Source organism: uncultured Granulicatella sp. (assembly GCF_963516875.1).
In the GTDB taxonomy this organism is placed as follows: Bacteria; Bacillota; Bacilli; order Lactobacillales; family Aerococcaceae; genus Granulicatella.
In genome coordinates this window covers 1-57671 of sequence record NZ_CAUQCL010000009.1, presented here as the reverse complement: position 1 = coordinate 57671, position 57671 = coordinate 1, and the positions used below count along the sequence as shown (strand labels likewise).

Genomic DNA, 57671 nt, shown 5'->3' with positions numbered 1-57671 from the left:
TTCTTTAAAGAGACACAATGAAGTAGGAAACGGCAAATGCTGTTTCCTACTTTTCGTTTCAGTGGATATCTGTTGCACATCATCTCTTATGGGTATAGAATAGAGTGTAATTTTGAAAAGAAGGAGAGATGGCATGGAAGAAGGTATAAATCAGAAGTTCAATAAATCAGAGTTAAGAATGAATATTTTTCAAATTGTATGGCCTGTCTTTATTGAAGTGTTATTAGGCTCTTTATTCGGAATGGTCGATATGATGATGGTAGGTCGAATTCCAGAACATGCAGCTCAAGCAGTATCTGCTGTAGGGATGACGAATCAACCCGTATTTTTAGGATTGAGTTTTGTTCAAGCATTGAATGTAGGTGGAACTGCCATCATTGCTCGTTATTATGGAGCAAAAAAATATAAAAATATTAGTTTAGTATTAAAACACGTTATGTTACTGGCAACGTTAGGATTTGTCATTCCGATTTCGATTTTAATGATTGTATTAGCGCCTAATGTGTTATCTTTTTTAGGAGCGGATTCTTCTGTTATTGAAGTTGGGTCAGGATATTTTAGGGTGATTATGATTGGATTTGTTTTTCAATCATTTTCGTTTACGATGACAGCAGCATTGCGTGGAATTGGTGAAACAAAAATTCCGATGCGGAATAATTTAATTGCGAATAGTTTAAATGTACTTGGAAATGCTGTATTAATTTATGGTTTATTTGGTTTCCCAGTACTTGGAGTGACTGGAGCAGCGATTTCAACTGCATTGAGTAATGTTATTGCGATGTCGTTAAACTTAAGGTATGTGTTATCTAAAAAGAGTGTTTTATATTTGGATTTTAAAGAGAAATTTGAATTTCGTTTTGAAATGATGAAAGATTTAATCCGAATTGGGTTACCGACTGCTTTAGAACAATTAGCATTAAGAGTAGGAATTATTTCATTTTTAAATATTGTTTCTGGATTGGGGACAAATGTTTATGCAGCTCATCAAATTTCATTAAATATTTTAAATCTAACTTATTCACCTGCCCAAGCTTTTGGGATAACGGCTTCCACTTTAATGGGGCAATCTCTTGGAGCAAGAAATGAACAATTGGCAAGAATGTATACAAGAATGTGTCAACGAATAGGCTTTGTAATTGCCATCGGGATGTCACTATTTATCTTTTTCGGTTCGAAAACTTTAGCAGAATTTTACTCTACAGATTTTGAAATTATTCGTAATACAATGATTGCTTTAACAATTGTAGCATTTGTTCAACCGTTCCAAAGTCATCAATTAATTACTTCGGGTGCATTAAGAGGTGCCGGAGATACTGTGTGGCCTCTGATTGCGATTTTTGTAGGTTCGGTGTTGATTCGTGTTAGTTTGGGCTATGTATTTGTCAATATGATTGGGTTAGGCTTAGCAGGAGCTTGGTATGCAGTATTTATTGACCAATTTATTCGTTGGCTCATTATTTTATTTAGATTTAAATCAGGAAAATGGAAGAATATTCGCATCAACTTAGATTAGTAAATGAAGGATATACCTTTTTATTTTAACGAAAAAGGTGTATACTAAGCAGTGTACTTTTTTGAGGAGGGACTTATTTGGCAAATTATAGTTATCCATTAGACTTGGATTGGACTCACCAAGAAATGTCTACGGTTATTGCTTTATGGAATGCTGTAGAAGATGCTTATGAACGTGGAATTGAAACGCAAGTATTTATGAAACGATACAAAGATTTCAAAACGATTGTAAAAAGTATTGGCGAAGAAAAAAGACTTGGGAAAGAATTTGAATCGGTTTCTGGATATAGTTTATATCGTGTCGTTCAAATGAGTAAAAATACTTCAAAAAGAATTAAAATGGAACAGTAGAAAGGATGTTAGTTATGGATTTATTTGCAACACATTTATTAGTCAATGATTGGATTATGGAGGCTGGAAATAAAATTCGTCATAGCTTTGGTGAATCCATTACAGTGGATACAAAATCTAGTCGAAATGACTTAGTAACGAATGTTGATAAAGAAATCGAACAATTTTTAATTTCAAAAATTCGTGAACAATTCCCAACACATAAAATTATGGGTGAAGAAGGATTCGGTGACGAATTAACTTCAATGGACGGATATGTATGGTTAATTGATCCAATTGATGGAACATTAAACTTTGTAAAACGTCAAGAAGATTTTGGGATTATGGTTGCTTTATATAAAGATGGCGTTGGTTTGTTAGGATATATTTATGATGTCATGCGTGATCGTTTTGTTTATGGTATTAAAGACTATGGTGCTTACTGCAATGGACGTCGTTTATCTAAACCTGAAGTTCATAGTATTGGTGATAGCTCTATTAACGTAAACGGATTTATGTTATTAGAAGCAAATGAAAAAGAAGCATCAATGATTCGTAAAGCAATGGTTACTCGTACTTATGGAGCTTCTTCAATTGAACATATCCAAGTAGTATTAGGAAAATCTGTCGCTTATGTTTCAACATTATTAGCACCATGGGATATTGCTGCTGGTATGGTAATTGCAAAAGAATTAGATTTACACTATAGTACAGTAGACGGAAAAGAAGTAGACTTCTTAGTACCAAACAAAAAGACTACAGGGGTTATCTGTTCGAAAGAGATTGCTGAAGAAATTATTGCAGCATTTAAATAATCACAATAGAGTCGTAAAATTTTACGGCTCTTTTTTATAAGGAGAATTTATGAATATTGCAGTTTATTGTGCCGCTAGTCAGAGTAGTCTTAGTTTTGCTGAAAAAACTGAAGAACTAGGACTTTGGATAGCGAATATGAATCACACACTTGTTTACGGTGGAGGAAATACTGGCTTAATGGGAGTGATTGCAACTTCTGTTATGAATGCAGGTGGACAAGTCATTGGCGTCATGCCACAATTTTTTGTGGATCGTGAAATCGCAAAAAAAGATATCACCAAACTTCATATTGTTGAAACGATGTCAGAACGTAAAAATAAAGAGATTGAATTAAGTGAAGTGTATATTGCACTTCCGGGAGGTCCAGGAACACTCGAAGAAATTGCAGAAGTCGTTTCATGGGTAAGAGTTGGTCAAACAAATGGAATCTGTATTTTTTATAATATAGAAGGGTATTATGATCATTTAGAAGCTTTTTTCAATCATATGGTAACAACAAATCTACTAAGCGAAGAAGATAGAAGTCAAATACATTTTGCAAAGTCACTAGAAGAAATTGAAAAATTAATCGAAAACTACGAAAAGCGTTAGATGTGAGTCTGACGCTTTTTAATATTTGATTAAAAAGTTTATATTATCAGTTTTTTGAATAGTATTGAGGTTATAATAATGAGAGAAGGAAAGGGTTAGAGTTATTTTTTCGAGTTGCAAAACGAGGTGGATATTCAATGAAAAAAAGTATTATTTTGTTATTGTTATTAGTAACCTGTATCTTTGCCTTTTATAATTTGCTAGGGAACAATAGAAATGAGCTTTCTGAATTAGGGACTTCTGTTCAAAATGTAAAATTGGACTATAAAAGTGAGAGAGGATTTGGAAATGACCGATTTGATATTTACTCTTTTTCTTTAGAGGATGAAGTTAACTTTAATAATGATGATGCTAATCTTGAAGTGATTTATCAAAAAGAATTTAGTAATATCTTTAATACTGAAAGTAAAAAGAACCAAATATTAAAAGAAAAGCAAAATCAAATAGAGAATTTGTTAAAGGAGAAACGTTTTAGTTATAAATACGTTGTCCTAAAAGGAACTAAAAAATTGTATTTGTATGATGCGGTATCAAACAAAGGATATTGTTTCATACTAACGATTTAATATTTGTTGTATAATCATTAAAGGAAATTTTAAATAAAGGAGATAGTAAAGTGAGATACATTCTTTTACTACGTGGAATAAATGTTGGTGGTAAGAATAAAGTAGCAATGAGTGAATTGAAAGTATTATTAGAAAGTTTAAACTTTGAAAATGTTCATTCATATATTAATAGTGGGAATTTATTTTTTAGCAGTAGTGATACATTCGATACTTGTATTTGTAAAATAAAAGATTTACTAGAAAGTCATTATGAGTTTTCAATTTCTTTTGCTCTATTGACGAAAGAAGAATATTTAAAAGAAAAAGCAAACTTACCAGAGTGGTGGAATGAAGAGTTGGCTAGAAGAGATGTATTATTCTTTTCTTATCAATTAGATAAAAGCTCGATATTAGAGTTCCTTAACAAAGCAAACTTTCATAATGAGGTAGTATATATAGGGAATCATGCTGTGTTTTGGGGAAAATTCGATGAAGCAGAGTATTTAAAGACAACTTATCATAAACAGTTATTAAAGCAAGATTTCTATAAAAACATTACAATTCGAAATGGAAACACGTTTGAAAAAATAGCTCAAATTTTAGAGGCTGAAAAATAGTTCTAATTTTCATCGAAATTGATATTATAGATAATTCTAATAATTTGACATTTAATTTTTTTATCGTTACAATTTATTTAAAGATAGAAATATCTCAAATGCTTGTTGCTCCTTAAAAGGCAACTAAAATAAGTTTAAGCTCAAATATCTGTCGCTTCTCGATATGCGACTCATAAATAATCGAGTTCAAATATTTAGACTTTTAGAATATAAAAATAATAAAAGCGTTTATGCCATTTATTGCACCATGTTTTCATAGCAATTGGCATAAACGCTAGTTTTTGTTATAATTAGAAAGTGAGTTTACAAGCAGGAGGATGGCAATGGAAATTGAAAAGACAACTCAGATGAATTTGTTGTTAGAATTTTATGGCAAACTTTTGACTGAAAAACAACTAGGATATATGGAATTATATTACGGAGAAGATTATTCTCTTGGAGAAATTGCAGAAGAATTCGAGGTTAGTCGACAAGCCGTATATGATAATATTCGACGATCTGCTCAATTATTAGAAGATTACGAACTGGAACTACATTTAGTGAATGATTTTTATAAAAGACAAGCTATCTATGATGGCATTGAACAGCATATCAAAAAACATTATCCAAATGATCGTCAATTGCAACAATTGATGACAGACTTACAAGAAATGAATAAATAAGCCTGATTGAGGAGTGAGAAAATGGCATTTGAAGGATTATCAGATCGCTTGCAAAATGCGATGGGTTCGGTAACGAAAAAAGGAAAAATTACCGAAGCTGATTTAAAACAAATGATGCGTGAAGTTCGTTTAGCTTTATTAGAAGCGGATGTTAACTTCAAAGTTGTAAAAGATTTTGTACGAAAAGTAAATGAACGTGCTTTAGGTTCTAATGTATTAGAAGCTTTATCTCCAGCACAACAAGTTGTAAAAATTGTTAATGAAGAATTAACAGAATTAATGGGGGGAGAACAAGCTCCATTCCAATTTTCACCAAAACCACCTACTGTTGTGATGATGGTCGGTTTACAAGGGGCAGGTAAAACAACAACTGCTGGTAAATTAGCTTCATTCTTAGCAAAACATGAAAACAAACGTCCATTATTAGTAGCAGCCGACGTATACCGTCCAGCCGCTATTGATCAATTACAAACGTTAGGAAAACAATTAAATTATCCAGTATTTTCATTAGGAACTGATGTTAATCCTGTTGAGATTGCTAGACAAGCAATTGAACGTGCGACTATTGAAGGTCGTGACTTAGTTATCATCGATACGGCAGGTCGTTTACATATCGATGAAGCTTTAATGGAAGAATTACAAAATATTAAAGCTGTTGCAAATCCAAATGAAATCTTATTAGTTGTCGACGCAATGACAGGGCAAGATGCTGTGAATGTTGCTGAAACATTTAATGAGCGTTTAGATATTACTGGGGTTATTTTAACAAAATTAGATGGGGACACTCGTGGTGGTGCGGCACTATCAATTCGTTCTGTAACAGGAAAACCAATTAAATTCTCTGGTCGTGGTGAAAAATTAGAAGATTTCGAAATTTTCTATCCTGAACGTATGGCTTCTCGTATTCTTGGTATGGGCGATATCATGACTTTAATTGAAAAAGCTCAACAAGATTTTGATGAAGCAAAAGCTCAAGAAATGGCAGATAAAATTAAAGCTAATACATTTGACTTTAATGATTTTATCGACCAATTAGATCAAGTGAATAAAATGGGACCTTTGGAAGATATCTTAAAAATGATTCCAGGGTTAAATAAAATTCCAGGATTAAATGATTTAAAAGTGGATCCAAAAGATACAGCACGTATGAAAGCTATTGTCTTATCAATGACGCCAGCAGAACGTGAAAATCCAGATATTTTATCTCAAGCAAGACGTAAAAGAATTGCAGCAGGTTCAGCTCGTCCATTGGCAGAAGTAAACCGTTTGATTAAACAATTTAATGAGTCTAAAAAAATGATGAATCAAATGTCAAACGGTAATATGCAAGCAATGGAATCGATGATGGGACAACTAGGCATGGGTGGAGGCCGTAATAAATTAGGTCAAATCGCTATGCAACAATATGCTCGTCGCCAAAAACAAAATAAATTGAAAAAATTAAAGAAAAAACGTTAATAAATAGAAGGAGAGTTTGCAATGTCAAAACAAGTATTATTCATTAATGGTTCATTGAGAAAAGAATCTTTTAACCAAACTATTATTGATTATGTACAAGACAGATTAGTTGAAAAAGGCTATCAAACAAAACAAATTAGTTTTAAAGATGTACCATTTTTCAGTCAAGATATTGAATTCCCAGCTCCTGCTATTGTAGAAGAGTATCGTGGAGATTTTGAAGCATCTCAAGCTATTTGGATTGTGTCTCCTGAATATAACGGAAGTTTACCAGGAAGTTTAAAAAATGGTTTAGACTGGATGTCTCGTTCATTAGATATTACTTCTTATGCACCTCCTGCTTATATTGATAGTAAATTAATTGTTTTCAGTAGTGCAGCAGGACATTCTGGCGGAGCAAATGTTTTACGCGCTCTAACAGAATTAGCCACTAAAATGCGCATGAATCCACTAGAAAAAACAGTGGGACTTCATATCGGAGCAGGATTCCAAACAGGTGTTTTAACTCTATCAGATGAAGATAAATCTGAATTAGATACACAAGTGGAATTGTTAGTGGAAGCATTAGAAAAATAAAGATTGAATGAATAGAAATGGCCAGGCTTTTGTCTGGTCTCTTTCTTTGTTCTTAAAATAGTTATCATTGGCATTTTAAGAATAAATTATGGTAAGATATTTGGCTATGGATTTTTAGTGAAATGTATAGCAATAATTTGAAAGGATGTAACATGAATGAATAATGAAAAATGGCATGTATTGCCAGCAGTAATTGCGACAGCCATTATGAGTTTCTGTGGTGTATTAATTGAAACGGCAATGAATGTGACATTTCCGACATTAATGCAAGAATTTCAGACAACTTCTTCTGGAATTCAATGGGTGACAACGGGTTATTTATTAGCGATTGCTATTGTTGTTCCTATTTCTGCGTATTTAGTACGTAATTTTACAACAAGACAATTATTTTTAGCTTCGAATTTAATTTTTATTTTAGGAGTTTTAATCAATTGTATTTCTCCAAATTTAATCATGTTGTTATTTGGAAGATTTTTACAAGGAGTCGGTACGGGGATTGCTTTACCATTAATGTTCCATATCGTATTAACGCAAGTTCCAATTGAGCAACATGGTACAGTGATTGGATTAGGTTCTATGACGACTGCCCTAGCACCACCGATTGGGCCAACTTTTGGTGGATTAGTTTCAGCTGCTTTAGGATGGAGATTTATTTATTGGATTTTAATTCCATGTTTAGTGATTTCTTTAGTCATTGGTTTATGGGCAATTCCAAAAGAGAAGAGTATTCAAAAATCTCCATTTAATCTACTAGCATTTTTCTTCTTAGCGAATTGTTTAGCTAGTTTATTAATGGCAATTGAACATTTATCTCTTGTATGGCTATTAAGTGCAGTAGTAACGGGTGGATTATTTGAATACTTCAATCGTAAAAATGCTTTATTATCTTTTGCACCATTTAAAAATCATACGTTTAATGGAATGTTGTATGTAGTGTTAGCATTCCAAGCAACAGTTCTAGGTTTATCATTTGTATATCCAAACTATTTACAATTAGGGCTAAATCAAAGTGTGACAACCGCTGGACTATTTATGTTCCCTGGTGCAGCAATGGTTGCATTATTATCTCCTGTTTCAGGTAAATGGTTTGATGTGAAAGGACCGTTGAAGCCTTTATTAACAGGTTTAATTCTAGCAAGTATTGGTGGAGTATTGATTAGCTTATTCTTTGAGCATTTAGCTATTCTTCCATTATTAGCATTGAATATTATTTTAATGAGTGGTAATGGATTAGTAATGGGAAGCAATGTAACATTTTGTTTAATGCAATTAGATAAAGATGTTCAAGCAGATGGAAATAGTATCGTCAATACTTTACAGCAGTTTACTGGGGCTATTTCTACAACAGTCGTAGCAAGAATTTTTTCCGTGAATATGGATCGATTACCATTTGCTGGAAAATATAGTTTAATGTTTATTACAAGTTTAATTTTATTAGCTTTAGTAATCTTTGTTGTTCAATATAAGAAGACAAGAAAGCCTAGTGAAGTATAATTGACAATAGTTTTAAATGATTGATTAGTATAAATAAAATTTAAAAAGAAAAATTTCTTTGTAGCTAAAGTGAAAAAATCCATCGTGAAGATGGATTTTTTTACAGGCAAAATTCGAGACCAAGGCTCGAATTTTAGACATGAGACTCGCTATGCGAGGCTGCTGGCGGCTTAGCCTACAAAAGGAATTTTTTTTTGAATTTTATAAGAGATGAGCATAATTTTTCAATTGTTTTGATAAGTATACAATTCTGTTCTAAAACTTAGATAGGGGAAAACTAAATTATAAATCGAAAGATTAAAAATAGAGCTATTCCATTTTAGAAATGTTTATGGTACAGTATATGCGTAGAAAGTTTGAAAGCGGTGGCAATCTCTTAATAAGGTAGGTGATGCTTATGAGCATTGAATTAAATCTACTAGGAAGGAGGTTGCGATTTGTCAAACTATGAAGTAATGGCATTGATTGGTACATTTGCCATGGTACTATTGGCATTGTTATCATTGATTGTCAAAATCATAGAAATAACGACAAAAAAATAACACCGCTCACAACTTTGACGAGTTGAGTGGTGTTATTTATGTCATTCAATAAGCCACCGTCTTTTTAACGGTCTACAAGAGAGTCGAGTTCCCGCTCAGCTCTTTTTGTATCTAAAGTATAACAGAATCTAAAAAATATGTAAATAATTCTAACTATATCTTACTTTTTGTTCAACAAATCCTATTGGTGTATCAGTTTAAGAATTGAAATTCCTTTATGGATTAAATAAAAATTTAAGAAGAAAAAATTTTCTTTGTAGCTAAAGTAAAAAAATCCATCTTTTAGATGGACTTTTTTACAGGCAAAATTCGAGACTGAGGCTCGAATTTTAGCCATGAGACTCACTATGCGAGGCTGCTGGCGGCCTAGCCAACAAAGGGAATTTTTTCTTTTTAAATTTTGTAAGAGATGGATAAGTGTATATTTGTTTGCAAGAGTGAAGAGAATCTGTTACTCTAGTTTTGAATTATAGAAATAAGATAAAAGGAGTAAAAAATGCCGCTTATTTAGGCGTATAGTTCGCGTTTAATACCTTAAATACATTTTATAAGGAGATATGCTTATATGGAAATTATAGATTTAAATGAAGAACAGGTTGAGAACATCGAAACGAGACTGAGTTTATTTGATAGAAACTATATAAGTTATAAAATGAACGGATACATCCGGATCGGTGTTGAGATTGATGGTACACTAATTGGTGGATTGGATGCCTGTGTTACCGCATTTAAAATCCTCTATGTATCAACTGTTTTTGTTGACGCAGAATACAGGAGAAAAGGAATAGGTACCCAGTTAATCTGTGAGATGGAAAAACGTGCAGCTGCAATGGGAGTTAATATCATCCGGTTAGATACCTTTAACTGGCAGGGAAAAGAGTTTTACGAAGCATTGGGATATGAACGTGTTGGTCATTATGAAAATGCAGAAGATAACTATTCTGAATATTTTTTCGTGAAGAGAATTAATTGATAATTCTGTATTTTAACTTTGTTTGACAAATCCTATCGGTGAATCAGTTTGAGTATCGAAATTCCTTTAAGGTGCAAATAAAAATTTAAGAAGAAAAAATTTTTTTACAGGCAAAATTCGAGACCGAGGTTCGAATTTTAGCCATGAACCTCGCAAAGCGAGGCTGCTGGCGGCCTAGCTAACAAAGGGAATTTTTTCTTCTTGAATTTTGTAAGAGACGGATTCATCTAAGCTTTTAAATTAAAATAATTCATTAAGTAATGTGCTAACCCATCTTCGTTATGTGGAAGTGGAGTAATGTCGTCAGCAATTTCTTTTAAACTATCGATAGCATTATTCATCGCGACTCCAAGACCTGCATATTCAATCATTTCTAAATCATTGTCTTCATCACCGAATGCTAAAATATCCTCTCTTGGAATTCCAAAGTATTTAGATAAATGTTCGACAGCAGTTGCTTTATGCACCCCATTTGTGACGATTTCTAAACATGGCATCTCTCCGCCCCAAGTACGAACATCAATAGTTTTACCATAGCGTTGAATAATTCTTTCCTTGATACTCTTTTGTTTTTCAACACTTGAAAAAACAGTAATGGCTGTTGGCTTTTCTTTTAACTCAGTATCTTTTTGTAATAAAATTGGTTGTTGATCTTTTGGGTAGTATGGAGAGTCAGGAATGTTCTCAATGGTAGCATATAAATGATGCTTTCCTTCCACCATGAAATAGTCACAGTCTAATTCTTTATGAAAATCTAACATATCAAAAACAATAGATTCATCTAATGTCAAATGATATCCACCATCCCATTCTTCGTTAGAAGGAATATGGCATAAAGCGCCATTAAAGTTAACAATAGGTCCACCTAATCCTAAATCTTCATATAAATGTTTTGAACTTCTATAAGGACGTCCCGTTACAATCGCAACTTTGTGACCAAGTTCTGTTAAACGATGTAATGTTTGGATGGTAATAGGATTAAATTCAGATTGTCCATTTAAAGTAGTCCCATCTAAGTCAATAGCAATTAATTTTGGTTTCATTTTTTCCTCCTAAAGTGATTTATCTAATCGATTTTAATTGACGGCAACTTGTCAATTTAGTTACAATATCCTTATGAGTGTACCATATTTTTTATAAAATATGAAGAAAGAGGTTAGTTATGATAATAATTCAAGAAAAAGTGATTGAAAATATTCCAATTTTAGAAATTGTTCAAGAAGAAAATAAAGATAAGAAGATTCCGACAGTGGTTTGTTATCATGGTTGGACTGGGAGTAAGGAAAATTGTATTCACTATGGAGCAATGCTTGCTAAAAATGGCATGCGCGCCATTTTACCAGATCAGCTATATCATGGAGAGCGAAAAACATCTGAATTAAATGGCTTTGAATTATGGGAAATTATTGGGCAAAATGTTAAAGAATTTCCAACATTAGTCGGAGCTTATCAAAAAGAAAATTTAGTCGATAATAAAATTGGAGCAATTGGTTTCAGTATGGGTGGAATGACAACTTACGCATTATTAAAACATTTTCCATTTTTATACGCTGCAGTTAGTTTAATGGGGAATGCAGATCCAGTTGAATTTGCAAAATGGTCGCTTACTTCTACTTGGATGAAAGATAAACCAGCAGTAGAATTAACTCCTGATTTAATGGATAAATATATTCCAATGTTACAAAGTTTATCATTAGCAGATAATCCTGAAACAATTGCAGGTCGTCCAGTATTAATTTGGCATGGACTAGAAGATAAAAAAGTTCCATATGCATTAAACCGTGCATTTTACGAAAAGATTAAAGATGAACCGTATGCGGGTCGTGTGAAATGGATTGAAACACCAGAAGTGCCACACTTTGTTACGTTTAAAGCCATTGAAGCATCTGTAGAATTTTTAAAAGAATCATTAGTAGAGGAGTAATCGTATGAGTGAAACACCAGAATCAATGAAGGAAAAAATTTTAGAAGCGTTAGAAACAGTGATTGATCCTGAATTAGGAATTGATATTGTTAATTTAGGATTAATTTATGGAGTAGAGCTAAATGAAGAAGGACATTGCCAAGTGAATTTAACACTAACAACAATGGGATGTCCATTAGCAGATATTATTACAGATGAAATTCATCGTGCATTAAAAGGAATCGAAGAAATTAAAACGATTGATGTTAAATTAGTATGGTACCCAGCTTGGTCTCCAGAAAAAATGTCTCGTTATGCGAGAATTGCATTAGGAATTCGATAATGAAATAGAAAAGAAGGCTTAAAATCATGAGTAGATTTTAAGCCTTTTAGTTTGTAATTTTATTTAATCTTCTCCTGGTCTCATTGGTCGTTTATATTTACTTTTTACTTCTTGACGAATGACCGTTTGAGGACTTTTTCTTCCAGAGTTATACGATTTAAAAATTTCTTGCATCCGTTGATCATCAAATAGTTCTAAATTTTTATCAACAAAATGAAGGGCATCTTGCTGCCAATCTGAATGATAATAATTAAATAATTCTGCTACAGCCATTCTTTTGTCTGTAGCACTTCCTTGGAAGTTTGGATCTGTTATTTCTGCTAAATATTGTTGCATTTTTGCAATTTTTTCTTTATCAAATTCAACCATAAATCTTCGCCTCTTTTCGTTTGTATTGTAACATACTTTGTAGGGCTAAAAAAGAGAAATGTTACCGCTATTTTTTGTAAGTTTTTAAATTTTCTGATGGTATGACTGTTATATTATTGTAGATTTTAGTATACTATGGAATTGAGTATGTATAGAAAAGAGGAGTAAAATGGCGAAGGATATGACATCTGGAAATCCGATGAAATTAATTTCTCGGTTTACGTTACCCTTATTAATTGGGAATGTTTTTCAACAATTTTATAATATGGCAGATACTTATTTTGTTGGTAGATATATTGGGGTACAAGCACTTGCAGCAGTTGGTTCTACTGGAAGTATTGTTTTCTTTATTATTGGCTTTGCCATCAGTATGACCGCTGGATTAGCGATTCCTCTTGCCCAGAAATATGGGGCTAAAGATATGCAAGGAGTAAAAAGAAGTTTCTATGTTTCTACTTTAATTTCTATAGGAGCAACGATATTATTGACGACATTCAGTATGCTATTTTGTCGTCAAATATTAGAAATAATGCAAACTCCTCCAGAAATTATTGACTATGCTTATGAATATTTAATGGTGATTTTTGCTGGTATTTTTGCTCAAATTGCTTTTAACTTACTATCGAATATTATTCGTGCTATTGGAGATGCAAATACGCCACTTTATTTTTTAATCTTATCATGTTTATTAAATGTCTTTTTAGATTATGTATTTATCGTTTATTTTAAGATGGGAGTTGGAGGTTCTGGATTTGCGACTGTAGTAAGTCAATTATTCTCTGCTGTTTGTTGTTATATTTATATTAAAAAGAAAATTCCAATTTTACATATAGAAAAGGATTCAGTTTATTTTACAAAAGATTTTTTAGTCCATCATATGAATATTGCTTTTCCAATGGGATTTCAATCGTCTATTATTGCGATTGGAACGATAACTGTTCAAATTGTTTTAAATCAATTGGGGCATGAAGCGGTCGCTGGATACACTGCTGCACAAAAGATTGACCAATTAGGAATATTACCAATGATGTCATTTGGAATTACAATGGCAACTTATTCAGCTCAAAATTATGGTGCAAAATTATATGATCGTATTTGGAAAGGTGTTAGAGATTGTATTAAGCTTTCCCTTACATTTAGTTTTTGTGTAGGGTTTATTTTAATCCTTTTTAGTCCACATTTTATGAGAATGTTTGTTGGTGCTGGTCATGAATCGGTAGTGGAATATGGAAGACTTTATATTTTAGCTAATTCTTCTTCCTATGGTATTTTGTCATTATTATTTATTTATCGTTATACATTACAAGGAGTAGGAAAAACTGTGATTCCAACCTTTGCAGGAATCATGGAGTTAATGATGCGTGTGTTTGCAGCATTAGTATTAACAAAAGCTTTTGGCTATATAGGGTTAACAACGGCTAATCCTTTAGCGTGGTTTGGTTCCTTAGTTCCATTAGCAATTACTTATTATGCATTTAAAAGAAAATTTCAACGTTACAGTTAATTAGAGGAGGGATAAGGATGAAATCTGATATTCAAATTGCTCAAGAAGCTGTTATGAAACCAATTATTGATATAGCTTCAAGTATTGGCTTAGAAGAAGAACAAATCGAGTTTTATGGGAAATATAAAGCAAAAATTGATATGAATCGAATTTCTAAGGAGCAAAAAGGAAAATTAGTATTAGTTACTGCGATGAGTCCAACTCCTGCAGGAGAAGGGAAATCAACCGTTACAATAGGATTAGCAGATGCTTTTACAAAATTAGGGAAAAAATCCATTATTGCGCTTCGGGAACCTTCGTTAGGACCTGTAATGGGAATAAAAGGAGGAGCTTGTGGCGGAGGATATGCACAAGTTGTTCCAATGGAAGAAATTAATTTACATTTTACAGGGGATATGCATGCATTAACTTATGCAACAAATGCATTAGCAGCATTCATTGACAATCATATTTATCAGGGAAATGAATTACAAATTGATAGTAGAAGAGTCATTTGGAAAAGAGCTGTAGACTTAAATGATCGAGCTCTACGACAAGTTATTGTAGGATTAGGAGGTCCGATTCAAGGTATTCCTCGTGAAGATGGATTTGATATTACTGTTGCGAGTGAAATGATGGCAATTTTATGTTTAGCAACAGATCTAAAGAACTTGAAGCAACGTTTAGAAAATATCGTTATCGGCTACACTTTTAATAAAGTTCCAGTAACAGTGAAAGATTTAAATGTTCAAGGGGCTTTAACATTATTACTAAAAGATGCCTTAAAACCAAATTTAGTTCAAACATTGGAACATACGCCTGCTATTGTACATGGTGGACCGTTTGCTAATATTGCACATGGATGTAATAGTGTAATTGCGACCAATACGGCTTTAGCACTTGGAGAAATTGTTGTAACAGAAGCAGGTTTTGGAGCCGATTTAGGGGCTCAGAAATTTTTAGACATTAAAGTTCCTCAATTACAAAAAGCACCTGATGCAGTTGTCATTGTAGCAACGATTCGTTCGCTTAAAATGCATGGAGGAGTTTCCCTTTCTGGATTAACAGAAGGAGAAAATTTAGAAGCTTTAGAAAAGGGCTTTGATAATTTAGAAAAACATATTGAAAACATGACAGAACATTATGGACTTCCAGCAGTGGTGGCATTAAATGAATTCGTGACGGATACTCAAAAAGAAAAAGAATTAGTTCAAACACTTTGTCAGCAAAAAGGAATTTCTTGTATTTCGACTTCTGTATGGGAAAATGGTGGAAATGGTGGAGTAGCATTAGCAAATGAAGTGTTACACTTATTAGAACATTCAACACCTCAATTCCATTCAGTCTGTGAAGAAAATAGTACGATTGAAGAACAACTGGAAGCTATTGCAACTAAAATTTATGGAGCAAGTTCTGTTCAATATACAAAAGAAGCAAAATTACAATTAAAACAATTAGAAAAAAATGGTTGGAATCATTTGCCAGTTTGTATTGCGAAGACGCAGTATTCTTTCTCAGATGATGCGACTTTATTAGGAAGACCAAAGGGATTTGAATTAACGGTTCGATCTCTTGTTCCTAAATTAGGGGCAGGCTTTGTTGTAGCTTTAACGGGTAATATTTTAACAATGCCAGGACTGCCAAAAAAACCAGCTGCATTAGAGATGGATGTATTAGAAGACGGAAGAGCGACCGGTTTATTTTAATCATAAAAGGAGAGTATTATGAAAGATTTTCGTGTAGATCATTTGAAAAAAACATATGGTGCTAAAACATTATTAGCAGATGTTTCGTTCATTATTAATGAAGGAGAACATGTCGGCTTAATTGGTCAAAACGGTACCGGAAAAAGCTCGCTATTAAATATTTTAGCCGGAATAGATGAAGCAGAAAGTGGTACGATTACTTGTTCAAATGATTTTAGAATTGGGTATCTTTCACAAAATCCTTCTTTAAATCCTGAACATACGGTATTTGAAGCCATTTATGAATCAGACAATCCATTATTGAGATTAGTTCATGATTATGAATGGAGTGTCGAACAATTACAACAGCATCCACAAGATGAAAAATATTTAAAACAATTTGAAGCGTTGGAACAAAAAATGAATCAAGTGGATGGATGGCAATATGAAGTAAAAATTAAATCCATTTTACAACACGTGGGAATTGAGGATATTCATCAACAAATTTCTACATTATCTGGTGGGCAAAAGAAACGAGTAGGTCTTGCCAAAGTTTTAATGGAAGAGCCGGATTTATTATTATTAGATGAGCCGACAAACCATTTAGATATGCAAGCAATTCAATGGTTGGAACAATATTTAGCTGCGTATAAAGGTTCCTTATTATTAGTAACTCATGATCGTTATTTCTTAGAACGTGTTGTAGACCATATGTTTGAATTAACTCAAGGGAGAATTGAAGCATATGATGGGAATTATCAATCCTATTTAGAACAAAAATCTCAACGAGAACAAATTGCGCAAAAAATGTCTCATAAACAACAACGGTTATACCAACAAGAATTACAATGGATGAGACAAGGTGCTAAGGCTAGAACAACAAAACAACAAGCTAGAATTCAACGATTTGAACAATTAGAAAAAGAAGTGAAACAAACAGATTCTAAAGAATCTTTAGCCATTCGTTTTGATCAAACAAGAATTGGAAAACGAGTATTTCAATTAAAAGATGTCAGCTTACAAATTGGAGATAAGTCAATTGTTCGTTCTCTAGAATGGATTATTCAAAGCCAAGCTAGAATTGGAATTGTTGGGGAAAATGGAGTTGGAAAATCTACTTTTCTAAATGCTCTTGCAGGTCTATATCCATTTAGTGAAGGAGAACTGACTGTAGGAGATACAGTTCGCTTAGCTTACTATAAGCAACAAGATGAAGATATTCCAATGGATAAGCAATTAGTGCAATATTTAAGAGAATATGCCGAAGAAGTTCGACAAAAAAATGGTGAAGTAGCTTCGATTACGGAATTATTAGAAACATTTTTATTCCCTCGCTATATGCATGGAGCATTAATTGGTACGTTATCAGGTGGAGAAAGAAGAAGATTATATTTATTACGCCTTCTAATGACAAAACCAAATGTATTATTACTCGATGAACCAACGAATGATTTAGATATTGATACATTAACCGTCTTAGAAGATTATTTAGATGAATTTAATGGTGCAGTCATTGTAGTTTCTCACGACCGTTATTTCTTAGATAAAACAATGGATCAATTATTTGTGATTAAAGGACAAGGAAATACTGAATTGTATTATGGTTCTATGAGTGATTTCTTAGAAAAACAAGGTGAGTTAACAGTAGAAGAAACTAAAACTGTTGAAGCTCCAAAAGTAGCTGAAACACCGAAATCTTCTACTCCAGAAAAAGCTAAAAAGATGACGTACCATGAGAAAAAAGAGTGGGAAGAAATCGAAGGAAAAATTGCTGGATTAGAAGAATCAATTGAAGAAATTCAAGAAGCAATGAACCAACAAGCACAAGATTTTGCTAAATTACAAGAATTACAAACACAATTAGAAACATTAGAAGAAGAGTTAGCTAATGCCTACGAAAGATGGGAATATTTAGCTGAATTAGTTTAAATAGTAGGGAGCTTATCAGATGAAACAGTATTTAGAATTATTAGAAAAAATTAAGCAAGAAGGAATCGAAAAATCAGACCGTACAGGTACAGGAACAAAAAGTATTTTTGGCTATCAAATGCGATTTGATTTATCAAAGGGATTTCCAATTTTAACGACTAAAAGAGTTCCATTTGGACTCATTAAAAGTGAGTTATTATGGTTTATTAAAGGAGATACAAATATCCGTTATTTATTACAACATAATAATCATATTTGGGATGAGTGGGCTTTTAAACGTTATGTAGAATCTCCTGATTATACTGGAGAAGATATGACAGATTTTGGTCGTAGAAGTTTACAAGATCCAGTTTTTAAAGAAGTATATGAAAAAGAATTAGAAACATTTTGCCAAAGAATTTTAAATGAGGACGACTTTGCTGCAAAATATGGAGAATTAGGAAATATTTATGGTTCTCAATGGAGACATTGGAAAACGACTCAAGGAGAAACAATTGACCAATTAGCGCAAGTGATTGAAATGTTGAAGACATCTCCTGATTCAAGAAGATTATTAGTATCTGCATGGAATCCAGAAGATGTTCCTAGTATGGCATTACCTCCATGTCACACAATGTTTCAATTTTATGTGGCAGATGGTAAGTTAAGCTGTCAATTATATCAACGTAGTGCAGATGTCTTTTTAGGTGTGCCATTTAATATTGCAAGTTATGCATTATTAACGCATTTGATTGCTAATGAAGTAGGATTAGAAGTTGGAGAGTTTGTTCATACTTTAGGAGATGCCCATTTGTATTTAAATCACTTAGAACAAGTGGATCTTCAATTAAGTCGTGAAACATATGAGTTACCTCAATTAGTGTTAAAACATCCTGAAAAATCATTATATGATTTAGAAGCTGCAGATGTTGTATTAGAAGGATATGAATGTCATCCAACGATTAAAGCACCGATTGCTGTTTAGTTTAAAGGAGGAAATTGCATGTTAATTTATATTTGGGCACAAGATGAAAATGGTGTGATTGGTAAAAAAGGAGTTTTACCATGGCATTTACCAAATGATTGGAAATTTTTTAAAGAAGTAACTTTAGATCAAACGATTGTAATGGGGCGCAATACATTTGAAGGTATGGGAAAGAGATTGTTACCAAGAAGACATAGTATTGTTGTTTCCAATATTGAGGATTATGAGGCTAATGGAGCAGAAGTGATTACGGATGTTGAAACGTTAATCGAAGATGCCAAACATGAAGATATATACATTATTGGTGGAGCTGTATTATTTGATTCTTTAAAACATCAAGTGAATACACTTTATTGCACAAAAATTCATGAGCAATTTGATGGTGATACTTATTTTCCACAAGATTTCCCATGGGAAAAATTTGTAAAAGTCAAAAGTATGGATGGAACAGTGGATGAAAAAAATATTTATCCACATACATTTGAAATTTATCAAAAAATAGAGGATGAATGATGACGACTTGGAATGAAATTTTAGCAGAAGAAATGCAAAAAGACTATTATCAGGAGTTACAAACTTTTGTTCAAAAAAGAAGAGCAGAAGTCAGAGTATTTCCTGAAGAAAAGAATGTTTTTAATGCTCTAGAACTTACGCCATTTGAATCGGTGAAAGTCGTCATTTTAGGACAAGATCCTTATCATGGATTTGGTCAAGCGCATGGATTAAGCTTTTCTGTTCAAAAAGGGATTCCACTTCCTCCATCCCTCAGAAATATTTATAAAGAATTACAAAAGGATATCGGGGGAGAGCTTCCAACAGAAGGGGATTTATCTCATTGGGCAAAACAAGGAGTATTATTGCTAAATACCGTTTTAACAGTAGAAGAAGGAAATGCGAATAGTCATAAAGGAATGGGATGGGAAACATTAACCAATCATCTTATTGAGTCTTTAAATGAATTGAAGCATCCAGTGATTTTCATCCTTTGGGGTAAACCAGCTCAGGATAAGGAAAAACTAATTACAAATCCGAATCATGTTATTTTAAAAGCTCCGCATCCAAGTCCATTATCGGCTTACCGAGGATTTTTTGGAAGTAAACCATTTAGTAAAGTGAATGACATTTTAATTCAACAAGGACAAACTCCAATTCGTTGGTAGGAATGAAAATAAAAGGAGAATGATATGAAAAATCGCTTCTTTAAACTTTTTCTTTTATGGATGACCTCGTTAACATTCGTTGCTTGTTCATCGAATACTCAAAAAGAGAAGCAAGAAGGAACCAATAAGACAACTGCTCAGGTTGAGCAATCACAAAATTTACCTGAATCTCTATTACCATTTAAACGAGCAAAACAATTAGTATTAGGAGAATTGGATTCTTATAAACGCTCAACTCAGTCACATATTCAATTACGATATGATGACAAGCCAACAGAACAAAGAGAAAGCAAAATTAATGTTGATCCAGTTGGTTGGCATAACTTTAAATTCCCAGTAGATTATTCAGGAAAAGAAGCATGGTTTATGAATCGTGGACATTTAGTCGGATATCAATTTAGTGGATTAAATGATGAGTTGAGAAATTTAACTCCGATGACTGCTTATTTAAACACGGGAAGTATGACAGGTACGGATGAAAAAAATCCTGTAGCAATGTTATTTTATGAAGAAAAATTAGCAGCATGGTTAAAACAAAATAAAAATGCATGGCTTGATTATCGTGTAACACCACTTTATACAGATTCAGAATTAATTCCACGCCAAGTAGAGTTGCAATATGCAGGAATTTCTGCCAATGGAAGATTGATTCCAATTCAATTTAATACTTCTCTTGAAGAAGTGAATGAAGATGGAACTACACGAGTTATTTTGAATAATGATGCACCAAATGGAACATTGGATTATCAAACTGGCTTGGCAGAAGCGAGTATTCAAAGTGAGAAACAAGAAAAAACTCGGTCTGAATCTAAGAGTAAAAATGACCGTACAGTTTACGTTGCTAATGAAGGAAAAGCAACAGTTTATTGGTACGATAAAAATCGTATGCCTGCAAAAACGAACAAAGAAAAAGTAGTTGAAATGAGTGAATCTCAAGCAAAAGCACAAGGGAAGACTCATGCAGAAAAAGAATAGACTTTTCGAAGGTAGCAAAGGACGCTACTGTTCTGAATGTTATTCTTTTTACTTGGCATTTGAATGATAATTTTGTATACTTTTATTGAGTCGGAGTAGAGACGTTAAACCTACTTCCAGAGGTCGGAATGGAGACTGAAAACCCATATCCAGTGCAGAAGGAAACTGTGAAAAACCAAAGGAGGTTGATTTTTCATCCTCCTTTTTTGAGGTAGACGATGGTAGAACAATCATTTAAAGAAAGCGTACAATTAAAGTTGATGGACTGTGCAGTGTTATATTATGAGCTGTTAGTTCAGAAAGATTACCTTATTTTCTCTAGAAATTTTAGATATCGAAAATATTATATAGTTTCTGCTTTTGAGGATAATTTTTTGCATTTGACAGGAGTTCAGACAAGTTTAGAAGCCAAAACTTTTTTTGAAAAATGTTATCAAAAGACTATAAAAATTACAGATTTTGAATTAGGCGGAAAGAGTCAGAAAGGTTCTATTCGTAGGAAAATCAGTGTTTTAGAGAATGCTATTAAAATATTTTTATCAGAAGCTATTGTTGTGGAAGAAAGGTTTCATAAAAATAGAATTTCCTGTTCTTTTGCGGCTGCAGAGAGAGTGTGTACCATCGGCTTTACAAATACAAAGCTAACAAAGCCCCAAACGGTACTAAAAGGTTATCAATTACAGAGTGAAATAGAAGTTGATTTTATTTTATCTAGGGATAAAGGAAAAAAGGATTTTCAGAGAGTTGTGTATAATGCTTTGGGTATGAAGTTAGAAGAATGTTTGGAATTAATAAAATGATATAAAAGTTACGAGACAGTAGGATGATTTCTATTGTCTCTTTTCGCTTATTTTACAAATTTTGCTCTTGTAATAATCATAATATATGATATTATTACTTTTATAGTATTAAATTTCTAATATAACGAGGTAAATATATGAGTCAACCTTTAATCGAAGTGAAAAATATTCATAAACGATATGCAAAACATCATGCCTTAGATAATGTATCCTTCAGTATTCATGAAGGTAGAATTTGTGGGCTCATTGGTGAAAATGGTGCAGGAAAAACAACGTTAATTCGTATTATTTCAGGATTAATTAAACAAGATTCTGGGGAAATTATTGGACTAAAAGGATGTAAATTGAGTTCAATCGTTGAATCACCAGCTCTTCATTTGAATCTTTCGGCATATGATAATTTACAGTATCAATTATTACTTTGTGGAGAAACGCCTTCTCATGAAAAAATAGAGGAAGTATTAAACTTAGTAGGGTTAGCCAATGTGGATTCAAAGAAAAAAGCCAAAGATTTTTCTCTAGGGATGAGACAACGATTAGCGATAGGGTTAGCCATTATTGATTCACCAAAATTATTAATTTTAGATGAACCAATTAATGGATTAGATCCAAAAGGAATTAAAGATATTCGTGATATTTTAGCAACGTTAAAAAATGATTTTAATATTACGATTTTAATTTCCAGTCATATTTTATCTGAATTGGATCTTATTGCTGATGATTATGTCATTATGAGTAAAGGAAAAGTTATTCAGGAAGACTCAAAATCAACAATCTTATCTTCATTAGCAAAGAAAGTTATCGTTTCAACAGCAACAAATGATACAGCGATTGAAATTTTAACAGCAAATGATTGTGACTGTACTCTTTTATCTGACAAAATTGAAGTGACAAATACAACACTGACGATTAATCAGATGATTGATGTATTAAGAAAAAATCAGATTGAAATTTTTGAAATTTATAAAGAACAAGTTTCTTTTGAAGAATATTATTTTAATTTGGTTGAAGGAAGGTAAGAGCAATGATGTCAAATTTTAAAGCGGATATTTATAAAATTAGAAAAGAAAGAATCTTTTCGATTTCAATTTTACTATGTGTCTTATTAGAGTTCTTGTTTACATTTGTAATGAGAGAAAAGAGTGGTGACATTGGTGTTATTATGACTTTATCGACTTCAACAGCTTTTCTCCCATTATTTTTCATCGCAGTAGATTTATTCGTTTGGGGAGAAGATTTTGTATCTAGAACGATTAATACACAGATTATTAAATCTAAAAATCGGTTGTCTTTATTCATTTATAAAGTTGTGACGACAGTTTTATATTCAACCATCCATTTATTTGTAGGTTATTTATCTGTAGCTGTATTTAGAGGGATTTTTGCAGATAGTGCTTCTTTATCGACAGTGTGGAATATAGCAGTGTACCAATATCCTTATTTTTTATGTATTATGTTCCTGTCTATTTTCATTTTTAACTATGTCGATAAGGTCAGTTATGCGCAGTTAATTTATGTAGTGATTGTCATTTTATTTGATAATTTAATGAGTTTTTCGATGGCAAATGTTATCGACCCTGAATTGTTGGAACACTTTTTACTCTTCAACCAATTAAAGGCTATTACAGGTAGCGGAGACTTTTTAACACCATCTGTTATAATTGCAATTATTTTTAGTGTTTTATACATTATTTTTAGTTATTATTTATTTAATGAACGAGAATTTAAATAAGGAGAAAGCTTATGAAGAAAATTTTACCATTTATCGTTTTTTTCCTAGTCATTGTAGCTTTTGGATTTTATATGACTTATAGCAATGCAAAAACAGATTTTGATTTTACACAGACTTGGGAATTACAAGAAAATGCGAAACAAAAAGTAGAAATTTATGGAACAGAGCAAAATGTGGAATTATCGATTATAGAAACTTCTAATCCTCAAACAAAAGTAACTGTATCTGGAAAAATTTCTAAAACTTCAGTAAATACGATTAAAGACACAAAATCAAACGAGGAAGGATTATATATTCCAATTTCAAAACATGGATTTAGATTATATACTTCTCAATTTGGAAAAGATACATTAAAAGTTACAGTTGAATTAGCGAAAAATGCTGACCCATATGAAGTGTTTTTAGATACCGTTAGTGGGGAAGTAAAAGTGAATGTTCCTCAAACATTTGATGGGAAATACGACATTATGTTAAATAATGGTGCTAAAATAACAGAAAAACCTGAAACAAAAGAAACAAGTGCAAGTGTTATTAAAGTAGATGCTTATACGGACGTAACGATTGTAAAAGGAAAATAAATTGAAAGAGCCTTTCGAAGAGAAACGAAAGGCTCTTTTTATGTTGCTACTATTCCATTTCTTTTCTAAAGGCCTCAATTTCTTCAATCGATAATCCTGTATGCTTTTGAATTTCTTCCATTGGTAAGTTTAATTTGAAGCACAATAGGAGTTGTCCTTTTGTTATCCCTTGTTTTTCGCCGATTTCAATTCCTTCTTCACGACCATTTTCATAATAAAATTCTAATACTTGATTAAATTCGTTTTGTCTTCTTTCAATTTCTTCTGCAAGTCTAATTTCTTCTTCCGTTAAATTGTTTAACATTTTAGCTGCTGCTTTTAACCCCTGAGTTGTATGTTGCATTTTTTCTCACCTCCTTGAAATTGCTTATTTACTCCTTACTTATTATATACGAAAAATTTTCTAAAATTAATCTTTTTTTCTGTAACTTTTTCAAATAATCCCTTGTGTATTTATTGTTTTGCGCTGGTGTGCTATAATCATCAAGGAATATCTGAATAAAAGAGGATTTTTAAATGAAAAGATTAACGATAGATGAAGTTAAGCAAAGAGAATTAGCTATTCTTTTAGCAGTGGATGAGTTTTGTAAAAAAGAAAACCTTCATTATTTTCTTAATTATGGAACATTAATTGGTGCGATTCGTCATAAAGGATTTATTCCTTGGGATGATGATATTGATATTATGATGCCAAGAAAAGATTATGAACGTTTTAAATGTGAATTTAAGTCAAACCAATATGATATTTTATCTTTAGAGACAAACCAAGAGTATTTTAATAACTTTATCAAAGTAGTCGATAACCAAACTGTTATTACTGATACGAGAAATCGTAAAACTTATAAGAGTGGAATTTTTATCGATATTTTCCCTTATGATCGAATAGATGATTTAAAAGCAGTAGATAAAACTTATCAATTAGAAAGTTTTAAATTATTATCATTCAGTAAGCACAAAAATATTGTGTACAAAGATAGTTTGATAAAAGATATCATTCGTACATTTTTCTGGACTGTATTATTACCTGTGTCTCCAAGAAGATTTGCGTATAAAATTGAAGAAGTGATTCAACAATATACAAGACCGAATGGAAAATATGAATGCTTATTAGCTTCTAAATTAAAAGAAAAAGAAGTATTTGAAGCAGGGATTTTCGATGAAGTGGTGGATGGAGAATTTGAAGGACATATCTTCCCGATTCCGAAAGAATATGACCGATTATTAACACAATATTATGGAGATTATTTAACATTACCTCCAATTGAAAAACAAACCAATCCACATGAATTGGAAGTTTATTTAAAAGAAGAGGAGTAGCATGATGCCAAAGTATTTAACAAAAGAAGAATTAAAGCAAACACAATTAGACATTTTAAAATATATTGATCGTATTTGTAAGGAAAATGATATTCGATATTTTGTAAGTTATGGAACATTATTAGGGGCTGTTCGTCATAAAGGATTTATTCCATGGGATGATGATATTGATATTTCTATGTATCGATCTGAATATGATAAATTTATTCAAGCCGTTGAAAAAGATCAACATCCATATTACAAAATTTTAAGTAAGGAAACTTCTGATTGGTATTTCCAAAACTTCTTAGTAGTGACAGATGAACGTACGGTTGTAGAAGATCATATTAAAGTGGATCGTCATGATACAAGTGTCTTCGTAGATGTTTTCCCAATCGAACGTTATGATGATGTGACATTAATCGACAAGGCTCATTTAATGGCAACGTTACGAATGATTGCATACATTAAATTACAATATGTCCAATATGGCGATAGTCAGTTAAAAGATATTTGCCGTAAAATCATGTGGTATGCACTACGAATCGTAAATCCACGTTGGTTTGGAAATCGTATCGATGCCTTAATTAAAAAATATCGCAAAGAAGATGGACAATATGAAGGGCTTGTTGGTTGCGGTAAAGATGGTAGAAAAGAAGTATTCCCTCGTGGAACTTTTGAAGAATTAATTGAATTACCATTTGAAGATATGATGGTTCCTGTGCCAAAAGAATATGATGTATTTCTTTCTCAATTTTATGGGGACTATATGACAGTTCCTTCTCAAGAAGAAATTGATTATAAGAGTCATCTATTACAAGCTTATCGTAAAGATGAACAATAATGGAGTTAAGTCTAAGAAGAGGTTGGACGTTTATCCAGCCTTCTTTTTATGTCTATGAAAGTGTAGTAAAAGAAGGTGAGTAAGGGAAAATTTTCCTTAATTCTTATGAATTGTTTAATATCTAGAATATTTGTTTCTATCTTTGCATGAATTTGCTATACTATCTCCAGTAAAATGAGGTGAATTATGAAAAATATTAAAGTAAATGCTATCGCAAATCTTTTAATGCGAGTATTAAATATTGTTTTTCCACTAATTACAGGTCCCTATATTGCCAGAATTTTAAATAAAACAGAGTATGGGTATTTTAATATTACGAATACTTTCATCGGATTATTTATCCCTTTTGCAACGTTAGGAATTTATAATTATGGAATTCGAGCGATTAGTAAGGCGAAGGAAAATAAGCAAGAGATTAATCGAATCTTTTCGTTACTCTTTTATATTTCCTTATTTTGTACAGTTATAACAACGATTGTCTATTTTATTATTACTTTCCAAATGGAAGGTGCTCCCGTATTAAAAATATTGTATTACATTATGGCGATACAAGTGTTTGCACAGTTTTTAAATATTGAATGGATGAATGAAGCTTTTGAAAATTATACATTTATTTTGTATAAGACTTTATTTATTCGAATCTTTATGCTTGTTTCTATTTTTACATTTGTAAAAACAGAGCATGATATTGTGCCGTATGCCTTTTTAATGTCCATTGCGACACTGTTAAATTATTTAGCAAGTTTCTTCTGGATTAAAAAAGAAGTCCACTTTATTGGGGTTCAATGGAAAGATGTTAAAGCAGTCATTCAACCGTTAATTGCTATCCTTTTATTAGCAAATGCAGGTATGCTGTATACGTATTTAGATAGAATGTTCCTTTCTTCTATCGCATTACCAGAATATGTATCGTATTATACGATTGCTCAAACATTAGTATTCTCTATTTCTGGAGTGATTAGTGGAGCGGTGAGTGTTAGTATTCCAAGGCTGGGGTATTATCTAGGAATTAATGATAAGAAAGCTTATGATGATTTAGTTAATAAGGGCGGAAGAATTTTTATGTTCTGTATTACGCCTTTAAATTTTGGACTAGCTATTTTAGCAAGTCATGCAACTGTATTATATGCAGGGGAGCAATATTTAGATGCTAGCTTTAGTGTATTCCTATTTGCTCTTCGTTCTATTCCATGGGCAATGGCATTAATTTTAGAAAATCAAATTATTTTTGTACAAGGCTATGAAAATAAATTAACGATGTTCTACTTTATTGGTGGAGGACTTAACTTAGTATTGAATTCTATTTTAGCTGCTGTCGGTATTACAAAACCAGAATGGTATATTTTAACAACAATTATTGCTGAATTACTAGTCATTGCATTAGATATCTTATTAATTAATAAGAATCAATTAATTGATTTAAGAAGACTGTTTATTCATGCTGGTAAATACGTTTTCTATTCATCAGGATTTTTCATTATTAATGGGTTGATTTCTTGGATTCATCCTATTCAAATGGTTGTGAATGGGGCATTACTCATCAATATTTTTGTAACGATTATTAGCTGCGTCATTTATTATGTAGTTGTATTAGCACTTGTCAAAGATGAAATTTTCTATGAAGTGATTCATGCAGTAAAAAATAAAGTGTTGAAGAGAGGATAAGCTATGAGTGAATTAATTAGTGTCATTGTTCCTGTATACAATGTTGAACAATATTTAGAAAAATGTGTACAATCGATTCAAACACAAACTTATTCTAACTTAGAAATTTTATTAGTCGATGATGGTGCTACCGATTCAAGTGGACATCTCTGTGATGAATTAGCAATTCAAGATGAGCGAATAACAGTTATTCATAAAGAAAATGGAGGTTTGTCTTCAGCAAGAAATGAAGGACAAAAGAATGCTAATGGTGAGTATGTAATATTCGTAGATTCAGATGATTACATTCATGAAGAAATGATTGAAAGCCTATATCAGCAACTCATTGCTGAAAATGCAGATGTTTCAAGTTGTAATGTCATGAATGTTTATACGACAAACCAAACTCCTCAATGTGATCGAGATGATTTGTATTTAGTATTAAATCAGGAAGAGTTTTTAAGAGAATATTTAATTGGACAAAAAGTTCCTGGAACGATTTGTAATAAATTAATTCGAAAAGAGATTGCTGACAAGATAGAATTTCCAGTCGGAAAAATTTATGAAGATGCATTTTATCACTATCAATTAGTTCAAATTGCAAAAAAATATGTCGTGAATACAAAACCGTATTATTATTATTATCATCGACAACAAAGTATTACGACAAATCCTTATCGTGAACGTGATTTAGTATATATTACGATTTATCAACAATTTTATGATTTAGTAAAACAGCAATTCCCTAAATTGGAAGAAGAAGCATTCTTTCGATTATCATACGCACATTTTTATATTTTAGATAAAATGCTAGTGGAAGAGAATTTTGAATCGTTAGAAGACTATCCAAGAATGCGTAACTATTTGAAACAACATGCTTTTAAGATTGCAAAAAACACTATTTTCCAAAAAGGAAGAAGAATTGCTGCATTAGCACTGAAAATCAATATTCATTTGTATCGAAAATTGATGCTAGCGAATATGGAGAAAAATAAGAAAATTCATGATTAATGAAGAAACGAAGACTTTTGCGACTGCAAAAGTCTTTTTTTACGTTTTTAATTGTAAAATACATCGAAATTAAAAAAACATTAGAAAAATTACGTAAAAATTAAAAAAGTAATTGACAAAAATTGAAAAAGTGATATTCTATAGGAAAATTTATTGGGTTTGAAAAAGAAATGGAGGAATTACAATGCAAGATTTAATAACAAAGGAAAAGAAACTACAGATGATTCCATGGTTGTTGATTGGTATTTTTGGGAGTTTACTAACATTAGGAATTCCTTATTTAGTACAGTCATTATTAGATAATGGAGATGGGAAAAATATTTTTCAAAATATTATGCTCATTGTTGCACTTCTCTTTGTACAGTTATTATTATCATTCAGTGCCCATTATGGATTGTTAAAAATTGGGGAAAATATTGTACTTGATTTTCGTATGAAAGCTTATGAGAGTGTTCTTTATAACGAACAAGAATCTCAAAAAAGAAGTGGAGAATCAGCTGGTGAAATTATTGAAGTAAGTAAAAAATTAAAAAACTTTATCGTTTTCCAATTGCCAACTTTTATTCAAAGTATTGTAACCATAGTAGGTATTTTAATCTTCCTATTTATTCTAAATTGGAAATTATCTGTCGTAATTATATTAGGAATTCCTTCAATCTTTTTAGTCTTAAATCCAATGAGTAAGGTGCTTTCGAATATTAGTCAATCTGAACAAAAAGTAACGATTAAAGTGATTGGACAATTAGGAGAGTACTTTAGAAATCGTACCTTCTTTTTAGCGAATAATGCTACAGATCAAAGTAAACAAAAGATGAAAGAGTCATATTTAGAATTGTATCAACAATCTGTAAAATTAGGATTTTTTGAAGCGTTAATGCAGCCTTTTTCATTATTTTTTATAACGATTGTATTAAGTTTCATTTTCCTATTTGGTGGCTTATTACTTTCTAGTGGTGAAATGACGATTGGAACATTTATTTCATTCTTAATTTACATCTTTATGTTATTAACACCTGCAAGTTCTGTCGGTAGTTTTTTAGGGGAATTATCTAAATTACAAGGATCAATGAGTGATTTATTAGAATTGATTCGTAAACCAATTACAGCTCAACAAAATACTGGAGATGTGGTTGATTTATCAAATGCAACCATTCAATTATCAGATGTTTCATTTAATTATGAGGAAACAGAAGTATTAAATCATATTTCAATGGAAATTCATTCTGGTTCAACCGTAGCGATTGTTGGGCCATCAGGAGCAGGAAAGAGTACATTGTTAAGTCTTTTATTAGGAATGATACAACCAACTAATGGACAAGTTTGCATTGATTCTATTGATTTAAGTGGAGTGAATTTACAAGAATATAGAAATCAAATAGGCTATCTTGCACAAAATGAAACATTATTAGCAGGAACAATTTTAGATAATTTAACGTGGGGATTGAAGGAAACGGTTAGCCAAGATGCTATCGAACAAGCTTTGAAAGATGCGGAAATCTATGATTTTGTAACAGCATTACCACAAGGAATTCATACAAATGTATCAGAATTAGGGGATAATTTTTCAGGAGGGCAACAACAACGATTGGCATTTGCTCGTATTTTACTAAGAAATCCAAAATTAATTTTCTTAGATGAAGCAACTTCTTCATTGGATAGTATTTTAGAGCATAAGATTATTCAAACACTAGAACAGGAATATCGTCATCTAACAAAAGTGATGATTGCTCATCGATTATCGACGGTTCAAGACGCTACTCAAATTTATTTCTTAGAAGATGGAAAGATTACCGGAGTAGGGACTCATTCTGAATTATTGGAATCACATCCTCACTATCAAGAATTTGTAAAAAAACAAATGATTCATCAATAGTAAGTATATATTAGTCTAGTGCAAATGGTGATGTTATTACAACTGCACTAGGCTTTTTACTGTATTGCATTTAAATCGTTTGACAAAATATGTTTTATACGTATGATATTTAATGTAATGAGATAGAAATCTGGTTAACTTTTAATAGGATGTAGAGGTGAAAGTATGTTGAAATCATATCCTGCAATATTTCATAAGGAAGATGATGGTAGATTTTGGGTAGAATTTCCTGGATTTCATGGTGGAACACAGGGAGATTCTCTTGAAGAATCTATGAAAAATGCGAAAGAAATGTTACAGAGTGTGTTAGCATTGTATATTGATGAGGGAAAGGAGTTACCAATTCCAACAGATATTAATACTTTAACAGTAGAAAATGGATTTGTTAGCATGATACTTGCTGATCCAACACCCTTTATAAGAAAAAATAAGGCAATTCGAAAGAATGTTACAGTACCTGAGTAGCTAGTGAGACTTGCAGACCGTCAAAGTATTAATTACTCAGAAGTTCTTACACAAGCATTACAGAATCAGTTAAAAGTATAAAGAATAAATTGAAGGAGACTTTTACGATGGCAAAAGTCTTTTTTATCTTTTTCTCTCAATAACAAAGCAAATGGGTGGTTGGTTTTGTTGGTTTATAAATTGATATTGTAATACTGTCCATTCATGTTGATCTAATGTCGGAAGAAACTGTTGTAATTGTGATAATTCTGTATCTCCACCTTCATGTCCCCAATAACAAACTAATACGATGCGACCACCAATTTTTAATATTTCCATCATGGATTCAATTGCACGAATAGTAGAGTCGGGAGTAGTAATAATTGATTTATCACTTCCAGGTAAATATCCTAAATTAAAGATAGCAGCTTGAATAGGTTGTTGAACATAAGTAGATAAATTTGCATGAGAGTTACAAATGAGCTGAATATTTTCTTTTGTATCTAATGTTTGAATCTTTTCAGTTGTTCGGATTAGTGCTGCTTCTTGAACATCAAAAGCGAAGACTTTTCCTTCTGATTGAACCAGTTTTGAAAGAAAAATCGTGTCATTTCCATTCCCCATTGTTGCATCTACTACACAATCTCCTGGTCTGATACATTCCTGTAACATGGAATGACTGAATTTTTGGGCATTTTGAATCATTTGTAGAACTCCTTTACCAAATCTTTAACATTTATTACAATAACTTTACGGTTGTTAAGAGTATACAACGAATGCAGTGTTCGTGCAACGTTCCCCTATGAATCAAAAAAGTTTCTCCTATAATGGATAATGAATGAAGTAGGAGGAATCGAGAAATGTTAGAGAGTAGAAATGCAAGACTGTTAAGAATCAAAAAAGAAAAACAATCACAAAAAGTACAAATGATGAATCAATCGTTAAAAAGATCATTCATCGTAATGGGGACAACAGCCTGTGTGGGGTTATATGTGTCTCCTGTTGATCAATTATTATCTGCAAATTTTACTGTAGTAGAAGCTTCAACTGCTGCTACTCAATTTTTACGAAATATTATTCCTGCGGCACAAAATGTTGCAAGAGGAAAGGATATTTACGCTTCAGTTATGATTGCTCAAGCTGCGCTTGAATCAGGTTGGGGAACAAGTGCTTTATCGAAAGCACCAAACCATAATTTATTTGGTGTAAAAGGAAGTTATAATGGACAATCTGTTAATATGCAAACATTAGAAGATAGTGGTGGACAAAACTATTACAGTATTCAAGCAGATTTTAGAAAATATCCTTCTTATCAAGAATCATTAGAAGATTATGCCGATAAAATTGTGAATGGTATTTCTGGTGCGCCATTATTTTATTCTGGTGCTTGGAAGAGTAAGACGAATAGTTATCAAGATGCTACTGCTTATTTAACTGGTCGTTATGCAACGGATACTGCTTACGGTTCAAAATTAAATCGTATTATTGAACAATTTGGTTTAACAAAATATGATACAGAAACTGCTGTAAATATGGCGGAAGAAATTGTAAGTAATGAAACAACTATAACAACTGGAAATAGTTATACAGTTGTCAGTGGGGATAGTTTATATGCAATTGCTCGAAAAACAGGAACAAGTATCCAAGAGTTATTAAGCTTAAATGGATTAAATTTAAACTCCATTATTCATCCTGGACAAGTGTTAGCATTATCTTCCAAATCAGAAACAACTGAAACAAAACAAGAAGAAAGTACTCCTAAAGAAGAAAAGGCAAGTGCAGAAACTACAGAAAGTGCTAAACAAAATTCAACAGGTGGAACGTATATAGTCGTAAGTGGAGATGGTTTATACGCTATTGCTCGAAAAACAGGGACAAGTATTGATGATTTATTAAGCTTAAATGGATTAAGTTTAAATTCAACCATTTACCCAGGACAAGTCTTAACCTTATCAGCAAGTAGTGAATCATCTGCAAATGAAGAAACTACTTCAACAGAAGAAAGTTCAAGTTCAACACAAGAAACACCAAGTGAAGAAAGTGCAGCAAGTTCAGAACATACATCAACAGGTGGAACGTATACAGTAGTCAGTGGTGATGGCTTATATGCAATTGCTCGAAAAACAGGAACAAGTATTGATGATTTATTAAGCTTAAACAGATTAAGTTTAAATTCGACAATTTATCCAGGACAAGTGTTAACATTATCAGGAAATAGTGAATCTGCTCCAGCTGCAGAAAGTACAGAATCAACTGCTGAGGAGAGTCAAGAAGAGGTAGCTACACCAGAAGAAACAACTCCTTCAACTAATGCAAAAATGTATTATGTTCATAGTGGAGATTCTTTATACCGTATAGCGCATAATCACGGAATTTCTTTATCGACTTTATTAGAATGGAATAATTTAAGTGTCGACAGTATCATTCACCCTGGTCAAGGTTTGATTGTTTCTGATGGATCAAGTCCTTCATCTGAACAAGCAGAAGAGTCAACTAGTTCTTCAGAAGAAACAGCAAGTGAAAGTACTGAAACAACATATACCGTTCAACCCGGTGATGGTTTATGGCGAATTGCAAAAAATCACGGATTAACATTAGATGAATTAAAATCATTGAATCAATTAACATCTAACATTATCCAACCAGGACAAGTCTTGATTGTTTCAAAATAAATTGATATAATGCTAGTAAATATTAGCAAACAAAGGAATAGTAGAAATTTGGATTGTAGTAGAGAGTGCATGGTTGGTGAAAATGCATCATGAAAAGTTTTGAACTCGCCTTTTAGCTGAATTTCTGAAATGAAGTAAGAAATTCCGTTTCACTCGCGTTAAGAGTATGTTAAGTATAAAATTAGGTGGTACCACGTGGAAACGTCCTATTGTCTTTAGAGACATTAGGGCGTTTTTTAGGTATTTCCAGAAAAGAGGGGAAAATTATGTCATTTAATCATCATGAAATCGAACCAAAATGGCAAAAATTTTGGTTAGACAATCATACATTTAAAACTACGGAAGATAAAAATAAAAAGAACTTCTATGCATTAGATATGTTCCCATATCCATCAGGACAAGGTTTACACGTAGGGCATCCAGAAGGATATACAGCAACAGACGTTGTTTCTCGTATGAAACGTGCGCAAGGATATAATGTATTACACCCAATGGGATGGGATGCATTTGGATTGCCTGCAGAACAATATGCATTAGATACAGGGAATGACCCTGCTGAATTTACATTGAAAAATATTGCAACTTTCAAACGTCAAATTCAAGAATTAGGATTTAGTTATGACTGGGATCGAGAAATTAATACAACAGATCCAAATTACTATAAATGGACTCAATGGATTTTTACAAAATTAGTAGAAAAAGGTTTAGCGTATGAAGCAGAAGTACCGGTTAACTGGTGTCCTGCTTTAGGAACAGTATTAGCTAATGAAGAAGTTATTGATGGTAAATCAGAACGTGGTGGACATCCAGTGTACCGTAAACCTATGAAACAATGGATGTTAAAAATTACTGCTTATGCAGATCGTTTATTAGAAGATTTGGATGATTTGGATTGGCCAGAAAGCATTAAAGATATGCAAAGAAACTGGATTGGTCGTTCTAAAGGGGCACAAGTAACGTTTAAAGTAAAAGGTTCAGATGAAAGTTTTGAAGTATTTACAACTCGTCCTGATACATTATTTGGCGCAACTTATAATGTATTAGCTCCAGAACATGAATTGGTTCAAAAAATTGTAACTCCAGAACAAAAAGAAGCAGTGGATGCTTATATTGCTTCTGTTTCTACTAAATCAGATTTAGAACGTACAGAATTAGCAAAAGAAAAAACAGGGGTATTTACAGGAGCTTATGCGATTAACCCTGTTAACGGAAAAGAAATTCCAATTTGGATTGCAGACTATGTATTAGTGAGTTATGGAACAGGAGCAATTATGGCGGTACCTGCTCATGACGAACGTGACTACGAATTTGCAAAAGTATTTGGTCTAGACATTATTCCAGTTATCGAAGGTGGAGATGTGACTCAAGAAGCTTATACTGGAGATGGCGTTCATATTCATTCTGAATTTTTAGATGGCTTAAATAAAGCTGATGCAATTGAAAAAATGAATGAATGGTTGAAAGAACAAGGCGTTGGAGAAGCAAAAGTAAGTTACCGTCTACGTGACTGGTTATTCTCTCGTCAACGTTATTGGGGAGAACCAATTCCTGTCATTCATTGGGAAGATGGTACAATGACAACTGTTCCTGAAGAAGAGTTACCATTAGTATTACCAAAAACAGATAAAATTAAACCAAGTGGTACAGGTGAATCTCCATTGGCAGCTATTGAAGAATGGTTATATGTTACGGATGAGAAAACAGGATTAAAAGGACGTCGTGAAACAAATACAATGCCACAATGGGCAGGAAGTTCATGGTATTTTGTTCGTTATATTGATCCGCATAATCAAGAACAAATTGCAGATCCTGAAAAATTAAAAGAATGGTTACCAGTTGATTTATATATCGGTGGAGCTGAACATGCAGTGTTACACTTATTATATGCTCGTTTCTGGTATAAAGTATTATACGATTTAGGTGTTGTTCCGAATAAAGAACCATTCCAAAAATTATTTAACCAAGGAATGATTCTTGGTGAAGGTAATGAAAAAATGTCTAAATCAAAAGGAAATGTTGTGAATCCAGATGATGTTGTTCGTCAATATGGGGCAGATACATTACGTTTATATGAAATGTTTATGGGACCATTGGATGCTTCAATTGCTTGGAGTGAAAAAGGTCTTGAAGGAAGCCGTAAATTCTTAGAACGTGTTTGGAGATTACTAGTCGATGAAGAAGGTAAATTACGTGACCGTATTACTACTTTCAATGATGGTTCATTAGATAAAATTTATCACCAAACAGTTAAGAAAGTTACTGAAGATTATGAAGCATTACGCTTTAACACAGCAATTTCTCAAATGATGATTTTTGTAAATGAAGCGTATAAAACAGAAGCACTTCCAGTTCAGTATATGAAAGGTTTAGTTCAATTATTAGCACCAATCGCTCCACACTTAGGAGAAGAATTATGGTCTAAACTAGGCGCAACTGAATCTATTAGCTATGTTGCATGGCCAACTTACGATGAAAAATTCTTAGTAGAAGATGAAGTAGAAGTTATCTTCCAAGTAAATGGAAAAATTAAAGCTCGTGTAATGGTTCCAGCAAATAGTGATGCAGCATCAATGGAAGAAATTGCAAGAAATCATGAATCTGTAAAAGCCGCAATTGAAGGCAAAACAGTTCGTAAAGTTATTGCAGTTCCAGGGAAATTAGTAAACATTGTAGCTAACTAATAAAATTTAAATATATTTGATGGCAGGAGGGGTTCTTTTAAATAAAGAGCTCGCTCCTTTTGCCGTTATGAGATGTAGAAAAGGAGATATCATGATTTATTTTGATAATTCAGCAACAACAAAAATTGCTCCAGAAGCATTACAATCGTATGTTCAAACAAGCGAGCGTTTTTGGGGAAATCCTTCAAGCTTACATCGACTTGGAGGACAAGCCTTTCAAGTATTAGAAAAAGCAAGAGAACATATTGCGACTCTTTTAGGTGCTAAAACAGAAGAGATTTATTTTACTTCTGGTGGAACAGAAAGTAATAACTGGGCGATTAAAGGAACGGCACTGGAAAAAAGAGTGTTTGGAAATCATATTATTACGACAAAAATTGAACATCCTTCCGTTTTAAATACGGTGAAACAATTAGCTCAATTAGGATTTGAAATCAGTTATTTAGATGTCAATGACAAAGGTGAAATTTCATTAGAACAATTAGAATCCATGCTAAAAAAAGAAACAATTTTAGTTTCTGTAATGGCAGTCAATAACGAAATTGGCGTGAGTCAAAATATTGCAGAGATTTCTCGTATTCTTGAACAATATCCATGGGTTCATTTTCATGTTGATGCGGTTCAAGCTTTAGAACAAGTTCCAGATTTATTAGCTCTTGGACGAATTGACTTATTAAGTTTATCTGCTCATAAATTCCATGGACCACGTGGAGTTGGAATACTTTATAAAAAAGCTGGAAGAAAAATTCAGTCGTTATTAACAGGTGGAGGTCAAGAAAAGACTGAACGTAGCACAACTGAGAATTTACCTGGAATTGTTGCTACTGCTAAAGCAATGCGTATGTATTTAGAAGCTCCACATCCAATGAAGGAAATTAGAGACTATTTGTGGAATTTCTTAGATCAACAACCGCAAATAAAAATTTTCTCTCCAAAAGAGGGAGTGGATCATATTCTATGTTTTGCTTTAAAAGGAGTTCGTGGAGAAGTGCTAGTTCATGCTTTTGAAGAGGAAGAGATTTATATTTCAACCACTTCTGCTTGTTCAAGTAAAAAATCAGATAGTTCTAGTACCTTAGCTGCGATGAATGTTCCAGATTATTGGGCAACAAGTGCAGTTCGTGCAAGTTTTTCATATTTGAACACAATGGATGAAGCAAAACAATTTGTAGAAGTATTAGAAAAATTAATGAAAAAATTTGAATTTTTAAAATAAAGGAGTGAAAAAGTGAAAGTTAGATTATTAGTAAGATATGGTGAATTATCGACTAAGGGTCGTAATAAAAAAATGTTTACGCAAAAATTAGCCAATAATATTAAAAAAGCATTGATGAATTACCCTCAAGTTCGAGTTTTTCCAGATTATGATTTTATGTATTTAGACTTAAATGGAGTTCCTCAAGAAGAGATTATTCCATTATTAAAACCAATTTTCGGTATTCAGTCATTTTCTCCTGTTTATATTTTAGAAAAAGACATGGAGAAAGTGAAAGAAGTCGTATTGGACTTAGTTGGAAAAGAAAATCCTAACGGAAAAACTTTTAAAATTGCTACAAAACGTAGTGACCATGAATTTGTGATGGATACGAATGACATTAATTTATTTTTAGGAGATGCAGTATTAGAAGCATATCCTGAAATTCGTGTACAATTAAAACAACCAGATATTACGGTTCGTGTAGATGTACGTCGTCAACATATTATGGTGAGTTTACAAACAATTCAAGGTGCCGGAGGGTTACCTGTTGGAACAAGTGGTAGAGTATCGTTAATGTTATCAGGAGGAATTGATTCTCCAGTTGCCGCTTATCTAGCAATGAAGAGAGGTATGGAAGTACAATGTGTGCATTTTGCTAGTCCGCCTTATACAAGTCCTCAAGCATTAGTAAAAACAAAACAACTAGCTGCTAAAGTAGCAATCTATGGGGGAAGTCTACAATTCTTCACAGTACCATTTACAGAAATTCAAGAAGAAATTAAAAAAGCTGTCCCTGAAAATTACTTGATGACAGTAATGCGTAGAATGATGTTAAGAATTACAGATCAACTACGTGAGAAAAATCATGGCTTAGCCATTGCGAATGGTGAATCAGTAGGACAAGTAGCTTCTCAAACATTAGAGAGTATGATCGCGATTAATGATGTAACGAATACACCAATCATTCGACCAGTTGCTACAATGGATAAACTAGATATTATTGCAATCGCACAAGAAATTGATACATTTGAATTATCGATTCAACCATTTGAAGATTGTTGTACTGTTTTTGCACCACCAAGTCCAAAAACAAAACCAAAATTAGAAAAAGCAAGAGAATACGAAGCAAGATTGAATATTGAAGAATTAGTAAATCGAGCAGTAGAAAATACAGTAGTAGAAGAAATCACTCCAAATTATGTAGCAGAAGAAGTAGAAAACTCTGTTGAGATGGATGATTTGTTCTAATAAAAAAAGATACAGGCTTTTTCGCCTGTATCTTTTTTCTATTGTTGGAAATATTCTTTCAAAGCACTTGCGATACTTTTTGCAATATTTTCTTGATATTCCGTTGACTCAATTAATTTATTGTCATCCGGATTATTTAAATAACCTAATTCTAACAGAATAGAAGGTTGTTTATTTTCACGTAATACTAAGAAGTTTTGGAATTTTGTTCCTTGGCTCTTCAATGTTAAATTACGTGCAATATATTTATTAACGGTTTGTCCTAAGTTTTCACTTGTTGATGCAAAGTAATATCCCGTTGTTCCTGATGCATTCGAATTTGGACCGGAATCAAAGTGTAAACTAATGAAGGCATTCGCTTTTTCTCGATTACTCAATTGAGCACGATTTTCTAAGCTAACACTCTTATCAGATTCGCGAGTTAAAATAACAGTTGCCCCTAAATTTTCTAATTCTTTTTTCAATAATAGGGCAGTTGTTAAGGTATGATCAGCTTCATGTTTCTCACTAAAAGTAACAACAGCACCTGGATCATCTCCACCATGACCTGGGTCAATGACAATTTTTGCATGCTCAATTCCTTGTGGAATTTGAGAATCTGATTCTATCGTAGCAAAGTTTGCATTCACTAACCAATAAGGGATATACGCTTTTTTACTATTCCCAATAGTTACTTTATAAAAATCATTTTCACGATCTTCATAATTAAAGATTGTTCCTGCATTTACAGTACTAACACGTTTTGAAAATGCATCAGCAGTTTCATATAAAGGTGTTTCTTTTAATTTTGTTGAAATCATCTTTTTAGCATCTAATGTCTGAGGTAATCCTGCTTGTAATTTATACAATTCATTCATATGGTCGACTGCATAGTTTAATTGATTATTGTCAACATAACCTTCTTGTCCATTATAGGATACTTTAGAAAAGTTTGATTGTTGATCATCTAATAAATAAAATAATTGTCCATATGGAATGGAAGTAATCACTTGTGATTGATTATTTGCTTCTTTATACAAAGAGACAGCACCGCTTGAGTGCCCAATCATTAAATGTGTTAAGAGGACATCTTTTGTAGGCATCCAAGCAACTTGTTGATGAAATTGAATTTGAAACCATTCATCATTCACTTTTTTTAATACTAGAACAAATTCTCCTTTTTTAACTTCCGCAATTGGAAATTGTTGAGTATTTGGTTCTTGATATAATTTGACAGAAGTGTCACTTTCTACAGCAGCTACTTGAGCCACTAGAGACTTGTCAAGTTTTTCATTATTTTGAGCTTCATCTTCATGAGTATCATTCGAAGAAACCGTTGATTGAAGTTGCGATGAAATTGGAGAAGGACTCGCATCTAATATTGGAATAATCGAAAAACCAAAGGCAAGAAGGAAAGCACTAAAAGTGATGAAATATTGAACGTTTTTATTTCGAATAATAGAGTTAACGTTTTTCATAGGCGCTCCTTTTATAATCCTATTTTAATCTTATATATTTCTTATTATACCAATTATGAAAGTGTTTGAAAAGCAAAAGGTAAGGCTTTAATGTTCAGGATCTGATGGAAATTTAATAAAAGGGTTAATGCTTGCTGAATCTTGATTTGTCACGTAAAATAAAAAGTGATTTTAACAAGGAGGAAGATAGATGTTATTAGGATCTCATGTTTCCATGAGTGGAAAAGAAATGATGTTATTATCTGCAAAAGAAGCAGCAAGTTATCAAGCAAATACGATGATGGTGTATACAGGAGCACCACAAAATACACGAAGAAAACCGATTGAAGAATTAATGATTTCTCAAGGACAAGCATTTATGCAAGCAAATGGAATTGAAGAAGTAGTGGTGCATGCACCTTATATTATTAATTTAGCCAATACAACAAAAGAAGGGTATTTAGATTTTGCGATTGAATTTTTAAGAGAAGAAATTCGTCGTGCAGAAGCTATTGGTGCTAAACAAGTGGTCCTTCATCCAGGTTCTCATGTAGGAGCAGGAGTCGATGTAGGTATTGCACAAATTGTAAAAGGATTAAATGAAGTCCTTGATAAAAATCAAAAAGTTCAAATTGCACTTGAAACAATGGCAGGGAAGGGGACTGAATTAGGTCGTAGTTTTGAAGAAATTGCACGCATGATTGATGGTGTTACTCATAATGACCGTTTATCTGTGACATTAGATACTTGTCATATTCATGATGCAGGGTACAACTTAAAAGAAGATTTTTCTGGTGTAATGACGGAATTTGATAAAGTAATTGGATTAGATCGCTTAAAAGTATTGCATATCAATGATTCTAAAAATGTCTGCGGAGCTCAAAAAGACCGACATGCAAACTTTGGATTTGGTGAAATTGGTTTTGATGCTCTAATGCAAGTAGTATCAGAAGAAAAATTTAAAAATATTCCTAAAATTTTAGAAACTCCTTATGTTGGGGAAGATAAGAAAAATCAAAAAGCCCCATATTTATATGAAATTCAAATGATTCGTCAAAATCAATTTGACCCAGATTTACTTTCAAAAATTATTAGTCAGTAATAGGAGGAAGTTTTATGCCACACAATCACGAACACGAATGTTGTCACTATAAAGAAAATCACAAAAAAGAATGTTGCCATCACCATGGAGAAGAGCATACTCATCATGAACACGATTGTTGCCACAAACATGAAGAAAAACACCAACATTCAAGTAAAAGTGAAAAACAACATCATCACTGCCATTGTCATCATGGACAAATTGAGCAGGCGATTCAATTATTAAAACAGGCAGGCTTCAAATATACGAGTAAACGAGAAAAAATTATTGAAATTTTTAGTCATGAAGATCGCTATTTATCTGCTAAGCAAGTACAACAACTATTAGAAGCAGATTTTCCAAATATGAGTTATGATACCATTTATCGTAATTTATATGATTTTACGGATTTAGGTATTTTAGAAACAACGGAATGGAATGGTGAAAAATTATTCCGTTTTGGTTGTAGTCATGAGGGACATCATCATCATTTTATTTGTGAAAAATGTGGAAGAACGAAAGAAATTGAGTTTTGTCCAATGACTTATTTTGAGACACAATTGGAGGGTTGTGAAGTACATTCGCACCGATTTGAAGTGTTTGGATTATGTGAAAAATGTGCCCATACAGCTTCTTAAAATAGAGTCAAAATTGAATTTTTTCGGTAAAATTTTTAGACTATCTAATTGACAATTGAGCAAACCTTTTCTATAATAAAAAAAGGACATTTCGTTTGTTTGGTTATTCTATTCAAAAGAAAACAGTTACTTTTAATGCTCGGAGGGAGGGAATAGGATATGTCAAAAACAGTTGTTCGTAAAAACGAATCACTTGATGATGCTCTTCGTCGCTTCAAACGTACTGTTTCAAAAACTGGTACTTTACAAGAGGCTCGTAAACGTGAGTTTTATGAAAAACCAAGTGTAAGACGTAAGAAAAAATCAGAGGCAGCTCGTAAACGTAAGTTCTAGTCAACTCTGTGTATCATATGACTAAGTAAAGGCTGGGATTTACGTCTCAGTCTTTTTCGTATTTTTAAGGAGTGAAAATCATGAGTTTAAAAGAAACATTGAATAATGATATTAAAACTGCTATGAAAGCAAAAGATAAAGAAACTTTAGCAGTATTAAGAATGATTAAAACAGCTGTTCAAGCAGCAGAAATCGATAAAAAAGAAGAATTAAATGCTGAAGAAGAATTAACGATTTTAGCACGTGAAGCAAAACAACGTCGTGAATCATTAGCAGAATTTGTTAAAGCAGGTCGTGATGAATTAGTTGCAAAAACTGAAGCTGAAATTGAAATTGTAGAACGTTACTTACCAAAACAATTATCAGTAGAAGAAGTAAAAGAAGTGATTGCAACAGTAGCTGAAAAAATTGGTGTAACAACTCAAAAAGAATTCGGTAAATTAATGGGAGCTGTTATGCAAGAATTAAAAGGAAAAGCAGACGGCAATGTCATTAAAGAACAAGTAAAAGCTCATTTAGGATAATAATGGTTTAAACAGACTTTTATTAATTTCAGAATGAACGAGAAGAAGATTTCATTTTCGGAATAAATTTTGTCTAAAAAGGTCACAGTGTAAATGAGTCTAAGATAATATGCTTGAAAAATAACGATTAGAAAGCTAAAATTGAATCAAAGATGAGCGGTCGGCTCATGGTCAATCTAATATTAAACTTGAACATAAGGGTCAAGCGGGTGGCGGACACCAAAAAATCCGAAATTAAACTTGAATATAAGGGTCAAGTGGGTGGCAGACACCAAAATAAACCGACTAGAGAACGTCCCAAATTGTTGGGACGTTTTTTTACTAAGCATGATTCATGCGCAAAAAAATGTTTAATGCTAGGATTACAGTAATCTTAATGAAGGGCTGAGGTTCAGCCGGCAAGGAGTCACAAGTTTTTTTGTGGCTTTTTTGTGTTCTATAAGACAATAATCAAATCACACTAAATTCATAGTAAGAACTGTCAAAAATATGCTATAATGGTGCTACATACAGTAAATGGAGGTTAACAGTGTGGTAGAACAAAACTATAAACAAGCGTTAGAAATCCAAGATCATCCACAACTCGTTCAATTATTTGGTTCACAGGATCAACATTTGAGATTATTGGAAGAAACGTTTGAAACACTCATTACTCATCGTGAAGAACAATTGTTAATTTCCGGTGAAGAAGAGTCTGTAAAACAAACGATAGTGTTATTAGAACAACTACAGGAATTAATAGCCCGTGGTATTTCAATCTCTCAAACAGATATCGTCACAGCCATTAAAATGGCGAAAAGAGGGACATTAGATTATTTCTTAAATTTATACAATGAGGAAATTGGTCGAACATTTTCTGGTAAACCGATTCGTGCAAAAACATTTGGACAACAACAATATATTCATGCGATTAAGAAAACGGATATGGTGTTTGGTATTGGACCTGCAGGAACTGGTAAAACTTTCGTCGCAGTTGTAATGGCGGTTCAAGCTTTGAAAAAAGGTCAAGTGAAGAAAATTATTTTAACACGACCAGCGGTTGAAGCAGGGGAAAATTTAGGATTTTTACCAGGGGATTTAAAAGAAAAGGTCGATCCATATTTACGTCCGATTTATGATGCGTTATATGCCATTTATGGAGTTGAACATACCAATCGTTTATTGGAACGTGGAGTCATTGAAGTAGCTCCCCTTGCGTATATGCGTGGACGTACATTAGAAGAAGCATTTATTATTTTAGATGAAGCACAAAATACAACAAGAGCTCAAATGAAAATGTTCCTAACTCGTTTAGGATTTGGTTCGAAAATGATTATTAATGGTGATAAAACGCAAGTAGACTTACCAAAGGGAAGTCATATGAGTGGTTTAGTGGATGCTGAAAATAAACTAAAAGGCATTAGTGGCATTTCTTTTGTGGAATTTGATGCATTTGATGTCGTTCGTCATCCATTAGTGTCAAGTATTATTGATGCCTATTCAGAACAAGGTGAATAAGTAAGGAGTAAATGAAAAATGAGACAGAAACTGCGAAAATTTCAGGAAGTTTTGGGCATTTTCTATTTGCCCTTGCTTCTTTTTTTAACATTCATCGCATTATTAGCGATTGGGTATAGTAGTGTTAAACCAACGACTTATACTGTTGAATTAAATCAAGTTGCTAAAGAAACAATTCGAGCACCAAGAACTTTGGAAGATAAAGCTCAAACAGAAAAAAATCAACAAATAGCAATGGATGCTGTTAGCGATGTATTAGTGTTTGACCAAGAACGTATGACAAAGCAATTGACAAATATTCAGCAATTTTTCCAAGCGATTAAGTCAGTTGCATCCAAAGCATCCGCAGAAATTATTAAAACAGATCAAAGTAATTCTTCTGAAGAATCTGTGACAAGAGTAGCAACGACTCAAGAAAGAGTTCAATATTTTAAGAAATCTCTTGAAAAAGAGAATCAGTCTATTCGAGAGTTTGCGATTTTTATTCCGGATAAATATATTTCTCAATTATTACAAGCTAATAATGAACAGTTGGCTTCTTATGAGAAGACGTTAAAATCAGTTGTTGAAACTCAAATGAAAAATGCGATTAGTGAAAGTACGGTTACAAAAGCGCAAGAAGAAGCGAAGAAAACTTTATTCTATAGTGACTTTTCTGATACGGAAAGAGATTTATTAGGGCAATTAGTCACTGTGTCAGTCATTGTCAATAATGTCGTAGATAAGGAAGCGACTCAAAAGGCAAAAGAAGTGGCTAAGGCAGCTGTAAATCCTGTGAAAATTTTGCAAGGTCAAGTTCTTGTTCAAGAAGGGCATGTGATTTCGGATCAAGATATTCGTTTGTTGGAATTGTTTGGCTTAAGTAATAGTAAGCCTAATTACCATGAATTATTGAGTTATATAGTGTTTCTTTTTGCAATAGTAGTTTTTCTAGCAGTTTATTATCGTCAAACGATTGCATTATCAAGCGATACGGTGACTGTAATGTCAGTATTTGCATTGGTTTTTGTTTCTGGAGTATTCGTGTTAAAAATTTTAGCACTAGTACAACAGAAAGGTGTAGAACATATTGGATTAGTCTTCCCAATATCAGGATTTGTTTATCTCCTATATCGTTTAACAAAGAGTTTACGATTAACAATTGTGTCAATCGTATTAATGCCAATATTTTCATGGTATTATTTTTCTCAGACAACGAATATTTTACACTTAATATTAACAACCGTCTTTCTTTCCATTATTGCATGGATTGGAATTATTCATGAGGAAATTTGGAAAAATCAAATATGGTTGAAACGATTTATGAAGCATTTGTTTTATCCTGTATTATTAGGGATTCCATTTGTTTTCTACAGTAATTATGAATTTCAAACACAACAAACAATGTTTATCTTTTTATTTTTACTATTAAGTGGATTTTTATCATTCTTATTACCAGTGATATTAATGCCTTATTTATCGTATGTGTTTGAAGATAGTTCGGTATTATTATGGGCTGAATTATCGAATCCAAATCAACCATTGCTAAAAGACTTGATCACACAAGCTCCAGGAACGTATCACCATAGTCTTATGGTGGCAAATATTTCTGCCAACTGTGTAGAAGCAATTGGTGGTGACTCTCAATTAGCCAGAGTAGCCTGTTATTATCATGATATTGGAAAATTAGAGCATCCATTATTCTTTATTGAGAACTTACCTGGAAATATGGAATCACCTCATAAAATGTTAAGTGCGGAAGAATCGGTTCATATTATTTTTAACCATGTGACAAAAGGGGTAGAAATTTTAAAACAACACCAATTGCCTCAATCAGTCATTGATATTTGTGCACAGCATCATGGAACAACATTGATGAAATATTTTTATGCAGAAGCATTAAAAAATAATCCGGATGTAAAAGAAGAAGATTTCCGTTATCCAGGACCAAAACCTCAGACAAAAGAGGCAGCGATTATTAATATCGTGGATAGTGCAGAAGCAGCAACTCGTGCGATGAAGGAACCAAGTTTGGAAAAAGTAGAAGCGTTAGTTCATTCTATTATTATGAATCGATTGGAAGATGAACAATTTGTAGAGTGTGATATTACGATGAAAGAAATTGCGATTGTTGAAAAAATGATAGTGACTTCTTTAAATGGAACATTCCATTCAAGAATTGAATATCCAACAATCAAAAAACAAGAAGCGAAGTAGAAAGGAAATATTATGTTTATTGAATTAATAGACGAAACCGAAGTAGTAAAAGAAGAATATCAAAAATTAGTAGAAGATGTCGTGTCATTTGCAAGCGACTATTTACATTATCCTGAAAATCGTGAATGCTGTATTTCATTTGTTTCAAGTGAAAGAATTCGTGAGATTAACCGAGATTTTAGGAATATTGATAAAGTAACGGATGTTATTAGCTTTGCACTTGACGATGAAGAGGAAGATATGGATCCAATTAAAAACTTTATGGCTTCAGATGAAAATTTTGTGACTTCTATTGGAGATATTATTATCTCAGTGGATCGTGCAAAGGAACAGGCAGAAGAATATGGACATAGTTTGGAACGTGAATTAGGATTCTTAGCATTACATGGTTTCTTGCATTTAAATGGTTATGATCATCAAACAGAAGAAGAAGAAAAAGAAATGACAGGCTTGCAAACAGAAATTTTAACAGCCTATGGTTTAACAAGAAATGCATAAACAAGTTGGAAAAAATCACCATTTCAAACAATCATTGCAACATGCTATCAACGGTATTAAAACCGTATTTCAAGATGAACGAAATTTTAGATTTGATGTTGTTGCTGCAATAGGAGTAGTAATACTAGGATTTTTATTAAACATCGAAAGAGTTGAATGGTACTGGATTGTATTTTGTATCTTTTTAATGTTTATTTTAGAAATGTTAAATACCGTTGTAGAACAATTAGTTGATTTAATGGTAGAACACAATTATCATTTAGCCGCTAAAAAAGCAAAAGATGTAGCAGCAGGCGTTGTATTAATGGGATCTATTTTTGTTCTCTTAATGGCTTTTGGAATTTTTATTCCAAAGATTTTACAAATATTTTTATAAGGAGAGTCATATGTCAAAACAATTTAAATCAGGTTTTGTAGCAATTGTTGGTAGACCAAATGTAGGGAAATCTACTTTTATGAATTATGTATTAGGTCAAAAAATTGCGATTATGTCGGATAAAGCTCAAACAACACGTAACAAAATTCAAGGGGTTTATACAAATAAAGATTGTCAAATCGTCTTTTTAGATACTCCAGGAATTCACAAACCAAAGCATGAACTAGGGAATTTCATGGTGGAGAGTGCTTATTCTGCATTAAAAGAAGTGGATGCTGTATTATTTATGGTGAATGCTGCAGAAAAAAGAGGTCCTGGTGATGACTTCATTATTGAGAAATTAAAGAAAATTAAAACACCTGTATTTTTAGTGTTAAATAAAATTGATTTAATTTCTCCAGATGAATTGTTAGACCGAGTTGAATCGTATCAAGAGACGATTCCATTTGCTGGAATTATTCCAATTTCAGTTTTACAAGGAAATAATGTTCAAGAGTTAATGACAACGTTAACGAATCATTTACCAGAGGGACCTCAATATTATCCAAGTGATCAAATTACAGACCATCCAGAATATTTCGTTGTATCGGAATTAATTCGTGAGAAAATCTTACATTTAACAAAAGAAGAAATTCCTCATTCAGTAGCTGTTACTGTAGATAAAATGCAAAAAGATGAGTTTGATAAAGTGCATGTTTATGCCAATATTATTGTGGAACGTCCAACTCAAAAAGGAATTATCATCGGTAAAGGTGGTAAATTACTAAAAGAAATTGGCGTGAGAGCGAGAAAAGATATCGAACAATTACTCGGAAATAAAGTCTATTTAGAATTATGGGTTAAAGTAGAAAAAGATTGGCGTAAGAAAAAGAGTCATTTACAAGACTTTGGCTATCGTACAACAGACTATAAAGATTAAGGTGACTTTATGGAATACTTTCAAAAGTTTACCGGCATTGTTTTATTTCGACAAGAATATAAAGAACACGATATGATTGTTAAGATTTTCTCTCGAGAATTTGGTAAGCAAATGTTTTTTGTAAGAAATTTACAACGATCGACCCATCCTTTATCTGCAGCAACCTTACCCTTTACAAGAGCTGTTTTTATTGGAACGATTCATCAAAATGGATTTAGCTTTATTAGGGAATGTCTTGAAGTACAAAATCATCGACGTATTTATGAACAAATTGAAGTTCAAGCAGTCATGACGTATATGATGCAATTGGTGGATGCAGTGATGGAAGACCGAATCGTGAATACAGAGTTGTATGATTTATTAGAAAATTGCATTCGTGCAGTGGAAAATGATCTAGATCCATTTATTTTAATGCATTATTTTGAATTGAAAATGTTAAAATATTTTGGAGTGGCATTTCAATGGCAACAGTGTTGTTTTTGCGAAGAGTCAGTCGGACCGTTTGATATTTCGTTGAAACATCATGGATTATTATGTTCAAGGCACTATGATACAGATGAAAAGAGATTACAATTAAGTCCAAAAGCAGTGCATATAGCTAGACTTCTTATTGCGATGAAATCACCTTTACAAATTCAATCATTGAGTCTATCTACTGAAACAAAAACTGATTTAAAAAGACTTTGTGACTCATTAATGGACGAATATGTAGGAATTCGATTAAAGGGGAAAAAGTTTATTGATCAAATGCAAGACTGGCAGACTCAATTGCAAATTCGGCGGAACAAGACAGAAAACAATCAATAAAGAGGAGCTAATATTATAAGAAATATTGTTTTATGATTGAGTAAAGATACTGTTGTAACTCTCAATTGTTAAGAAAAATATTTTTAGTATTTGACTGTATTCTTGATTGTAAAGAATATTGAATAATAACTGTAAAATCACTTAATGATCATTAGGTGGTTTTATTTTTTCTACAAAAGTTAATACTGGAGTTTTTACTTTTAGAATTTTGTATAAGATTGATGTAATATTTTTACTTTCACGCTTATATAATGTATAATAAGAGCGTGAAAGGAAGTGAGTGAGTGGGTCGATTTGAACAAATTAAAGAAATTTCAAATGTAAGTAATGGAGTTATAAGAACATCAGAAGTTGTTAGTAAAGGTATTTCTAAAACCACTTTAGCAAAATTTGTGGAGAAATATAATTATGAGCGAGTTTCAAAGGGAGTTTATTGTTCTCCAGATATATGGAAAGACAAGATGTATTTGTTGCAAATCCGGTGTCCAAAAATTATCTTTTCTCACGATACAGCCTTATTTTTACTTGATATGACAGATCAAGAGCCATTACAGCTTACCGTTACGGTAAAAAGTGGATATAATGCTACTCATTTAAGAGAAGAGGGAATCAAAGTATATGCTATCAAAAAAGATTTCTTTGAACTTGGGACTGAAAGAGTAAAAACCCCTTTTGGAAATGAAGTTTTAATATATAATCCTGAACGTACTATTTGTGATATGATTCGTAATCGTTCGCAAATTGAAATTCAAGTTTTTCAGGATGCATTGAAACAATACGTCAAGTGTAAAAATAAAAATTTACATCTTCTAATGGATTATGCAAAAAAACTTCGAGTTAACAATGTGTTAAGCAAGTATTTGGAGGTGTTACTATAATGATTTATTCATCAAGGCAATTAAAAGATTTAATCCGAAATTTATCAAAAGAAGTAGAAATTGAGCCTTATGTGTTGATTAGAAAGTATATGATGGAACGTTTCTTAGAGAGGGTATCTAAGTCCAAATATAATGGCAGTTTTATCCTAAAAGGAGGAATGTTAGTATCAGCTTTTGTTGGAATAGAGTCGAGAGCTACAATGGATATTGATACAACCATTAAAGGTATTCCAGTAACAATAACTGAAATGAAGCGTATGATTACAGAAATTTCAGACATATATTTAGAGGATAATGTGAAATTTAGAACCAAGAAATTATCAGAGATTATGGATGAAATGGAATATACAGGAATCCGATTTAGTATGGAAGCTATTATGGATGGAGCGGTTATTCCTTTAAAGATTGATATTTCTACGGGAGATGTAATTACTCCAGGAGAAATATCATATTCTTATAAATTGATGTTTGAAGATAGAACAATTCCAATTATGACTTATCCTGTTGAAACTATATTAGCTGAAAAATTAGAAACTGTAATTTCAAGATCTATTACCAATACTAGAATGAGAGATTTCTATGATATTCATTTACTATTACAATTACATAAGATAGATTATGATATATTTGCGTTAGCGTTAGAAAGAACTGCAAAAAAACGAGAAAGCTTACTCCTTTTAGAAAATGCAGAAAATGTATTAAAAGCAGTGAGTTCCAGTAATGATATGAAAAAAATGTGGACTACCTATCAGAAAAAATTTAAATATGCTAGATCATACACTTGGGATGATATGATGTGGTCTATTAGAAAATTATCAGTAGAAGCTAAATTAAATGTTGAAAGTCCGTCTGATTTTGAAAAGTAAATATAGAAACAAGAAAACTATAGTATCAGTATAATAGCGATAGAAAAAGAACAACTACGATTAATCATTGTAGTTGTTTTTTCACCTACAATGAATTCCGAAATTTTTCATGATGGGTAATCTCATAAATTTTTTTCTTTAAAATTGTTAATGAACGGGAAGAGTTTTTCCAGTAGATTATTAGAATTTAAGCCGTTTTCGTGATACACTTAATAGGATGAAATAAAACGGAGGTAAGAGATGTACGAATATCTTAAAGGAGAATTAGTGGCTATTCAGCCAACGTATATTGTCGTAGAAAACCATGGGATTGGATATCAAATTATGTTTGCCAATCCTTATCGTATCCAATCAAAGTTGAATGAAGTGATTCGAGTAGAACTTCAACAAATCGTTCGAGAAGATTCGATTACATTGTATGGTTTTTTAAGTGATGAGGAAAAAGAATTATTCCAAAAATTAATTAGTGTTTCTGGAATCGGACCAAAAAGTGCCGTATCGATTTTAGCAAATGATGATGTCAATGGTTTTATCCAAGCTGTAGAATCCGGCAATATTACGTATTTAACAAAATTTCCTGGAGTTGGTAAAAAAACTGCTCAACAAATTGTATTAGATTTAAAAGGGAAATTCACGAATATTGTAGTGGAAGAAGTAGCTGCTCCAGAAGTAGAGACTGCAACTGGAATGAAACATCTAGAAGAAGCAAGAGAAGCATTATTAGGATTAGGATATTCTGCAAAAGAAATTACAAAAGTTTGGAAAGAGTTGGAAACAGCAGCTCCTCAAACAACTCAAGAAGCATTATCCATTGCCTTTAAATTATTGATGAAATAGAAAGGAAGAATTGTGTGGAAGAACATCGATTTGTAGATGGTAGTCCGTTAGACGAACAAGAAGTTTCAACGGAATTATCATTACGACCGCAAAATTTACAACAATATATTGGTCAACAAAAAGTAAAAGAAGAGTTATCCATTTATATTCAAGCAGCACGTAGTAGGCAAGAAGCTTTGGATCATGTCTTATTATATGGCCCACCTGGATTAGGGAAGACAACTTTAGCGATGGTCATTGCAAATGAATTAGAAGTAGGAATTAAAACAACGAGTGGTCCCGCAATTGAACGACCTGGAGATTTAGTCGCATTATTAAATGATTTAAATGCTGGAGACGTTTTGTTTATCGATGAAATTCATCGCTTACCTCGTGTAGTAGAAGAAATGCTCTATTCTGCAATGGAAGACTTCTTTGTTGATATTGTAGTAGGACAAGGGCCAACAGCCCATCCTGTTCATTTTCCATTACCACCTTTTACTTTAGTAGGTGCGACAACTCGTGCGGGTGCATTATCTGCTCCGTTAAGGGATCGTTTTGGAATTGTGTCTCATATGGAATATTATGATGAGGAATCATTAACAGAAATTGTTAAGAGAACAGCTAGCGTATTTGAAAGTGAAATCCATGAAGAAGCTGCTCGAGAAGTTGCCCTTCGTTCAAGAGGAACACCACGTATCGCCAATCGTTTATTAAAACGTATCCGTGATTTTTCTCAAGTTTATGAAGAAGGTGGCATTTCAAAAGAAATTACGCAAAAAGCTCTTAAAGTCCTTCAAGTAGATGAAAAGGGATTAGATGCAATTGACCGTAAATTATTAAATGCCATGATTGATTTATATGATGGTGGGCCAGTCGGATTGGGAGCGATAGCTGCTAATATTTCTGAAGATGCTGAAACAATCGAAGATATGTATGAACCATATTTATTACAAATTGGATTTATTAAGCGAACGTCAAGAGGAAGAATGGTGACACCAGAAGCTTATGTTCATTTGAACAGAAGATATTAGAATAGAAAGATGGAATAAGAATGAATTATACAACTCAAGATTTTGATTTTGATTTACCAGAAGAACTGATTGCTCAAACACCTTTGAAAGATCGTACTTCTTCAAGATTACTAGTCGTTAATAAAACAGAACATAGTGTAGAAGATAAACATTTTTCTGAAATTATTGATTATTTAGAAGAAGGCGATACATTAGTTGTCAATAATACAAGAGTATTGCCAGCAAGATTATACGGCGAAAAAGAGGGAACAGGTGCTCATATCGAAGTGCTACTATTGCACAATACGCATGGAGATTGCTGGGAAACTCTTGTAAAACCAGCCAAAAGAATGAAGGTAGGAACAGTTGTATCGTTTGGTGATGGACGATTAAAAGCAACTGTAACAGAAGAATTAGAACAAGGTGGAAGAATCATCGAGTTTCAATATGATGGGGTGTTTTTAGAGATTTTAGAATCGCTAGGTGAAATGCCATTGCCACCGTATATCAAAGAACGATTAGAAGACCAAGAACGTTATCAAACCGTTTATGCGAAGGAAAATGGATCTGCAGCTGCACCAACAGCCGGTTTACATTTTACAAAAGAATTAATGGAAAAAATTCAACAAAAAGGTATCCAAATTGTTCCAATTACGTTACATGTTGGATTAGGAACATTTAGACCCGTTTCTGTTGACCATTTAGAAGACCATAAAATGCATTCGGAATATTATCATATTTCAAAAGAAACAGCAGAGGTCATTGCAGAAACGAAGAAAAATGGAAAACGAGTCATTGCTGTAGGGACTACTTCGATTCGTACATTAGAAACAGTAGGTTCTGCTAATAATGGAGAAATTGTTCCATGTAGTGGATGGACAGATATTTTTATTTCCCCGGGATATGAATTTAAAGTAGTGGATGCTTTTATTACGAACTTTCATCTTCCAAAATCGACATTAGTGATGTTAGTAAGTGCCTATTTAGGGCGTGATTTTACATTAGAAGCTTATCATCATGCGATTAGCGAACGTTATCGTTTCTTTAGTTTTGGAGATGCTATGTTTGTTCATCGATAAAGCAACAGTAGAAAATTGAGAGTTATGTTTGTTCATCGTTAAAGTAACAGTAGAAATTTGAGAGCTATAATTATTTATCGTTAAAGTGAACAGTTGAAATTGGAGATGATGAGATTGTCTTTTGAACAATTAAAAGAACAAATCATGCAGGATGAAGAAAATCAATTCTATACTAAGCAAGGAATTGAACCATTATTTTGGATTCCTGAAACAGCTAAGATTTTAATTATTGGTCAAGCACCTGGATTAAAAGCTCAAGAAAGTCGTAAATTTTTCTGGGATAAAAGTGGAGATCGTTTAAGAGAATGGCTGGGTGTTGATGAATCTTTATTTTATGAGTCAGGTTTATTTGCAGTCGTTCCAATGGATTTCTATTACCCAGGAAAAGGAAAAAGTGGAGATAAACCACCTAGAAAAGGATTTGCCCCTAAATGGCATCCATTAGTGTTACCGTTATTAAAACAAGTTGAGTGCATCTTATTAGTTGGATTGTATGCTCAAAACTATTATTTAAAAGATACGAAAAAAGAGAATTTAACAGAAACGGTAAGAAGTTATACTGAATACTTGCCAAAGTATTTCCCATTGGTACATCCTTCTCCTTTAAATATCATGTGGATGAAGAAAAATCCATGGTTTGAAGAAGAAGTATTACCAGAATTGAAAATGATAATAAAAAATATAATAAAAAAAGGAGAATAAAATATGTTTATTACACGACACAATAACCCATATGAATTAAAAGGAGAGTTACCAATAGTTGGAGAAAAAGCTCCTCACTTCTCATTAGAATGTATTCATGGAGAGATTAAAACACCGGAATCATTTGCTGGAAGAGTAACATTAATCAGTGTTGTTCCAGATATTAATACTCGAGTTTGCGATATTCAAACAAAAGCCTTCCATAAAAAAATGAAAGAACATCCAAGTATTCAATTAGTGACGATTAGTAAAAATAACAAAGATGAATTTAAAAATTGGTGTTCGGCAAATGATGTTGCAATGGAAATGTTATGCGATGTTGATTTTACATTTGGAGAAGCATATGGCATTTATGTTCCTGAATTAAGTGTAGACCAACGTTCGATTTTTGTATTAGACCAAAATGGAACCATTGTGTATCAAGAAATCGTTCAAGAAATGACAGACGAACCGAATTATGATGAAGCTATCCGAGTAGCATTAACTCACTTATAAGAGGGGGAGATATAATGGAAACTGAAACTCTATTTCCACCAATTGAACCGTATAATGAGTTTTACTTAGAAGTCTCCTCGATACATCAAATATATGTAACGGAATCAGGAAATCCAAATGGTAAGCCGGTGATAATTGTTCACGGTGGTCCTGGTGGAGGTTCAAGTCCGATAACACGTCAATTGTTTAATCCGGATGTTTACCGTATGATTCAATTTGATCAACGTGGTTGTGGGAAAAGTTTACCTTTTCTTTCATTAGAGGAGAATACAACTCAACATTTAGTTTCGGATATGGAGAAAATCCGTGAAAAGTTAGAAATTGATCAATGGCTTGTTTTCGGAGGAAGTTGGGGAACGACTTTATCCCTTCATTATGCGATTCAATATCCAGAGAGAGTTAAGGGATTAATTTTACGAGGGATTTTCTTAGGAAGACAAGAAGATACTGATTGGCTTTACCAAAAAGGAGCTAGTGATTTCTTCCCAGATCAATTTGTACCATATTTGAACCATATTCCAGTTGAGGAACAAGATGATTTAGTTACTGCTTATTATAAGCGATTGACAAGTGACGATGCATCAATACGTTTAGAAGCTGCTCGTCAATGGGCTAAATGGGAAGGCGGCATTGTGACCTTATTACCAAGGGAAACTATTGGCGAGGAATCAGATGAGGACATGCTTGCGATTGCTATTATGGAATGTCATTATTTCTATCATCGCTGTTTTGTAGAAGATGATAATTATATTCTTAATCATGCTGATAAATTAAAAGATATTCCAATTAAAATTGTTCATGGTAGATATGATGTTGATTGTCGTCCGAGTGGAGCATATGACTTACATCAAAAATTACCACATACCGAATTAGTCTTTTCTACTGCGGCAGGACATGCGCAAATGGAACCATCAACGGTGAAGGAACTCTTGAGATTTGCCAGAGAATTTGAATAAGTTCGTGGTTTATTGAAACCCTAAAATCTACCGTGAATTTATCGTTTGTGGTAGATTTTTTTGTATAAAAATATAGTGATAGAGTTACTAGGAGATGAGAAGGGGTTAAAAAGGTTTGAAGTTCAAAACAAATGTTGATAAATCAAGGTTTTGACGTGATTTTTTTATTGAATAATTACTAGAAAAATAGTAAAATGAGGTGCTTGGATATATTATTTTTTGTGAAATTTTTATTTTAAAAATTGTATATATAATCCTGGCAATTATTATGAACGTGAAAGGAGAAAACTATGAAAAGAAAACATCATAAAAAATCATTCGATTGGTACGGAATGAAACAACGTTTTTCGATTCGAAAATATCATTTTGGTGCAGCGAGTGTATTAATTGGGACAACATTATTTTTAATGGGAAGTCCAAGTGTATTAGCTAGTGAATTGGGTACAAGCCAAGGAACTAATACAGAATTAATTAGTAAAACAGAAAAGAAAACAGAAACTCCTAAAGAGGTAGTTTCAAAAGAAAAGTTACAATCATTACTATCAGAGTTGAAATCATTGATTACAGAAGTGTCTGCTTCTAAATTAGGTTCAGTTGAAAACCAAGAACGAATCTATCAAAAAGCAGACTCTATTTTGCATGAGAATGAAGCAACGCAAGAAAGTGTGAATGAACAAGTATCCCTAGTTCAAAATTCAATTGACTCATTAAAACGATTGAAAGAAGAAAAAGCTCAGTCAAAATCTAATGAAGAAACAGTTGGCAAAAAGGAAGTTGCAGAAAAAGAGAAAGCTGAAACTGTAACGAGTGAAGAAACAAAAAACGAAGATTTATCAACAGGTAGAAGAAGCCGTTCTAAAAGAGTTGAGGAAAAAGCAGAAACTGCTATTTCAGTCAATTCAGAAAAAGAAGTAAAACCTGAATATCAAAATGGAGCGGATACCTATAAATTATCTGAAGAATTACATGATATTATTACATATCTTAAAAAGAATGGAATTGAAGCAGATAAGATTTCAGGTATTAAAGCAAACTATGATAAGTTGAATGAGACGCTAGGTGCACATGAAGATGGTGTATTAGCAGAAGAAGACTATCATACTGCCTTAAATACATTAAAAGAAGCAAGAAAATATAAAGAAGAAATTGTTGAGAAAAGTTCTCCTGCTACTGAATCTGAAGTAACTCTTCGTCGTGAAGAACGTGCTCCTAACACAAGAGAAGGAGCTAATACGGAGTTTGGGAATGCTTATACAGCATGGATGATTACAGATGCTGATGTTAAACGATTCCAATCGGCAAGTACTACTGATGCAAATTATCATGGATATAATTATAAAGTAGGGACATTCTTATATAACTCGAATAATGCTGAAAATAGCCCGATTAACAATAACAATATGCAAGGGCCTCAAAGAATTACATGGACTAGAAACAGGGTTTATGTACAGGTAAACCGTGTATCAGGTAATGAACAATCTGGTTATGAGTTTAACTGGAAGATTCAATTTAACGCTGGTCGTGAACCTCACCAAAAACCATTCTACTACTTTACATTGCCGGATGGGCATGACTTTAGTAGCTCTGTTGTATTAAAAGAAAATGAATCTCAA

Annotated in this window: 58 protein-coding genes, 1 pseudogene and 1 other annotated feature; of the genes and pseudogenes, 54 read left to right on the top strand and 5 right to left on the bottom strand. The window is 32.6% G+C overall.

All coding sequences use genetic code 11. The features are described 5' to 3' along the window. Nucleotides 1–133: 133 nt before the first annotated feature. From RWM24_RS05050 to RWM24_RS05000, 12 genes are all read left to right on the top strand, one after another. A complete protein-coding gene (locus tag RWM24_RS05050; RefSeq protein ID WP_314112181.1) occupies nucleotides 134–1513 on the top strand; it encodes an MATE family efflux transporter in 1380 nt (459 codons plus the stop codon). Nucleotides 1514–1590: 77 nt separating this feature from the next. Continuing rightward, entirely contained in the window at nucleotides 1591–1863 is a 273-nt protein-coding gene (locus RWM24_RS05045; RefSeq protein ID WP_314112179.1) for a UPF0223 family protein, read from the top strand. A 14-nt stretch (nucleotides 1864–1877) separates the two neighbouring features. Then, the gene (locus RWM24_RS05040) at nucleotides 1878–2657 is read left to right on the top strand and encodes an inositol monophosphatase family protein (RefSeq protein WP_314112177.1); all 780 of its coding nucleotides are present in this window, start codon (nucleotides 1878–1880) and stop codon (nucleotides 2655–2657) included. A 49-nt stretch (nucleotides 2658–2706) separates the two neighbouring features. Beyond that, nucleotides 2707–3249 carry a TIGR00730 family Rossman fold protein gene (locus RWM24_RS05035; RefSeq protein ID WP_314112175.1) on the top strand — a complete coding sequence of 181 codons (543 nt, stop codon included), beginning with the start codon at nucleotides 2707–2709 and terminating at the stop codon, nucleotides 3247–3249. 137 nt (nucleotides 3250–3386) lie between these two features. Beyond that, nucleotides 3387–3815, top strand: coding sequence for a hypothetical protein (locus RWM24_RS05030; protein ID WP_314112173.1), 429 nt, complete (start codon nucleotides 3387–3389; stop codon nucleotides 3813–3815). 50 nt (nucleotides 3816–3865) lie between these two features. Next, entirely contained in the window at nucleotides 3866–4411 is a 546-nt protein-coding gene (locus tag RWM24_RS05025; RefSeq protein ID WP_314112170.1) for a DUF1697 domain-containing protein, read from the top strand. A 323-nt stretch (nucleotides 4412–4734) separates the two neighbouring features. Continuing rightward, on the top strand, nucleotides 4735–5073 hold the full coding sequence (locus RWM24_RS05020) for a putative DNA-binding protein (protein ID WP_314112168.1): 339 nt from the start codon (nucleotides 4735–4737) through the stop codon (nucleotides 5071–5073). A gap of 21 nt (nucleotides 5074–5094) precedes the next feature. Next, on the top strand, nucleotides 5095–6531 hold the full coding sequence (gene ffh, locus RWM24_RS05015) for a signal recognition particle protein (protein ID WP_314112167.1): 1437 nt from the start codon (nucleotides 5095–5097) through the stop codon (nucleotides 6529–6531). A gap of 21 nt (nucleotides 6532–6552) precedes the next feature. Beyond that, nucleotides 6553–7107: an NADPH-dependent FMN reductase gene (locus RWM24_RS05010; RefSeq protein WP_314112165.1), complete on the top strand. Its 555-nt coding sequence runs from the start codon at nucleotides 6553–6555 to the stop codon at nucleotides 7105–7107. A 156-nt stretch (nucleotides 7108–7263) separates the two neighbouring features. Beyond that, nucleotides 7264–8601 (top strand): MFS transporter, encoded by a 1338-nt coding sequence (locus tag RWM24_RS05005; RefSeq protein ID WP_314112163.1) that lies wholly within the window; start codon nucleotides 7264–7266, stop codon nucleotides 8599–8601. Nucleotides 8602–9056: 455 nt separating this feature from the next. After that, nucleotides 9057–9143 carry a hypothetical protein gene (locus RWM24_RS08345; protein WP_399539384.1) on the top strand — a complete coding sequence of 29 codons (87 nt, stop codon included), beginning with the start codon at nucleotides 9057–9059 and terminating at the stop codon, nucleotides 9141–9143. Between the two features lie 565 nt (nucleotides 9144–9708). Further along, the gene (locus RWM24_RS05000) at nucleotides 9709–10116 is read left to right on the top strand and encodes a GNAT family N-acetyltransferase (protein WP_314112161.1); all 408 of its coding nucleotides are present in this window, start codon (nucleotides 9709–9711) and stop codon (nucleotides 10114–10116) included. Between the two features lie 227 nt (nucleotides 10117–10343). On the opposite strand, the gene RWM24_RS04995 is transcribed toward RWM24_RS05000, so the two are convergent. Beyond that, on the bottom strand, nucleotides 10344–11159 hold the full coding sequence (locus tag RWM24_RS04995; RefSeq protein ID WP_314112159.1) for a Cof-type HAD-IIB family hydrolase: 816 nt from the start codon (nucleotides 11157–11159) through the stop codon (nucleotides 10344–10346). A 119-nt stretch (nucleotides 11160–11278) separates the two neighbouring features. On the opposite strand from RWM24_RS04995, the gene RWM24_RS04990 reads away from it, so the two are divergent. Then, a complete protein-coding gene (locus RWM24_RS04990) occupies nucleotides 11279–12040 on the top strand; it encodes an alpha/beta fold hydrolase (protein ID WP_314112157.1) in 762 nt (253 codons plus the stop codon). A 4-nt stretch (nucleotides 12041–12044) separates the two neighbouring features. Further along, nucleotides 12045–12362: a metal-sulfur cluster assembly factor gene (locus RWM24_RS04985; protein WP_314112156.1), complete on the top strand. Its 318-nt coding sequence runs from the start codon at nucleotides 12045–12047 to the stop codon at nucleotides 12360–12362. A 63-nt stretch (nucleotides 12363–12425) separates the two neighbouring features. On the opposite strand, the gene RWM24_RS04980 is transcribed toward RWM24_RS04985, so the two are convergent. Then, the gene (locus RWM24_RS04980; RefSeq protein WP_314112154.1) at nucleotides 12426–12731 is read right to left on the bottom strand and encodes a dTDP-glucose 4,6-dehydratase; all 306 of its coding nucleotides are present in this window, start codon (nucleotides 12729–12731) and stop codon (nucleotides 12426–12428) included. Nucleotides 12732–12900: 169 nt separating this feature from the next. Here RWM24_RS04980 and RWM24_RS04975 point away from each other — a divergent pair, with 169 nt between their 5' ends. The 11 genes from RWM24_RS04975 to RWM24_RS04925 all read left to right on the top strand — a co-directional run bounded on the left by RWM24_RS04975 (nucleotide 12901) and on the right by RWM24_RS04925 (nucleotide 24037). Next, entirely contained in the window at nucleotides 12901–14235 is a 1335-nt protein-coding gene (locus RWM24_RS04975) for an MATE family efflux transporter (protein ID WP_314112152.1), read from the top strand. 17 nt (nucleotides 14236–14252) lie between these two features. Beyond that, nucleotides 14253–15920 (top strand): formate--tetrahydrofolate ligase, encoded by a 1668-nt coding sequence (locus tag RWM24_RS04970; RefSeq protein WP_314112150.1) that lies wholly within the window; start codon nucleotides 14253–14255, stop codon nucleotides 15918–15920. 18 nt (nucleotides 15921–15938) lie between these two features. Then, nucleotides 15939–17828 carry an ABC-F family ATP-binding cassette domain-containing protein gene (locus RWM24_RS04965; RefSeq protein ID WP_314112148.1) on the top strand — a complete coding sequence of 630 codons (1890 nt, stop codon included), beginning with the start codon at nucleotides 15939–15941 and terminating at the stop codon, nucleotides 17826–17828. 19 nt (nucleotides 17829–17847) lie between these two features. After that, nucleotides 17848–18792, top strand: coding sequence for a thymidylate synthase (locus RWM24_RS04960; protein ID WP_314112146.1), 945 nt, complete (start codon nucleotides 17848–17850; stop codon nucleotides 18790–18792). 18 nt (nucleotides 18793–18810) lie between these two features. Further along, on the top strand, nucleotides 18811–19305 hold the full coding sequence (locus RWM24_RS04955; RefSeq protein ID WP_314112144.1) for a dihydrofolate reductase: 495 nt from the start codon (nucleotides 18811–18813) through the stop codon (nucleotides 19303–19305). After that, complete coding sequence (locus tag RWM24_RS04950) at nucleotides 19302–19952, top strand: uracil-DNA glycosylase (RefSeq protein WP_314112142.1); 651 nt, start codon at nucleotides 19302–19304, stop codon at nucleotides 19950–19952. The genes RWM24_RS04955 and RWM24_RS04950 overlap by 4 nt, the downstream gene beginning before the upstream one ends. A gap of 24 nt (nucleotides 19953–19976) precedes the next feature. Beyond that, on the top strand, nucleotides 19977–20927 hold the full coding sequence (locus RWM24_RS04945; protein WP_314112140.1) for a DNA/RNA non-specific endonuclease: 951 nt from the start codon (nucleotides 19977–19979) through the stop codon (nucleotides 20925–20927). A 218-nt stretch (nucleotides 20928–21145) separates the two neighbouring features. Next, nucleotides 21146–21727 carry a PBECR4 domain-containing protein gene (locus RWM24_RS04940; protein ID WP_314112138.1) on the top strand — a complete coding sequence of 194 codons (582 nt, stop codon included), beginning with the start codon at nucleotides 21146–21148 and terminating at the stop codon, nucleotides 21725–21727. A 137-nt stretch (nucleotides 21728–21864) separates the two neighbouring features. Then, entirely contained in the window at nucleotides 21865–22746 is an 882-nt protein-coding gene (locus tag RWM24_RS04935) for an ATP-binding cassette domain-containing protein (protein WP_314112136.1), read from the top strand. A gap of 5 nt (nucleotides 22747–22751) precedes the next feature. Next, nucleotides 22752–23459, top strand: coding sequence for a hypothetical protein (locus RWM24_RS04930; RefSeq protein ID WP_314112134.1), 708 nt, complete (start codon nucleotides 22752–22754; stop codon nucleotides 23457–23459). Nucleotides 23460–23470: 11 nt separating this feature from the next. Continuing rightward, nucleotides 23471–24037 (top strand): hypothetical protein, encoded by a 567-nt coding sequence (locus RWM24_RS04925; RefSeq protein WP_314112132.1) that lies wholly within the window; start codon nucleotides 23471–23473, stop codon nucleotides 24035–24037. A gap of 49 nt (nucleotides 24038–24086) precedes the next feature. On the opposite strand, the gene RWM24_RS04920 is transcribed toward RWM24_RS04925, so the two are convergent. Continuing rightward, nucleotides 24087–24380 carry a hypothetical protein gene (locus tag RWM24_RS04920; RefSeq protein ID WP_314112130.1) on the bottom strand — a complete coding sequence of 98 codons (294 nt, stop codon included), beginning with the start codon at nucleotides 24378–24380 and terminating at the stop codon, nucleotides 24087–24089. 173 nt (nucleotides 24381–24553) lie between these two features. Between RWM24_RS04920 and RWM24_RS04915 the strand changes: the two genes are divergently transcribed. The 6 genes and pseudogenes from RWM24_RS04915 (at nucleotide 24554) to RWM24_RS04890 (ending at nucleotide 31251) form a co-directional block, all read left to right on the top strand. After that, nucleotides 24554–25354, top strand: a complete 801-nt coding sequence (locus RWM24_RS04915; protein WP_314112128.1) for a LicD family protein — start codon at nucleotides 24554–24556, stop codon at nucleotides 25352–25354. Between the two features lie 4 nt (nucleotides 25355–25358). Further along, nucleotides 25359–26177: a LicD family protein gene (locus RWM24_RS04910; protein WP_314112185.1), complete on the top strand. Its 819-nt coding sequence runs from the start codon at nucleotides 25359–25361 to the stop codon at nucleotides 26175–26177. A 186-nt stretch (nucleotides 26178–26363) separates the two neighbouring features. Further along, nucleotides 26364–27842 (top strand): oligosaccharide flippase family protein, encoded by a 1479-nt coding sequence (locus tag RWM24_RS04905; RefSeq protein WP_314112126.1) that lies wholly within the window; start codon nucleotides 26364–26366, stop codon nucleotides 27840–27842. 3 nt (nucleotides 27843–27845) lie between these two features. Continuing rightward, on the top strand, nucleotides 27846–28832 hold the full coding sequence (locus tag RWM24_RS04900) for a glycosyltransferase family 2 protein (RefSeq protein WP_314112124.1): 987 nt from the start codon (nucleotides 27846–27848) through the stop codon (nucleotides 28830–28832). A gap of 184 nt (nucleotides 28833–29016) precedes the next feature. Beyond that, nucleotides 29017–30705: an ABC transporter ATP-binding protein gene (locus RWM24_RS04895; protein WP_314112122.1), complete on the top strand. Its 1689-nt coding sequence runs from the start codon at nucleotides 29017–29019 to the stop codon at nucleotides 30703–30705. Nucleotides 30706–30870: 165 nt separating this feature from the next. Further along, nucleotides 30871–31251, top strand: a pseudogene (locus tag RWM24_RS04890) (type II toxin-antitoxin system HicB family antitoxin). 42 nt (nucleotides 31252–31293) lie between these two features. Here the strand turns inward: RWM24_RS04890 and RWM24_RS04885 are convergent. Further along, nucleotides 31294–31854, bottom strand: a complete 561-nt coding sequence (locus RWM24_RS04885) for a class I SAM-dependent methyltransferase (protein ID WP_314112120.1) — start codon at nucleotides 31852–31854, stop codon at nucleotides 31294–31296. 155 nt (nucleotides 31855–32009) lie between these two features. On the opposite strand from RWM24_RS04885, the gene RWM24_RS04880 reads away from it, so the two are divergent. The 4 genes from RWM24_RS04880 (at nucleotide 32010) to thiI (ending at nucleotide 38948) form a co-directional block, all read left to right on the top strand. Further along, on the top strand, nucleotides 32010–33821 hold the full coding sequence (locus RWM24_RS04880) for a LysM peptidoglycan-binding domain-containing protein (protein ID WP_314112118.1): 1812 nt from the start codon (nucleotides 32010–32012) through the stop codon (nucleotides 33819–33821). Between the two features lie 19 nt (nucleotides 33822–33840). Continuing rightward, nucleotides 33841–34033: a binding site (T-box leader), on the top strand. Between the two features lie 54 nt (nucleotides 34034–34087). Further along, complete coding sequence (gene leuS, locus RWM24_RS04875; RefSeq protein ID WP_314112116.1) at nucleotides 34088–36502, top strand: leucine--tRNA ligase; 2415 nt, start codon at nucleotides 34088–34090, stop codon at nucleotides 36500–36502. A 91-nt stretch (nucleotides 36503–36593) separates the two neighbouring features. Continuing rightward, entirely contained in the window at nucleotides 36594–37718 is a 1125-nt protein-coding gene (locus RWM24_RS04870) for a cysteine desulfurase family protein (RefSeq protein ID WP_314112115.1), read from the top strand. A gap of 12 nt (nucleotides 37719–37730) precedes the next feature. After that, a complete protein-coding gene (gene thiI / locus RWM24_RS04865; RefSeq protein WP_314112113.1) occupies nucleotides 37731–38948 on the top strand; it encodes a tRNA uracil 4-sulfurtransferase ThiI in 1218 nt (405 codons plus the stop codon). Between the two features lie 38 nt (nucleotides 38949–38986). Here thiI and RWM24_RS04860 read toward each other — a convergent pair whose 3' ends face one another. Then, entirely contained in the window at nucleotides 38987–40405 is a 1419-nt protein-coding gene (locus RWM24_RS04860) for an N-acetylmuramoyl-L-alanine amidase (protein ID WP_314112111.1), read from the bottom strand. Nucleotides 40406–40595: 190 nt separating this feature from the next. On the opposite strand from RWM24_RS04860, the gene RWM24_RS04855 reads away from it, so the two are divergent. The 19 genes from RWM24_RS04855 to RWM24_RS04765 form a co-directional block, all read left to right on the top strand. After that, entirely contained in the window at nucleotides 40596–41486 is an 891-nt protein-coding gene (locus tag RWM24_RS04855; RefSeq protein ID WP_314112110.1) for a deoxyribonuclease IV, read from the top strand. 14 nt (nucleotides 41487–41500) lie between these two features. Then, on the top strand, nucleotides 41501–42103 hold the full coding sequence (locus RWM24_RS04850; protein WP_314112109.1) for a Fur family transcriptional regulator: 603 nt from the start codon (nucleotides 41501–41503) through the stop codon (nucleotides 42101–42103). 159 nt (nucleotides 42104–42262) lie between these two features. After that, on the top strand, nucleotides 42263–42436 hold the full coding sequence (gene rpsU, locus RWM24_RS04845; protein ID WP_005605651.1) for a 30S ribosomal protein S21: 174 nt from the start codon (nucleotides 42263–42265) through the stop codon (nucleotides 42434–42436). Nucleotides 42437–42516: 80 nt separating this feature from the next. Beyond that, nucleotides 42517–42960: a GatB/YqeY domain-containing protein gene (locus tag RWM24_RS04840; protein WP_314112107.1), complete on the top strand. Its 444-nt coding sequence runs from the start codon at nucleotides 42517–42519 to the stop codon at nucleotides 42958–42960. Between the two features lie 516 nt (nucleotides 42961–43476). After that, a complete protein-coding gene (locus RWM24_RS04835; protein ID WP_314112105.1) occupies nucleotides 43477–44457 on the top strand; it encodes a PhoH family protein in 981 nt (326 codons plus the stop codon). A gap of 18 nt (nucleotides 44458–44475) precedes the next feature. Then, on the top strand, nucleotides 44476–46653 hold the full coding sequence (locus RWM24_RS04830) for an HDIG domain-containing metalloprotein (RefSeq protein WP_314112104.1): 2178 nt from the start codon (nucleotides 44476–44478) through the stop codon (nucleotides 46651–46653). 12 nt (nucleotides 46654–46665) lie between these two features. Continuing rightward, a complete protein-coding gene (gene ybeY / locus RWM24_RS04825; protein ID WP_314112102.1) occupies nucleotides 46666–47151 on the top strand; it encodes an rRNA maturation RNase YbeY in 486 nt (161 codons plus the stop codon). Beyond that, a complete protein-coding gene (locus RWM24_RS04820) occupies nucleotides 47144–47527 on the top strand; it encodes a diacylglycerol kinase family protein (protein ID WP_314112101.1) in 384 nt (127 codons plus the stop codon). The genes ybeY and RWM24_RS04820 overlap by 8 nt, the downstream gene beginning before the upstream one ends. Before the next feature lie 10 nt (nucleotides 47528–47537). Beyond that, the gene (era, locus tag RWM24_RS04815; RefSeq protein ID WP_314112099.1) at nucleotides 47538–48446 is read left to right on the top strand and encodes a GTPase Era; all 909 of its coding nucleotides are present in this window, start codon (nucleotides 47538–47540) and stop codon (nucleotides 48444–48446) included. A gap of 9 nt (nucleotides 48447–48455) precedes the next feature. Beyond that, on the top strand, nucleotides 48456–49253 hold the full coding sequence (gene recO / locus RWM24_RS04810; RefSeq protein ID WP_314112097.1) for a DNA repair protein RecO: 798 nt from the start codon (nucleotides 48456–48458) through the stop codon (nucleotides 49251–49253). Nucleotides 49254–49537: 284 nt separating this feature from the next. Further along, a complete protein-coding gene (locus tag RWM24_RS04805; protein ID WP_314112095.1) occupies nucleotides 49538–50131 on the top strand; it encodes a type IV toxin-antitoxin system AbiEi family antitoxin domain-containing protein in 594 nt (197 codons plus the stop codon). Next, on the top strand, nucleotides 50131–50997 hold the full coding sequence (locus tag RWM24_RS04800; protein WP_314112093.1) for a nucleotidyl transferase AbiEii/AbiGii toxin family protein: 867 nt from the start codon (nucleotides 50131–50133) through the stop codon (nucleotides 50995–50997). Before RWM24_RS04805 ends, RWM24_RS04800 begins: the two co-directional genes overlap by 1 nt. 240 nt (nucleotides 50998–51237) lie before the next feature. After that, nucleotides 51238–51834 carry a Holliday junction branch migration protein RuvA gene (ruvA, locus tag RWM24_RS04795; RefSeq protein ID WP_314112091.1) on the top strand — a complete coding sequence of 199 codons (597 nt, stop codon included), beginning with the start codon at nucleotides 51238–51240 and terminating at the stop codon, nucleotides 51832–51834. Nucleotides 51835–51848: 14 nt separating this feature from the next. Then, complete coding sequence (gene ruvB, locus RWM24_RS04790) at nucleotides 51849–52847, top strand: Holliday junction branch migration DNA helicase RuvB (protein WP_314112089.1); 999 nt, start codon at nucleotides 51849–51851, stop codon at nucleotides 52845–52847. A 20-nt stretch (nucleotides 52848–52867) separates the two neighbouring features. Beyond that, a complete protein-coding gene (queA, locus tag RWM24_RS04785; RefSeq protein ID WP_314112087.1) occupies nucleotides 52868–53905 on the top strand; it encodes a tRNA preQ1(34) S-adenosylmethionine ribosyltransferase-isomerase QueA in 1038 nt (345 codons plus the stop codon). A 114-nt stretch (nucleotides 53906–54019) separates the two neighbouring features. Continuing rightward, the gene (locus tag RWM24_RS04780) at nucleotides 54020–54607 is read left to right on the top strand and encodes a uracil-DNA glycosylase family protein (RefSeq protein ID WP_399539367.1); all 588 of its coding nucleotides are present in this window, start codon (nucleotides 54020–54022) and stop codon (nucleotides 54605–54607) included. A 3-nt stretch (nucleotides 54608–54610) separates the two neighbouring features. After that, a complete protein-coding gene (locus tag RWM24_RS04775; protein ID WP_314112083.1) occupies nucleotides 54611–55102 on the top strand; it encodes a peroxiredoxin in 492 nt (163 codons plus the stop codon). A 14-nt stretch (nucleotides 55103–55116) separates the two neighbouring features. After that, nucleotides 55117–56058, top strand: coding sequence for a prolyl aminopeptidase (pip, locus tag RWM24_RS04770; RefSeq protein ID WP_314112081.1), 942 nt, complete (start codon nucleotides 55117–55119; stop codon nucleotides 56056–56058). A gap of 290 nt (nucleotides 56059–56348) precedes the next feature. Then, on the top strand, nucleotides 56349–57671 hold a 1323-nt coding region (locus tag RWM24_RS04765; RefSeq protein ID WP_314112079.1), incomplete at its 3' end, for a YSIRK-type signal peptide-containing protein.

Excerpts from the sequence above, each read along its gene's own strand:
- RWM24_RS05050 (WP_314112181.1), top strand. The coding sequence starts at position 134 with ATGGAAGAAGGTATAAATCAGAAGTTCAATAAATCAGAGTTAAGAATG.
- RWM24_RS05040 (WP_314112177.1), top strand. The coding sequence starts at position 1,878 with ATGGATTTATTTGCAACACATTTATTAGTCAATGATTGGATTATGGAG.
- RWM24_RS05035 (WP_314112175.1), top strand. The coding sequence starts at position 2,707 with ATGAATATTGCAGTTTATTGTGCCGCTAGTCAGAGTAGTCTTAGTTTT.
- RWM24_RS05030 (WP_314112173.1), top strand. The coding sequence starts at position 3,387 with ATGAAAAAAAGTATTATTTTGTTATTGTTATTAGTAACCTGTATCTTT.
- RWM24_RS05020 (WP_314112168.1), top strand. The coding sequence starts at position 4,735 with ATGGAAATTGAAAAGACAACTCAGATGAATTTGTTGTTAGAATTTTAT.
- ffh (WP_314112167.1), top strand. The coding sequence starts at position 5,095 with ATGGCATTTGAAGGATTATCAGATCGCTTGCAAAATGCGATGGGTTCG.
- RWM24_RS05010 (WP_314112165.1), top strand. The coding sequence starts at position 6,553 with ATGTCAAAACAAGTATTATTCATTAATGGTTCATTGAGAAAAGAATCT.
- RWM24_RS05005 (WP_314112163.1), top strand. The coding sequence starts at position 7,264 with ATGAATAATGAAAAATGGCATGTATTGCCAGCAGTAATTGCGACAGCC.
- RWM24_RS08345 (WP_399539384.1), top strand. The coding sequence starts at position 9,057 with ATGGCATTGATTGGTACATTTGCCATGGTACTATTGGCATTGTTATCA.
- RWM24_RS05000 (WP_314112161.1), top strand. The coding sequence starts at position 9,709 with ATGGAAATTATAGATTTAAATGAAGAACAGGTTGAGAACATCGAAACG.
- RWM24_RS04995 (WP_314112159.1), bottom strand. The coding sequence starts at position 11,159 with ATGAAACCAAAATTAATTGCTATTGACTTAGATGGGACTACTTTAAAT.
- RWM24_RS04990 (WP_314112157.1), top strand. The coding sequence starts at position 11,279 with ATGATAATAATTCAAGAAAAAGTGATTGAAAATATTCCAATTTTAGAA.
- RWM24_RS04985 (WP_314112156.1), top strand. The coding sequence starts at position 12,045 with ATGAGTGAAACACCAGAATCAATGAAGGAAAAAATTTTAGAAGCGTTA.
- RWM24_RS04980 (WP_314112154.1), bottom strand. The coding sequence starts at position 12,731 with ATGGTTGAATTTGATAAAGAAAAAATTGCAAAAATGCAACAATATTTA.
- RWM24_RS04975 (WP_314112152.1), top strand. The coding sequence starts at position 12,901 with ATGGCGAAGGATATGACATCTGGAAATCCGATGAAATTAATTTCTCGG.
- RWM24_RS04970 (WP_314112150.1), top strand. The coding sequence starts at position 14,253 with ATGAAATCTGATATTCAAATTGCTCAAGAAGCTGTTATGAAACCAATT.
- RWM24_RS04965 (WP_314112148.1), top strand. The coding sequence starts at position 15,939 with ATGAAAGATTTTCGTGTAGATCATTTGAAAAAAACATATGGTGCTAAA.
- RWM24_RS04960 (WP_314112146.1), top strand. The coding sequence starts at position 17,848 with ATGAAACAGTATTTAGAATTATTAGAAAAAATTAAGCAAGAAGGAATC.
- RWM24_RS04955 (WP_314112144.1), top strand. The coding sequence starts at position 18,811 with ATGTTAATTTATATTTGGGCACAAGATGAAAATGGTGTGATTGGTAAA.
- RWM24_RS04950 (WP_314112142.1), top strand. The coding sequence starts at position 19,302 with ATGATGACGACTTGGAATGAAATTTTAGCAGAAGAAATGCAAAAAGAC.
- RWM24_RS04945 (WP_314112140.1), top strand. The coding sequence starts at position 19,977 with ATGAAAAATCGCTTCTTTAAACTTTTTCTTTTATGGATGACCTCGTTA.
- RWM24_RS04940 (WP_314112138.1), top strand. The coding sequence starts at position 21,146 with ATGGTAGAACAATCATTTAAAGAAAGCGTACAATTAAAGTTGATGGAC.
- RWM24_RS04935 (WP_314112136.1), top strand. The coding sequence starts at position 21,865 with ATGAGTCAACCTTTAATCGAAGTGAAAAATATTCATAAACGATATGCA.
- RWM24_RS04930 (WP_314112134.1), top strand. The coding sequence starts at position 22,752 with ATGATGTCAAATTTTAAAGCGGATATTTATAAAATTAGAAAAGAAAGA.
- RWM24_RS04925 (WP_314112132.1), top strand. The coding sequence starts at position 23,471 with ATGAAGAAAATTTTACCATTTATCGTTTTTTTCCTAGTCATTGTAGCT.
- RWM24_RS04920 (WP_314112130.1), bottom strand. The coding sequence starts at position 24,380 with ATGCAACATACAACTCAGGGGTTAAAAGCAGCAGCTAAAATGTTAAAC.
- RWM24_RS04915 (WP_314112128.1), top strand. The coding sequence starts at position 24,554 with ATGAAAAGATTAACGATAGATGAAGTTAAGCAAAGAGAATTAGCTATT.
- RWM24_RS04910 (WP_314112185.1), top strand. The coding sequence starts at position 25,359 with ATGCCAAAGTATTTAACAAAAGAAGAATTAAAGCAAACACAATTAGAC.
- RWM24_RS04905 (WP_314112126.1), top strand. The coding sequence starts at position 26,364 with ATGAAAAATATTAAAGTAAATGCTATCGCAAATCTTTTAATGCGAGTA.
- RWM24_RS04900 (WP_314112124.1), top strand. The coding sequence starts at position 27,846 with ATGAGTGAATTAATTAGTGTCATTGTTCCTGTATACAATGTTGAACAA.
- RWM24_RS04895 (WP_314112122.1), top strand. The coding sequence starts at position 29,017 with ATGCAAGATTTAATAACAAAGGAAAAGAAACTACAGATGATTCCATGG.
- RWM24_RS04885 (WP_314112120.1), bottom strand. The coding sequence starts at position 31,854 with ATGATTCAAAATGCCCAAAAATTCAGTCATTCCATGTTACAGGAATGT.
- RWM24_RS04880 (WP_314112118.1), top strand. The coding sequence starts at position 32,010 with ATGTTAGAGAGTAGAAATGCAAGACTGTTAAGAATCAAAAAAGAAAAA.
- leuS (WP_314112116.1), top strand. The coding sequence starts at position 34,088 with ATGTCATTTAATCATCATGAAATCGAACCAAAATGGCAAAAATTTTGG.
- RWM24_RS04870 (WP_314112115.1), top strand. The coding sequence starts at position 36,594 with ATGATTTATTTTGATAATTCAGCAACAACAAAAATTGCTCCAGAAGCA.
- RWM24_RS04860 (WP_314112111.1), bottom strand. The coding sequence starts at position 40,405 with ATGAAAAACGTTAACTCTATTATTCGAAATAAAAACGTTCAATATTTC.
- RWM24_RS04855 (WP_314112110.1), top strand. The coding sequence starts at position 40,596 with ATGTTATTAGGATCTCATGTTTCCATGAGTGGAAAAGAAATGATGTTA.
- RWM24_RS04850 (WP_314112109.1), top strand. The coding sequence starts at position 41,501 with ATGCCACACAATCACGAACACGAATGTTGTCACTATAAAGAAAATCAC.
- rpsU (WP_005605651.1), top strand. The coding sequence starts at position 42,263 with ATGTCAAAAACAGTTGTTCGTAAAAACGAATCACTTGATGATGCTCTT.
- RWM24_RS04840 (WP_314112107.1), top strand. The coding sequence starts at position 42,517 with ATGAGTTTAAAAGAAACATTGAATAATGATATTAAAACTGCTATGAAA.
- RWM24_RS04835 (WP_314112105.1), top strand. The coding sequence starts at position 43,477 with ATGGAGGTTAACAGTGTGGTAGAACAAAACTATAAACAAGCGTTAGAA.
- RWM24_RS04830 (WP_314112104.1), top strand. The coding sequence starts at position 44,476 with ATGAGACAGAAACTGCGAAAATTTCAGGAAGTTTTGGGCATTTTCTAT.
- ybeY (WP_314112102.1), top strand. The coding sequence starts at position 46,666 with ATGTTTATTGAATTAATAGACGAAACCGAAGTAGTAAAAGAAGAATAT.
- RWM24_RS04820 (WP_314112101.1), top strand. The coding sequence starts at position 47,144 with ATGCATAAACAAGTTGGAAAAAATCACCATTTCAAACAATCATTGCAA.
- era (WP_314112099.1), top strand. The coding sequence starts at position 47,538 with ATGTCAAAACAATTTAAATCAGGTTTTGTAGCAATTGTTGGTAGACCA.
- recO (WP_314112097.1), top strand. The coding sequence starts at position 48,456 with ATGGAATACTTTCAAAAGTTTACCGGCATTGTTTTATTTCGACAAGAA.
- RWM24_RS04800 (WP_314112093.1), top strand. The coding sequence starts at position 50,131 with ATGATTTATTCATCAAGGCAATTAAAAGATTTAATCCGAAATTTATCA.
- ruvA (WP_314112091.1), top strand. The coding sequence starts at position 51,238 with ATGTACGAATATCTTAAAGGAGAATTAGTGGCTATTCAGCCAACGTAT.
- queA (WP_314112087.1), top strand. The coding sequence starts at position 52,868 with ATGAATTATACAACTCAAGATTTTGATTTTGATTTACCAGAAGAACTG.
- RWM24_RS04775 (WP_314112083.1), top strand. The coding sequence starts at position 54,611 with ATGTTTATTACACGACACAATAACCCATATGAATTAAAAGGAGAGTTA.
- pip (WP_314112081.1), top strand. The coding sequence starts at position 55,117 with ATGGAAACTGAAACTCTATTTCCACCAATTGAACCGTATAATGAGTTT.